A 55,505-nucleotide genomic window follows, 5' to 3' on the forward strand; every position below is an offset into this window, starting at 1 on the left:
GGGTCTGCGCGGCGGCACCTTCGACGTCTTCGGCTACACCCACGAGCGCAAGACCGAGCGTCAGCTCATCCGGGATTACGAGGCGATGCTGGACGAGGTTCTGCCGAAGCTCTCGGCCCGCAACCACGCGGTCGCGATCGGGCTCGCCACGATCCCCGAGAAGATCCGCGGCTACGGCCACGTCAAGGAGCGCCATCTCGCGGCGGCGAAGACGGAGGAGGCCGCCCTCCTCGCCCGTTTCCGCTCGCCCGAGCCGGTCCTGGTGGAGGCTGCGGAATAGGGGCGCTGGTCTCGGCAGGGACCTCGCCCCGACTTCGCGAGGAGGTGGCGCCGCCGACGAAGCAATCCAGGGGGCGCCTCGACGCCGCTCGGAATGGATTGCCTCGCTGCGCTCGCCATGACGGAGATGGACGGTCGCCGAAGCTGATCGTTCCTTGATCTACCGCAAAACCGCCGCCGCAAGTCGTCGCAGGACATTGTGGAGCGTTGCTTTCGGACGCGCCCTGCCTCAGGGTTCCTCTATTCCCCCGCGGTTTCTCATGGCTTCAGAACAGACACTCCTGGCCGGATCCGCCGGTTCCGGGCGCATGACCGCGCCGGGGCGGGCGCGGCGCATGACACGGCGCAGCCGCCGCATCGCGATCATCGCGGTGTCCGGGGCCGTGCTCGCGCTCGCGCTCGGCCTCGCGCTCTACGGCATGCGCGGTACGATCGTGTTCTTCCGGACGCCGACCCAGGTGATCCAGGAGCCGCAGGTCGGACAGCGCATCCGGCTGGGCGGGCTGGTCGAGACCGGCTCGATCCGGCGCGGGCCGGACCAGACCGTGACCTTCGCGGTGACGGACGGTGCGTCCCGCGTGACGGTGCATTATCGCGGCCTCCTGCCGGATCTCTTCCGGGAGGGGCAGGGCGTCGTGACGGAAGGTGCGGTCGAAGCCTCCGGCTCGTTCAGGGCCGCGACGGTCCTCGCTCGTCACGACGAGAACTACATGCCCCGCGAAGTCGCCGACGCGCTCAAGGCCCAGGGCCACTGGAAGGACGGCAAGGTGCCTGCCGCCGCCGCTGCCGGTCCGGCCGACGGGCGATGAGGCGTTCGGTGGGGATGCCTGCATCATGCTGATCGAAGCCGGCCATTTCGCCTTCGGCCTCGCTCTCGGCTTGTCGCTGCTCCAGCTCGTCCTGCCGCTCTGGGGCAGCCGGACGGGCGACCGGGTGCTCATGGCGATCGCCGCGCCGGTCGCGATCGCCGTCTTCGGGCTGATCGCCTTCTCCTTCGCGACGCTCGTCGCCGCTCACGTGACGTCCGATTTCTCGGTCGAGAACGTCTTCCAGAATTCGCATACGGCCAAGCCCCTGATCTACAAGATCTCCGGCGTCTGGGGGAACCACGAGGGCTCGATGCTCCTCTGGGTCGCGATCCTCGCGCTGTTCAGCGCGCTGGTGGCGCTGAATCCGAGGACGGTGCCCTTCGCGCTTCGGGCGAACGCGCTCGCGGTCCAGGCGGCTCTCACCGTCGCCTTCCAGCTCTTCATCCTGTTCACCTCGAACCCCTTCCGCCGCCTCGATCCGGCGCCGATGCAGGGGCGGGATCTCAATCCGGTCCTCCAGGATCTCGGGCTCGCGATCCATCCGCCGCTGCTCTATCTCGGCTATGTCGGCTTCTCGATGACCTTCGCCTTCGCCATGGCGGCGCTGATCGACGGACGGGTCGACGCCGTCTGGGCGCGGGCGGTGCGGCCCTGGGCGCTGCTCGCCTGGAGCCTGCTGACGCTCGGCATCGCGATGGGCTCGTACTGGGCCTATTACGAACTCGGCTGGGGCGGGTTCTGGTTCTGGGACCCGGTCGAGAACGCCTCGCTCATGCCCTGGCTCGTGGGGACGGCGCTGATCCATTCGATCGTCGTGATGGAGAAGCGCGAGGCGCTCAAGATCTGGACGATCCTCCTCGCCATCCTGACCTTCTCGCTCTCGCTGCTCGGCACCTTCCTCGTGCGCTCGGGCATCCTGACCTCGGTCCATGCCTTCGCCGTCGATCCCGGCCGCGGCGTCGCGATCCTCGCGATCCTCGTCGTCTTCATCGGCGGCTCGCTCGCGATCTTCGCCTGGCGGGCGCCGCTTCTGCGCCAGGGCGGCATCTTCGCGCCGATCTCGCGCGAGGGCGCGCTGATCGTGAACAACCTCCTCCTCGCCTCGGCCTGCGCCACGGTCTTCCTCGGCACGCTCTACCCGCTGGCGCTCGAGGCGGTGACGGGGGAGAAGATCTCCGTCGGCGCCCCCTATTACGACCTCACCTTCACGCCGATGGCCCTGCTCCTGCTGGTGGTCGTTCCCTTCGGGCAGCGCCTCGCCTGGAAGCGCGGCGACCTGCTCGGAGCGGCGCAGCGCCTCCTCGCCGCGGGGCTCGTCTCGATCGCCTGCATGCTCGGAGTCGTCGCCTTCACCACCGGCGGGCCGATCCTGGCGCCCCTCGCCATCGGGATCGGCGTGTTCCTCATTCTCGGCTCGCTGACCGAGATCTGGGTCCGCGCCGGAGCCGGCCGCACGCCGGCGATCGTCCTGCGGCGGGCGATCGGCCTGCCGCGCTCGACCTGGGGCAGCGTCGCCGCCCATGCCGGGCTCGGCATCACGCTCATCGGCCTCGCCGCCCAGGCCTGGAGCCACGAGACCATCACGGCCGCCAAGATCGGCCAGACGCTGACCGTCGGCCGCTACCAGGCGAAGCTCGTCGACGTCCGCGACCGGCCAGGCCCCAACTACCAGGCCAAGGTCGCCCTGCTCGAGGTGAGCCGCGGCGGGACCGGGCTCGGCGTCGTCGAATGCGAGAAGCGCAGCTATCCGGCGCGCGAGACCACCACGACGGAGGCCGGCCTCCTGACGGACGGCACGAGCCAGTTCTATGCGAGCTTCGGCGAGATGTATCCGGACGGCACGATCGGCCTGCGGCTCTACGACAAGCCGCTCGTCCTGCTCATCTGGCTCGGCTCGGTCGTGATGGCGGCGGGCGGTGCCCTCTGCCTCAGCGACAGGCGCCTGCGGATCGGAGCGCCGAGCCGGGTCCGGCCCCGCTCCGGCCTCGTCCCGGCCGAGTGAGCGGGCCGGAACGTTCGGAGACCATGATGCGGGTTGTCCTTGCAGCGCTCGTGCTGCTGGCGGGATCGGGCGCGGCCCTCGCGCAGGATGCGGCGGCGGGCGAGGTGGTCTTCCGCCAGTGCCGCGCCTGCCATCAGGTCGGGCCGACGGCGCGCAATCTCGTGGGTCCCGTCCTGAACGGCCTGTTCGGTCGCAAGGCCGGCACCGTCGAAGGCTACAGTTACTCGGCGGCCAACAAGAATTCCGGCCTCGTCTGGGACGAGGCCGTCTTCCGCGACTACATCCGCGACCCGCGCGGCACGATCCCCGGCACCAAGATGATCTATGCCGGCCTCAAGGACGAGCAGCGCATCCGCGACCTGATCGCGTTCCTCAAGCAGTTCGACGGGACGGGCGGCCCCGCCGCGAAATAGGCCGCTTCCCGCGATTGCGCCCATCGCCGATCGGTTGCAAGGAGGATCGGGGGAGGGACGTATCGTGGGCATTTCTGCGGATCTGCGCGGCAAGGCGGCGCTGGTGACGGGCGGTGCGACGGGGATCGGCCTCGCGACCGCGGCGAGCCTCGCGCGGTGTGGCGCCAAGGTCGCCGTCAACTATCTGCCCGGCGACAATCGCGGCGCGGATGCCGTCGCGACCCTTCAGGGCGAAGGGCTCGATATCGTCCCGGCCGAGGGCAACGCGGCCGCCGCGGGCGAGTGCGAGGCGATGGTCGAAGGGGCGATCGCGCGGCTCGGACGCCTCGACATCCTCATCAACAATGCCGGCGTCACCGGCACGGTCGAGCCGATCCCCTTTCCGGAACTCGAGCGGATGACCGACGAGTTCTGGCTCAAGATCCTCGATACCAATCTCGTCGGGCCCTTCCGGGCCAGCCGGGCCGCCGCCCCCGCGCTCCGGGCGGCGAAGGGCGCGATCGTCAACACCTGCTCCGTCGCGGGGCTCGGGCGGCGAGGCTCCAGCATCGCCTATGCCGCCTCCAAGGCCGGGCTCATCAACCTGACGAAGAGCCTCGCCCGCGCGCTCGCGCCGGATGTGCGGGTGAACGGCGTCGCGCCGGGCCTGATCGAGACGCCGCTGACGGCCGCCTGGCCGGAAAGCCGCCGCGACCTCACGCGTTCGCGCACGATCCTCGGCCGCACGGGAACGCCCGAGGATGTGGCCGAGGCGATGCTCTTCCTCGCCGCCGGCGCAGCCTACATCACCGGCGAAGTGATCGCCGTCGACGGCGGCTCGCAATAGAGCGGAAATCCTGACGACATCGCGTCCGCGATATCGTCGGCCGGGCCGCGCGATGGGGAAGCGGCCGGAGCGGAATCATGACCCGAAGCCTTCGGCGTGCGGTCCAGGCCCTTCTCGCGAGCATGGTCGTCCTGTTCCTGGCCGCCGGCCCGGCCCAGGCCTACCGCTTCGGCACGGACGAGACCGTCCACAAGATCGAGGGCGTCAAGCTCAAGGGCGCGAAGGACGAGGCGCTGTTCCTCGGCCACCTGACGCGCATCCGCTGGTTTCTGGCGGGCGTCTATGTCGAGGACGCCGGCTACGTGCTCGGCGTCGAGGGGGATTCGAAGCGCTTCTATCCGATGCCCGAGGGCGAAGCGCTGACGTCCTTCCAGCGAAACGGGTACCTCCCCGATCCCCTGCCGTCCTACGAGGTTCCGTTGATGGAACGCGTCATGGGCTACTCCCTCTGGTGGGGATTGGCCCTCGGCATCGGGGCTGTCTTGATCGGCTGCATGCGGGACCGCAGGGCGGCGGCCGAGCAGGCGCGCCCGTCGAAGCCCGAGCCACCCCCCGCTCCCACATCCTGAACCGAGAGAGGCCGCGAGACCCATGATCGATCTCTATACCTGGACCACGCCGAACGGCCGCAAGGTCTCGATCGCGCTCGAGGAACTCGGCCTGCCGTACCGCGCCCATGCGATCGACATCGGCAAGGACGAGCAATTCGCGCCGGACTTTCTGAAGATCGCGCCGAACAATCGCATCCCGGCCATCGTCGACCGCGACAACGACCTCGCGCTGATGGAATCGGGCGCGATCTTGATCTACCTCGCCGACAAGACCGGCAAGCTGATGGCGCGCGAGGGCGAGGCCCGCTACCGCTGCATCGAATGGGTGATGTGGCAGATGGGCGGGCTCGGCCCGATGGCGGGCCAGGCGCACCACTTCCTGCGCGCGAAGAAGGGCGTCTCCGAGTATTCCGAGCAGCGCTACGTGAACGAGGCGAAGCGTCTCTACGGCGTGCTCGACCGCCGGCTCGCCGGCCGGGACTACATCACGGGCGAATACTCGATCGCCGACATCGCCTCCTGGCCCTGGGTCTCGCGTTACGAATGGCACCAGGTCGACATCACGGCCTTCCCGAACGTCCTGCGCTGGTACAAGGCCATCGCCGCCCGCCCGGCCGTCCAGAAGGGCTATCAGGTGCCGAAGGAAGCCGGCCCCATCCCGATGCCGGCGTAACGCCGTCCACCCTCCCGCTTCTCCCCTTGCGGGAGAAGTCGAGTTGCGCGTCAGCGCGACCGGATGAGGGGCACGGGACACATGCCGTCAGCGGGGGCACCCCTCACCCGGACGACGCCTCCGGCGTCGCTCGACCTCTCCCGCAAGGGGAGAGGCGGTGTGCTGGCGAGGCCGGGCTTCCTTCTTGCCTCCTGATCTGGCGGAATGGATCCGTTCGTCCGGGCAGGAAGAGACGTCATGCGCAGGCTCCTCATCGCAATCCTCGTCTGCCTCGCGGGCGGTGCCGAGGCCCAGACGGTCTGGCGGATGCCGACCGAGTATCCGGCGACGGCGATGCCGGGGGAGGGGATCGCGTCCTTCGCCTCCTCGCTCGCGCGGCGCAGCGGCGGCAGGCTCGCGATCGAGCCGAGTTTCGACGCGAAGCTCGGCATCAAGTCGGCCGCCATGCCGGTGGCGATCCGCGAGGGGAGGGTGGAGGCCGGCGACGCCTTCGGCGGCGCGCTCGGCGGCATCGATCCGGTCTTCGGGCTCTCGTCGCTTCCCTTCGTCACGCCGTCGATCGAGGCGGCGGAGCGGCTCGCCGGGACGGCCCGTCCGCTCTACGCGCAGGCCTTCGCCAAACAGGGCCAGCGCCTCCTCTACGTGACGCCCTGGCCTCCGAGCGGGCTCTGGATGAAGGAGCCGCTCGCCTCGGTCGAGACCCTCCGCGGCCTCGCCGTGCGCACCTATGACGCGACCTCGACCGCCGTCATGGCGCGAGCGGGCGCGAAGGCGTTCAACATCTCCTTCGCCGATGCCCAGGCGCGCGTGAAGGACGGCAGCGTCAACGCCGTCCTCTCCTCGGGCGACGGGGGCGCCGGGCGCCGGCTCTGGGAGCAGCTGCCGCATTTCGCCGAGATCAACTACGCCATCCCGCTCTCCTTCGCGACGGTGAGCCAGAAGGCCTACGAGGCGCTCGATCCCGATCTCCGCCGGGCCGTCGACGAGGCGGCGGCCGAGACGGAGTCGCGGCAATGGGCGGCGATCCGCACGCGCCTCGACGAGAACTACAAGCGCATGCGGGAGAACGGGGTGACGATCCGGACGGGGATCGATCCCGCCGTGACGGCGGCCCTGCGCGAGGCGGGCGCGGCCTCCGTCGTCGAGTGGCGCAAGGTCGCCGGGCCCGAGGCCGGGCGGCTGGTGGACGGCCTGCCGCCGAAATAGATCCTGCGGCATTGCCGCCCTTGCCGCAGATCGCAGGCTCGGGCAGGCGTGGGCATCCAGGGAGAGGCGGCATGTCGTCGAGGATTTCGCGTCGGGGCGTGTTCGCGATCGGGGCGGGCCTTCCCGTCGCCTTCATGGACACGGCCTCGGCCCAGACACCGGTCGACGCGACCGCGCAGCCGACCTTCTCGCTGCTCCTCGTCAACGACATCTACCGCATGAGCGACGTGAAGGGGCGCGGCGGCTTCCCGCGCCTCGCCGCGATCGTGAAGGCCGAGCGGGCGCGCGGCGTGCCGATGCTCTTCTGCCATGCGGGCGATTGCTTCTCGCCCTCGCTCCTGTCGGGCTTCGACCAGGGCGAGCATATCGTGGACCTCACGAACCTCATCCCGCCCGATGTCTTCGTGCCCGGCAACCACGAGTTCGATTTCGGCAAGGACATCTATCTCAAGCGCATGGCGGAGGCGCGCTTCCCGTTCTTCGGCGCCAATATGAGCCTCGCCGACGGCAGCCCGGTGCCGGGGATGAAATCCTCGGAGCTCTACCGCTTCGGGGAGGTCACGGTCGGGCTCGTCGGGCTCGTCATGGAGGAGGTGCCGCAGGTCTCCTCTCCCGGCGACCTGCGCTTCGGGCCGGTCATGGAGACCCTGCGCCGCGAGGCGGAGAGCCTGCGCGCGAAGGGTGCCGACATCCTCGTCGCCGTGGCCCATACCGAGCGCTCCGTCGATCTCGAGATCGTGCGCTCCGGCCTCGTCGACATCCTCCTGACGGGCCACGACCACGACCTCGCCATCACCTTCGACGGCCGGACGGTGATGGTGGAATCGAACGAGGAGGGGAACTTCGTCACCGCGATCGACGTCGTCGCGCGGGCGAAGGGAACGGGGCTCGCGCGAGAGGTGTCCTGGACGCCGAGCTTCCGCGTGCACGATTCCGCCAAGGTCGAGCCCGATCCCGGCGTCGCCCGCGTGGTCGCGACCTATGAGAGCAACCTGTCCTCGGTGCTCGACGTCGTCGTGGCGAAGAACGAGTTCCAGCTCGACAGCCGCACCAGCGTCATCCGCTCCCAGGAGACGGCGACGGGCAATCTCGTCGCCGAGACGATCCGCGAGATGACGGGCGCGGATGTCGCCCTCATCAATGCCGGCGCGATCCGCGGCAACGCCGTCTTCGCGCCCGGAAGCGTCCTGCGGCGGCGCGAGCTCCTGACGGAACTGCCCTTCGCCAATATCGGGATCCTGCTTGAACTCTCGGGGCAGGACCTCGTCGCCGTGCTCGAACACGGCCTGTCCTCCCTGCCCGATCCGCAGGGTCGCTTCCCCCAGATCGCGGGCATGCGCTTCACCTACAACCCGCGCGAGCCTGTCGGGCGGCGCGTGAAGTCGGTGGAGATCGGCGGCGCGCCGCTCGATCCCGTCCGGCGCTACCGGTTCGGTTCGACGCATTTCCTGCTGGGCGGCGGCGACGGCTACGCGATGCTGCCGAAGGCCACCGTCCTGATCGGCCAGAACGACGGCAAGCTCGTGCCAACCGAGGTGATGAACCGTGTCGCCGAGAAGGGCGTCGTCACGGCCAGGATCGACGGCCGCATCGCCGTCATGTGAGGGCAGTTTCGCGCGGCCGTTGGTGGGTGCTTCGAGACGGCGCTTCGCGCCTCCTCAGCATGACGCTGGTGGATATCTCCCACGAGCGTCACGCTGAGGAGCGAGCCATAGGCTCGCGTCTCGAAGCGCGCACCGAAGCTTGCGCAGGCCCTCTATGCGCCGCGCGACGCGAGCGCGGCGCGCCCGGCACCGCCCCCGGCGATGCGGCCGAAGACGGCGCCGTTGGTGAGGCCCGTGCCACCCGGATAGTTGAAGTAGAAGATGCCGCCGACCATCTCGCCGGCCGCATAGAGGCCCGGGATCGCCCGATTGTCGACGCCGAGCACCTCGGCCTGCGGATTGATCCGCAATCCGCCGAAGGTGAAGGTGACGCCGCAGGTGACGGCATAGGCCTCGAACGGGCCGTCCTCGATCGTGTTGGCCCAGTTGGTCTTGTCGACGGCGAGGCCGGTCGTGCGCCGGCCGTCCTTGACGGTCGGGTTGAAGGCGATGTCCTTCCGGATGGCCTCGTTATAGGCGAGGATTTCCGCCAGCGCGGCGTCGTGATCGACGTCGTCGAGCTGGCGCACGAGGCCCTCCAGCGTGTCGGACGAGACCTTCGTCACCTGCTTGATGCGGTATTCGTCGCGCAGGAGGTGAGCGACCTTGCTGTCGAAGATCTGCCAGGCGAACTGGCCGGGCTGCTCGAGGATCACGCGGCCGTATTTGGCGTAGGTGTAGTTGCGGAAATCCGCGCCTTCGTCGACGAAGCGGCGGCCCTTGGCATTGACCATGATGCCGAACGGATAGCTGTGCTTCTGGAAGTTGTCGCCGACGGCGAGGTCGCCGAATTCCGGCGCGTTGCGCTCCCAGCCGACCGCGTGGCAGCCGGACCAGTTGCCCGCGCTCATGGCGCCGGCGGCGATGCCCATGCGGATGCCGTCGCCCTGATTGTAGCGGGTGCCACGGACCTTGGCCAAATCCCAGCCCGGGCCGAGATAGCGGGTGCGCCATTCCGGATTGGCCTGGAAGCCGCCTGCGGCCAGAACGACCGAGGGCGCGCGGTAGGAGACCGGCTTGCCCTGCAGCATCGCCTTGACGCCCGCGACCTTGCCGTCCTCCATGATGAGGTCGGTCGCGCGGCATTCGTAGACGACCTCGATGCCGTTCTTGTCGGCCGCGCCGAAGAGCGCCTCGACGAGGCCGGGCCCGCCGCCCCAGGCCTCCACCGTCAGGCCGCCCCAGAACTTGAACTTGCCGTCGATCTTGAAGGCCTGGCGGCCGTAGATCGGCACGAAACGCACGCCCTTCGTCTGCATCCAGCGCAGGGTGTCGAAGCTGTTGCGGACCAGGACCTCGACGAGGTCGGGATCGGCGCGGAACTGGGTCACGCGCTCCATATCCGCGAAGAACTGCTCCTCGGTATAGGTGCCGAAATCGGTATTGGCCTTCTCGTCCGGCGTGAGGTCGGGCACGAGCGTCGTGATGTCGTCGAGGCCGTTATAGACGACGCGCATGGCGCCGGCCGTGAAGTGCGTATTGCCGCCCCGCTCGTCCTTGCCGGCGCTTTCCAGCACCAGGACGCGAGCGCCGCTTTCGCGCGCCGACAGGGCCGCGCAGAAGGCCGCATTCCCCGCGCCGACGACGATGACGTCGACATCCTTGACGTCCGCTTCCCCGCTCATCCCGAATTCCCTTCGTCGTGCCACTTGGATCAGATTGTCGATGTATACATTCGCACACTGATGTGTGCAACATCGGGGCGGAAAGTGGCAGCTCACACCGCGAGGGTCCATGACCCTGTCCGGTCGACGACAAAAAGAGGGGAGAGCGCGCTGCAATTAAGGTTTGGTTTACCATGTTCGCGTCAACGTCACGGGGCACCGGAAGCTAGGCGGACCCTGCTGGCGACGGCGCGCCGGTGGGGATGGGGCCGATGTCCGACAAGCCTGCTGGCAACGCCGGCGCCGCGGTTGCGAGCGACATGCTCGCCGCCCAGTCCCTCGACGACGATCCCCTCCCGGGAGAGGCGGATCCCGAGGTCGGATCCCCGTCTGCCATCCAGCAATTGCTCGAGAGCCGGGCGGTCCCCGCCAGATCGGTCCCGATGCTCGACGGGGTCTTCGAGCGGATGCTCGGTCTCCTGAAGACCTCGGTGCGCCGCTTCACCTCGGACATCGTCGACCTGCGGCTGACCAGGCCGCAGCCGTCCCGGTTCGGGGATTATGTCGGCTCCGTGCGCCTGCCGGCGGTGTTCGGCCTCGTCCGATCCGCGGCCTGGAACGGTCCGGCGCTGATCGTTCTGGATTCCCAGTTCGTCGCGACGATCATCGAGGTCGTCTTCGGCGGTCGCGCGGATCAGGCGCCGTCGACGGTGGACGGGCGCGGCTTCTCCCCGGTCGAGATGTCCATCCTGCGCCGGTTCGTCCATCTCGTCCTGGCCGACGTCAACGAGGCCTTCGGCTCGGTCGCAGCCGCCGACTTCGCCTTCGATCACTTCGAGACGAACCCGCGCTTCGCCAACATCGCCTCCGCCCAGGCGGTCGTCACGATCGGCGATTTCCGTGTCGAGGTCGGTCCGCTCGGCGGCAGCTTCCACGTCGTCATCCCGCTCTCGACGCTGGACCCGATCCGTGAGGTTCTGGCGTCGGGGGAGACGGCATCGGTCCATGCCAGGCACGATACGACCTGGGCCGCGAGCCTCGCGAACGAGGTCCTTCGGGCACAGGCCAGTCTTGACGTGGAGCTGTTCCGGAAGGAGATCCCCTTGCGCGAATTGCTGAGCTTCGCCGTCGGGCAGACCTTCGTTAGCGATGCCGGCCCGAGCGATCCGGTCCAGATCAAATGCGGCCCGGTCCGGGTCGGGAGCGCCCAGCTCGGACGGGCGGGCGACCGGGTCGCCGTCACGGTGACTTCGGTCGCCTCGCGATCCCCTTCATAACATCCGGTCGATGGCAGGCGCCGATCCATGACGACGACAGACCATCTCGACGGCGCGCGCCGCGCCGCCACGGTCATGCTCGTGCTCGGCGAGGAACTGAGCGCACCGCTCTGGAGCTATCTCGACGGCGACGAGGTCAAGAAGCTGTCCATGGCGATGATGGATCTCGGCGAGGTCGGGATGTCGTCCGTGTCCGACATCGCGGCCCAGTTCTGTTCGGAGATCGGCGGGGCCGATCGGTTCGTCGGCAATGTCGAGCGGACGGAGGCGTTCCTGAGGTCGGTCCTGCCCAAGGACAAGGCCGAGGCCGTGATCAGCGACATCCGGGACCGCGCGGATCACGGTGTGTGGAAGCGGCTCGCCGCGACCGACCTCTCCGCGCTGTCGGCCTATCTCAACGGCGAACATCCGCAGACCGTCGCGCTGATCCTGTCGAAGCTGCCGCCCTCCGTCGCCTCGAAGATCATCTCGGCCAAGCCGAACGAGGTCGCGACGGACATCATCCGGCGCCTGATCGGCCTGAACTCGGTGCCGCGGGAGGCCTTCGAGGATCTCGAGAGGACGCTGGAGGAGGAGGTTCTGTCGGCCGGCGGGCGGACGTCGCAGCGCGACGCCTACGCGGCGGTGGCCGAGATCGTGAACTCGCTGGAGAAACAGGCCGAGGAACGCGTCCTGTCCGAACTCGACAGGACCGACCCGGACGCCGCCACCAGGATCCGGGAGCTGATGTTCACCTTCGACGATGTCGGAGCTCTGCCCGACCCCGTCATCCAAACCATCATCCGGGGCATCGACAAGTACGGCCTGACGAAGGCCCTCCGCGGCGCGCCCGACGCATTGAAGGCCCGCTTCCTGAAGAACATGTCGTCCCGCGCGGCCGCGACCCTGACGCAGGACATCGAGGCGCTCGGCCCCATCCGGACCCGCGACGTCGAGGAGGCGCGGGCCGAGATCGTCAGCAAGGTCAAGGAGATGGAAGCTGCCGGCGAGATCGTCATCGGCAGCGACGAGCCACTGATCTGAACCATGCCGCGGGACGGCGGGACTCGGTTTCCCGAAGACAGCATGGTCTAGGAGCCCCGGCCGGGCGCCTGCCTCGCGGTCGCGAGGAGGTCGGCACGGGACGGCGGAAGACCGCCCCGGCCGGCGCGTCTCCCGGGATCGCCTTCCGCCCCGTCAGGCGACGGCGAGCATGATCTTGCCGATATGGCGGCTCTCTTCCATCAAGGCGTGCGCCGCCGCCGCTTCGCCGAGGGGGAAGGTCTCGAAGATCTCGGGACCGCATTCGCCCTTCGCGAGCAGCGGCCAGACCTTCTCGCGCAGCTCGGCGGCGATGGCGCCCTTTTCCGCGGCCGTGCGGGGCCTCATGGTCGAGCCCGTGATGACGAGGCGGCGGGTGGCGATGCGCGTGAGGTCGATCGCATCGCTCTTGCCGCCACCCATGAAGCCGATGACCACGAGCCGCCCGCCGAAGGCGAGGCTCGCGACGTTCCGCGAGGTGTAGTCGCCGCCGACCATGTCGAGCACGACATTGACGCCGCGCTTGCCCGTCAGCCGGGCGATCTCGGCGGCGAAATCCTGGCTCCGGTAATTGATCGCCTCATGCGCGCCGAGGCGCTTGCAGGCCTCGCATTTCTCGTCCGAGCCGGCCGTCGCGTAGACCGTCGCGCCGAAGGCCCGCGCCAGCTTGATCGCCGTCACGCCGATCCCGCTCGTCCCGCCATGGATCAGGATCGTTTCGCCCGAGGCGAGGGCGCCATGTCCGAAGGCGTTTGCCCAGACGGTGAAATAGGTCTCTGGCAGGGCGGCGGCGCGGGTGGCGTCGTAGCCCTCCGGCCAGGGCAGGCATTGCAGCGCGGGGATCACGCAATATTCGGCATAGCCGCCGCCATTGGCGAGACCGCAGACCTCGTCGCCGATTGCCCAGGCCTCGACGCCGTCGCCGAGCGCGGCGACCGTGCCGGCGACCTCGAGGCCGAGGATCGGGCTCGCATCGGGCGGGGGCGGATAGAGGCCCTTGCGCTGCTGGACGTCGGGGCGGTTCACGCCCGCGGCCTCGACCTTGATCAGGATCTCGCCGGTGCGCGGAGCCGGGACGGGCCCTCTGCCGAGCGCCAGCATCTCGGGGCCGCCGGGCTTGGCCAGGTTGACCAGCGTCATCTCTGAGGGAACGGTCATCGGTCCTCGCTGTCTCGTGGAGTGTTGGAGAGCAACCCGTCAGCGCGGGAGCCGTGCCATGAGATGGGCGCCGCCGCCAGGATCGTCCATCCGGACCGTCCCGTCATCGCTATTTGTGCCTGGGGGCGGCCATGACCATCAACGGGCTCATGACGGCTTGGGAAGACGGGCTTCCGACCGTGCTTGTCAGCTTCAGCGATCGCTCAATCGGCTGATCGAATTACGCGCGGGGCGATCCCGGCGAGCGCTCGCCGGGATCGTGCGGCCATGGTGCTGCGTTCAGTAATCGGCGTCGTGCCGCCCTTCGCCCGCATGGATGGCGCGCTTGCCGGCGTGGTTGGCGGGGCCGACGAGACCTTCCTTCTCCATCCGCTCCATGATGGAGGCGGCGCGGTTGTAGCCGATGCCGAGCCGACGCTGGATGTAGGAGGTCGAGGCCTTGCGGTCGCGCAGGACCACCGCCACGGCCTGATCGTAGGGGTCGGCATCCTCGTCGCCGACCTCGATCGGAGCCTCGTCGATCGCCCCCTCCTCGAGGGCCTCGGAGCCGCCCTCCTCGTCGACCGTGACCGAGTCGAGATATTGCGGCCGCCCCTGGGCCTTGAGGTGGTCCACCACCTTCTCGACCTCTCCGTCGGAGACGAAGGGGCCATGGACGCGGGTGATGCGCCCGCCGCCGGCCATGTAGAGCATGTCGCCCTGGCCGAGGAGCTGTTCGGCGCCCATCTCGCCGAGGATGGTGCGGCTGTCGATCTTCGACGTGACCTGGAAGGAGATCCGGGTCGGGAAGTTCGCCTTGATGGTGCCGGTGATGACGTCGACCGAGGGGCGCTGCGTCGCCATGATGAGGTGGATGCCGGCGGCGCGGGCCATCTGGGCGAGGCGCTGGATGGCGCCTTCGATGTCCTTGCCGGCGACCATCATGAGGTCGGCCATCTCGTCGACGATGACGACGATGTAGGGCAGCGGCTCGAGGTCCATCGGCTCGTCCTCGAAGATCGCCTCGCCGGTCGTCTTGTTGAAGCCGGTCTGGACCGAGCGCGTGATGACCTCGCCGCGAGCCTTGGCCTCCGCCACGCGGACGTTGAAGCCGTCGATGTTGCGCACCGAGAGGCGCGACATCTTCTTGTAGCGCTCCTCCATCTCCCGGACGGCCCATTTGAGCGCGATCACGGCCTTCTTCGGATCCGTCACGACGGGGGTCAGAAGGTGGGGGATGCCCTCGTAGACGCTGAGCTCCAGCATCTTGGGATCGACCATGATGAGGCGGCACTGCTCGGGCTTGTGCATGTAGAGCAGCGACAGGATCATCGTGTTGATGGCGACCGACTTGCCGGAGCCGGTCGTGCCGGCGACGAGCAGATGCGGCATGCGCGCGAGGTCGGCGATGATCGGCTCGCCGCCGATCGTCTTGCCGAGAGCCACCGCGAGCCGGTGCTTGGAGTGCGAGAAGTCCTCGGTCTCGAGCAGCTCGCGCAGATAGACCATCTCGCGCGTCTGGTTCGGCAGTTCGATGCCGATGACGTTGCGGCCGGGCACGACGGCGACGCGCGCCGAGACGGCGGCCATCGACCGGGCGACGTCGCCCGACAGGCCGATGACGCGGCTCGACTTCGTGCCGGGGGCGGGCTCGAACTCGTACAGGGTCACGACGGGGCCAGGATTGGCGTCGATGACCTCGCCCCGCACGCCGAAATCATGCAGCGTCTGCTGCAGCGTGACGGAGCTGCGGTCGAGATACTCCGCCGAGGCCTCGTAGGGAGGCTCGCCGAATGTCGCCTCGGCCAGAAGCTCGAGCGGGGGAAGGACGTATTCCCCCGGTTCCATCCGCTGAGCGACGGGCCTCGCGACGGCGACGGGAACCTCCGGAGCCGGGGGCGGCAGGGCGGGCTCCGCGCAGGCCTCCTCGTCGTGCTCGACCCGGGCCGGCGCGGCGCGCCGGCGGCGCATCGCCTGCCACGTCAGGTCGGCGCTGAGGGAGATGGGGCCGTAGCCGAGGAAGGGAAGGCTCGGCGGACCGGACAGGGTGGCGACGAAGGCGGCGACCGCCTCCTCGGCCTCGCTCGCATCGTCGACATCGTCCTCGTCATAGGACGGAACGTCGCCGGCCGCCTCGGCCCGGATCAGCTCTCCTGCGGCCTCCGCCGCCTCGCAGGGCTCGTCGACGTCGTCGAAAGGCTGTTCCGCGGCCCAATCCCGATCCGCCTGATCGAAGCCGGCGACGTCGAGGTCGTCGTGGAGATCGTCCTGCAGGTCGTGGCTCGGGGCTTCGTGGCTCGGCTCCGCCCGGCCTCGCGATGTCGGCTCGACCGGCGCGTATCCGCCCGTCGCTCGCGGGAGGGCGGGCGTGGGCTCGGCGGGATCGCCCGCCTGCCGGCGCCGGAGAACGTGGTCCGGCGTGCGCGTGAAGCGCGTGTTCGAGGCGAGATCGAAGGCCGTGAACCAGGGCGGGATGTCGGAGGATTGCGGCGGCTGGGACGGGCCGCCGAAGGTCGTCGTCGGCAGGGGACGCGCCCGTGCGGGCCGGGCGAGATTCGCGCGGCCCTGGTTCCCGAGAAGCAGGACATTCGCCGCTGTCGATTCGACCTCCTGATGGTCGCGGGCGATCGGGCGCTTCGGGGTTGGGCGCATGGCTTCCATGATACTCAGAATCTGCGGCGGCTACGGCTCTTGTGGTGGCCCTGCCATAGCAAACGACGCGTTAACGAGGCGCTTCGGAAGCGCGGCATCGCCGGGCCGCGGCGCGTCCGGATCCGGGCGGCGAGGCGTCCGGCAGGTCGACTTGCGCCTTGTCTTGGCCGGCGCCCGACGGCTACGGTGCTCGGCCCGCAGATCGGGGTCCGGCACGGCACAACCGTCGCGCGAGCCGCCAGGCGGCGGCATAAGAACAGGCAGGGGGAAACGAATGGGTTGGAAGAGACTCGTGCTCGCGTTGGCGGCAAGCTGCGCCATGACGGCGGCGGTCGCGCAGGACAAGGTCAAGATAGGCGTCCTGACCGATCTCAGCGGCGTGCTCAGCGCCTCGACGGGACCGACCGATGTCGAGGCGGCCCGGATGGCCATCGAGGATTTCGGCGGCAGCGTGCTCGGCCAGCCGATCGAACTGATCTCGGCCGACCATCAGAACAAGCCGGACCTCGCCTCCGTCATTGCGCGCTCCTGGTTCGACACGGAGGGCGTGACCGCGATTGCGGACGTGCCGAACTCCGCCGCGGCCCTTGCCGTGCAGGGCATCATCAAGGACCGCAAGAAGATCGCCCTGTTCAGCGGCCCTGCCACGGCGCGGCTCTTCAACGAGGATTGCGCCGCGACGAGCTTCCACTGGGTGTTCGATACGCGCGCCATCGCGCACGGGCTCGGCAACGCGATCCTGGCGCAGGGCGGCAAGGATTGGTTCCTCGTCGCCGCGGACTACGCCTTCGGCGCCCAGATGGCGAAGGATCTCGACGCGATCGTCAAGGCGCGCGGCGGCCGGATCAGCGGCATCGTGCGTCACCCGACCAACGTCTCGGATTATTCCTCCTTCCTGCTTCAGGCCCAGGCCTCCGGCGCGAAGATCGTCGCCTTCGCCAATGCCGGCTTCGACACGATCAACGCCATCAAGCAGGCGAACGAATTCGGCATCGTGGCGGCGGGCCAGAAGATCGCCGCGCTCGTCGTCGTGATCAGCGACATCCATTCGCTGGGGCTGGCCCAGACGCAGGGGCTGGTGTCCGTCACGGCCTTCTACCACGACCGGGACGAGGCGAGCCGGGCCTGGTCGAAGCGCTTCTTCGACAGGACGGGGCGGATGCCCGGCCAGTTCCAGGCCGGCGTCTATTCCGCCGTGCAGCACTACCTGCGGGCCGTGCGCGACGCGAAGACGACGGAGGCGAATGCGGTCGCCGAAGCCATGCGGGCCCGGCCCGTCGACGACTTCTTCGCGCCGGGCGCGAAAATCCGCAAGGACGGCCGGCTCATGAACGACATGTACCTCTTCGAGGTGAAGAAGCCCGCGGATTCGAAAGGCCCGTGGGACCTCTGGAACATCGTCGCCAGGCTGCCGGCGGAGGAGATCATCGCCCCGCTGTCGGAAAGCACCTGCCCTCTGGTCAAGGCTCCCTGAGCTCCGGCTGAATCGCCCTCGTTCCGAGGGCGGCGCGGCAGGTCCGATACCTGCCGGCCCGGCCGGGGCGCGTCTGCTTCAGCGCGGCAAGCCCTCGGTCGGCTCGCCGTCACGGACGGCGGACGGTGATGAGGCGGCGTCGGGGGTGGGGCGGCCCGGATGGTGCCGATACACGCCCTTGCCCGCTCGTTTGGCGGCATAGAGACCCTTGTCGGCCGCAGCCAGGGCCTCGATGGGCGCAAGCCCACCCTGGACGCTCGTCGCGCCGCCGACGCTGACTCCGATCTTCACGGGGTTCTGCAAGCCGATCTCGAAGGGCTCTGTGCAGGCCGTGATGATCCGGCCGGCAAGGGTCTCGCCGACCGTCTCGTCGCCGCCCGGAAGAATCACCACGAATTCGTCGCCTCCGGGGCGATAGACCGGATCGCTGTCGCGAACGGATGCGGATAGCCGGCGTGCGACGGCCGCCAGAAGCAGGTCCCCGGCGATATGGCCGTGCTCGTCATTGACGGCCTTGAAGCCGTCCAGATCGAGATAGAGGAACGACACGGCGCCTCGGCCGCCGCTCCGCCATGTTTTCGACAGCGACCGCATCGTGTCCTGGAGACTCTTGCGGTTGCGCAGGCCACTCAGCGAATCGGTCACGGCGAGCTTCTGGGCCCGCCGTTCCGCGAGATACGTCCGCACGAGCAGCTTGTTGTTCTGCATGAGCATGGAGATCATGCCGGCCAGCAGCATGGCGGTGATGATCCCGACCGCCATCATTCCGTAGACCGACGACGCGTTCGCGCCGAACGCGAACGGCATCGCGACCAGCAGCATGGCCAAGGTGGCATAGCGCGGCGTCGCGCAGTTCCGCGTCGCGGTGACGCCCACCATGCCGGCGACGTTGAGCGCCGCCAGCACCATGACGGCAGCCTGGCCGCTATTCACGCCCGCCCAGGCGGCCGCCCCGAAGGCGGCCGACCAAAGAAGGCCGAGCGCGGTGAGGGCGGCGTGCCGTATTCTCGTCCGTCGTCTCCGGAGTTGCGTTCCTACTCACCTGCACGATGAGGATCAGGCGCAGAACCGTGACGGTCAGTTCGAACGCCAGCCACAGAAGAGGCCAGGTCTCACCCGTCAATCCGATGATCGCGCCCGCCGTCGCCACGACGGCTGCCGATCCGACGAGGACGGGCGTCGTCTGCGACGCGACATTGGCCAGCATCCACGCCCGCATCTCCGGCGTTTCGTGCGGCGAAGTCCTCGTCAGCCACCCATAGCCTGCTCCGACCAGCCGGGCTGCCTGCAACGGGCGGCGGATCGACGTGCCGATGACTGATCCAATAGGCATTCATCTCTCGAGGCTAGAGCGGCTCCGCCTCTGGCGGGTCGCTCCTGTTCTTGTTGTGATCGCGAGATTTCGGATGAATCCGGATTCAGCGCGACCAGGTTGTGATCTGTCCTTTGCAAATCGTTGCTCGCCTCGGGACTCCCCGTGACGACATTTTAGCCTGCATGACGGCGGTTTAGGACCGCTTAAATCGCAGCTGCAATCTTGAATGATTATGGCGCGCAACGCCGCAATGCGAAGGGCCCGCGCCTGACGGCGCGGACCCCTCGACCTTAACGTCCCGTCGAGCCGCCGGGGCCGCGCCCGGCTCCCGAACCCCCGCCGTCCCGGGTGCCGGCCCCAGACGAGCCGCCGGATTCGGTCGTGCCGCCGCCGGCACCACCGCCGGCGCCGCCTCCTCCGCCGCCTCCGGCCCCGCCTCCGCCGCCGCCCTGCGCGTAGGCTGCCGACGCGATGCCGACGACCGCGGCGACCGTGATCGCCCTGAGCAATCCTGTTCTCATGATGACCTCCCTTTGATGGAGGCGAACGGTTCGAGCGGACCGAAGTTCAGTCCGCTGGAGATCAGATGGCCGGTTCCGCCTCGACTGTGCGGAGCAGGACATCGGCTCGGCAGGTCAGTCCGCGCTGGCCTCGGTCGGCGGAAAGATGGATCGGAGGCTTGCGGGAAACCGCTCGCACAGGAGGATCTCGTAGCCGCGGATCCGTGCGTTCAAGTCGCTCAGCCGCTGCCGATAATCGGCGGGAGCGAATTCCCAGCGGCGGAGGAACAGCTCCTCCCGCTCCCGATACATTCGGGCAATGTCGACCTTGAGATGATGCATCGCCAACCTTTGCGATCACAACGCTCGCCGCGCCCCGGCGTTTCGAAGATATCGAGTTGTCGCTCATTCAATCGCAAACGATCCTTCCAGAACACTAACTCGATTACCGACTCGGGCCGGTCGACGATCAGGCGGCGGCGCCTGGATAGCCTCGATTTCGGGGAGAGCGTTTCGCCACGCGGAAGAGCTACCTGGTTTTCTTATGTCGGAACCGTACGGAGGCGGGCCGGTTGATAGAGAATGTCGACCGCCATCGAGAGCCTTTGCCCGCCGCCACCCCTTCTGTCGGTCATTCCCGCCTCCGCCGCAGCTCGTCTGCGGCAGGAAGGCCAGGGCGAGCATCACCGCGAGGGGGCCATCCTCATGGGGTGTGGCGAGGCTTCGCACGCCTTTTTCGTGGACGAGGGGCGGATCGCGCTGCTCCATGTCGGCACCGGCATGGAGGCGGCGGTGATCGGACCGGACGGCCTGGTGGGCCACACGGTGCTCCTCGGTGGAGCGCCGATGCCCTTCCAAGCGGTCGCGAACACGTCGGCGCGCGTTCTGCGTGTGCGGCGAGCCGATCTTCTGGCCGCAATGGCCGACGCGCAGACGCGGGCGGCTCTGCTGTCGAGTACGATCGTGCTGATCGAGCAGTTGGCCAACAACATCGCCGTCGCCAATCTCTCCGTGAAGCAGCGTGTGGCCCATTGGCTCCTGCGGACGGCAGGCCAGACGGGCGACACCGTGCGCGTGACGCATGAAGGGTTGAGCCGGCGCCTCTGCGTCCGGCGTCCGGGCGTCACGGTCGCGATCCACGAACTCGAAGGCAGCCACCTGATCCGCAACAGGCGCGGCAGCATCACGGTCACCGATCGGGCCGGGTTGAAGGCCGTGGTCGAGCAGTTGCGGCTTGACTCGTCCGCGGTCGGAGGCCTGAACGGGGCGCGGGATCGTCCGCCGCCTTCGGCTCACGCATCGAACTGAGCACGGCCGGACGCGACGTTTGCGGGCATGCTCTGACGGCCGGCACGAACGGCCGTCCCGCTTGCGGAAGGACGAGCCTTCACCGCATTGCAGTTGCGGCGTTTCGGGAGGCGGCGCACCGACTTGAAATCCGTTAAGTGCTGCCGCCTAGACAGGAACCATGATGCCCAAAGCAACTCTTGCCGAACTTCAAACCCTTCTCGAACGCCTGACGACGGAGCAGCACGCGCTGATCGACAGCGCGGCCCGCCACGGCGAGTCGATCCACAGGGCCGAGTTGCGGACGATCGCCGAACTGGAAAATGCGATCGCCGCCGTGCTCGCGCTGATCGACGAGCGTGGGACCGGCCGTCCGGCACGCTAGACGGTCCCGAAAACCAGGTCAGGCGCCACCCCGGCGGGGTGGCCGGGGCTTCGGTCTGCCCGTCAGGCCGTCTCCGCATCGGGCGCGGCCGGATACGCTTCCGCCAGCGCCTTCGCGATCACCGCATGCGCGATCCGGATCATGCGATCCGCGCGCCGGCGGGCCAGCGGGGCGTTGCCGGCAATGATCGCCTCGCACACGCCCTGGTGCCCGACGAATGAGGTCTCCAGCATCTCGTGCGTGCGCGTATGGGCGATGTATCGGTAGCGGAGGGCCTGCTTCTCGATCCCGTCGACGATCCGGACCAGCGTCTTGTTCCCGGAATGCCGATGGACGGCGCGCGTGACCGCGACGTTGCGCTCGAAGAACGCGGGCACGTCTCGCTCCGCGAGGGCCTGCTCGAGCGAGGCGACGAGCTGTCGCAACTCCTCGTGCGCGTCGGGCCCGGCATTGCGCGCGGCGCTGGCCGCGGCCAGCCCTTCCAGGGCCGCCCGGCAGGAATAGACCTCCTGGAGATCCTCCCTGCTGACGGGCGCGACGCGGACGCCGCGCCGGGCCGATCGGACGATGAGGCCGTCCGCTTCCAGCATCTTGAAGGTCTCGCGCACGGGCGAGCGGCTCACGCCGTAACGCCCGCAGATATCCTCTTCCGTCAGGCGGAGGCCGGGTTCCAGCCGTAGGAATATGATCTCATCGGAGAGGACGCGCCACAATTCGGCGGCGATGAAGGAGGGGAGCTCGAACCGCTTCACCGATGCCGGGCTGGCTGGATCGCCCGGGCGGGGCGGCTCGGAGCGGTCTGCGGAGGAGGAAACGGAGGGCTGAAGGGGCGAGGACATCGGATCGGCAGGTGGAACAATTTTGAGCGCGTAGCTTAGCACCGGTTCGGAATACAGTATACAGAGCGTAGCCCTCTTCCTTCCATTCCTCCCCTGCAGGCTCCGATGACACACGGCAGCGGCGATCCGTCCGCGATCCTCTCGATTGACGTCTTCCCGGTCCGCATGCCGCTGAAGAAGCCCCTCGTCATGTCGACCTACCGCATCGATGACGGGCCGGCGCTGTTCGTTCGCGTACGCACGCGCTCGGGCCACGAGGGCTGGGGCGAAGCCGCGGCATCCCCGGTCATGGCCGGCGAGACGCTGGAGGGGATGCAGGCTGCCGTTCGGCATCTGATCGCGCCGCATCTGATCGCCGAATCGGCTCTGGACCGCGCGCGTCTGATGCGCAGGCTCCGCACGAGCCTGTACGGCAATGGCGGTGCCCTTGCCGCCGTCGATATCGCCCTTCTCGATCTGGTCGGACGCATCCGGAACGTGCCGGTCGTGGACCTGCTGGGTGGCGTGCAGCGCCGCACCGTCGATCCGCTCTGGCTGATCGGGGGAACGGGGAGCCCCGACGAGGTCGTCGAATCCGCGCTCGCGCTGCGCGCGCAAGGGTTCCGGGCCTTCAAGCTCAAGGTCGGCGTTGCCGATCTCCTCGACGAGATCCGGACGGTCGCGCTTCTCCGGGATGCTCTGGGCGAAGATTGCCTGATCGCGGCGGATGCCAATATGGGCTGGGACGTCGCGACGGCACTGCGCTTCGCGCGCGCCTCGGCGGAATTCGGGCTCGCCTTCCTCGAACAGCCGGTGGGAGCGGGGGATTTTCCCCGCATGAAGGCCGTGGGCCAGGGCTCCCCCGTCCCGATCGGGATCGACGAGAGCATGCACGGAGCCCACGACATTCTCGCCCATGCGGAAGCCGGGGCGATCGGCGGGGTGAGCCTGAAGACGATCAAGCTCGGCGGCGTCGCGCCGCTCGTCGCCCTCGCGGGGACCTGCGACACGCTCGGCCTGTCGGTCAATCTCGCGATGATGATGGAATCGAGCCTCGCGACGGCGGCGATGGTCCATGCGGCCTGCGCCGTCCCGCGGATCGACTGGGGCCTCAGCCTCGGGAACCTGTGGCTCGCGGAGGATCCCGTTTCGGCCCCGATCGCCTGCGCGGATGGCGTCGTGCGCTGCCCCGAGGGGCCGGGTCTCGGCGTCACGGTCGACGAGCGACGGCTGGCGGATCTGGCGGCCTGAGGCGGCAGGTTCAACTCGACGTCGTCCGGAAGGCCCGCGCGCTCGGCCGTACGTCCCAGCCGCGTCGTCGGCTTGAGGCCGCATTGCTTCCACGATCGGCCTCATGCCGAGAAGGCGCGGCTCGAAGCCCGCATCGCCGCCCTCCGGCGCGGGGCCTCCCGGACGCGCCTGCCTACAGGTAGAAGTCGTCCGCGCGCAGATTGATGTGGTTTCGGAGCGAGATGGCGAAGTCGGCCCGGCCGTCTCCGTTCACGTCGCCGCTGACCACGGTGTAGCCGCCCGAGACGGTCGCGCGCAGTTCTCCGGCCTGATGGCTGAAAGCCTTCGTGCCGATGAAACTGAAGGCCTGGTTGCCGGCGACCTGACTGTTCGCGTCGAGCGGGCGCAGGTCGATGCGATCCCCGTGCGAGCGGTAGAAGTCTTGGATCAGATCGCGTCCGGCGCCATCGACCGTGCTGTCGGACAGGGCCGTGAAGAGGAAGGTGTCGGCCCCCGTCCCGCCGGTGAGGATGTCGCGGCCGCCGAGACCGCGCAGGATGTCCGCTCCCGCCTTGCCGTCGATCTTGTTGTCGCCGTTGTTGCCGATGATCGTCTGGGCGAACCCGTTGCCGGTGAGGTTGATCGCGGTGGTCGACGCCGCTCCATAGATGGCGAAGTGCTCGATCTCGCTGCCGGCGGTGAGGACGTAGCTCGTCGTCGTCGAGACGCGATCATGGCCGCCGCCGACGCTTTCCAGCACCTGGTCGCGGGCGGAATCGACATAATACGCGTCATCCCCGCCGAGGCCGCGCATGATGTCCGCGCCGCCCTTGCCGTCGATCTTGTTGTTGCCGGCATTGCCGACGATCGTCTGGGCGAATTCGTTGCCGGTCAGGTCGATGGCGGTGGTCGACGCCGCGCCATCGACGTCGAAATGCTCGATCTCGCTGCCGGCGGCCAGGGTGTAGCTGACGGTGGTCGAGACGCGATCGGTGCCGCCGCGAGCCGTCTCGATGACCTGATCGCGGGCGGAATCGACGAAATAGGTGTCGTTGCCGACTCCGCCGACCATGACGTCGTCCCCGGTGCCGCCGTCGAGAGTGTCGTTGCCGGTACCGCCGTCGAGATAGTCATTTCCGCCATCGCCATAGAGACTGTCGTCGCCCTCTTCGCCGTAGAGGCCGGCCTCGATGCGCTTCTCGACAAATCGGACTAGATTAAACTGCGGAGCGCTAGAGTCTTGATAAAAGAAGTAGGCGGCGTCGTCATCGTCTCCTCCACGGAGAACGTCGTTTCCGCGACCGCCTCGAATGAGGTCCCTTCCTCCGCCGCCGAAGATCGTATCGTTTCCTGCGTCGCCATGTAGGCCGCCCGATATTGTGCCCTCGCGATAGCTGGTTATGACTGAGTAGGCTATATCAAACCCGTCGTCGCGTTCAGCGAATGTGAATACTGCGTCGTCTTGGTCGCCACCATAAATGATGTCGTTGCCGTCGCCGCCTCGGATTAGATCGATCCCTTCGTCGCCGTAGATCGTATCATTCCCGTCATCGCCGTGCAGGCCGCCGATAATTGATATCGTCCATTTCTGATATGTGGATCCGTATCCGCTAAAATATAGATCAGCATATGGTGCATCATTGTCTTTGCCGCCGCTGAGTGAGTCGTCTCCGCGGCCTCCTGAAATATAATCTATTCCGTTGTTTCCAAATATTGTGTCTGGGCCTGTGTTGCCATAAAGGCCAGCCAGAAATGATTTATTAGGATTTTGGTTGTCTGGGCTGTAAGATTGTGAGGAATTTGCGTCGTCGCGATCGCTGCCCGCAATCACGTTGCTGCCGTGGATGAGAAGACCGGGCGGATTGGATATCCAGCGGAAACTTGGAATTGCAGCCATGATCTACCCCATCATCGGGGGCACGCGTATCACAAAGTAAGATTGTCGCCATTAAGCATTTGGTCGTCCCCGACGGCTGTCATGCTTCGGCCATCTCGTCCTTAAAATGCGCTCTGGTGTTGCCATCCCGCATTGAGGCCCCCGCGCCCCTTCTATAATGTCCGCACAAAATCGGCCCGTGCGATCGTCACGGGCCATGAACCGCCGCGGGCGGGTCTCCTGGGGGAGCCGCGGTTCCGGCGGGTGTGTGGGGCAGGGGGGATTATGCGAAGCGTCGCGTCCGTGATCGTGGAGATGCTGCAGGAGGCAGGGGTCGATCGGGTCTTCAGCGTATCGGGGGAGAGCTATCTCGGCCTGCTGGACGAGTTGGAGCGGCGGAATTCGATCTCGGTCGTGACCTGCCGGCACGAGGGTGGGGCCGGCATGATGGCCGCCGCCGATGCGAAGCTGACCGGGCGGCTCGGCGTCTGCATGGTGAGCCGGGGCCCCGGCGCCGCCAATGCCGCCATCGGCATGCATGCGGCCCATCAGGACACGGTGCCCTTCCTCCTCCTCGTCGGTCAGGTGTCCAAGGCGCATCTGCGCCGCGACGCCTTCCAGGAGGTCGATTACGCGAAGTTCTTCAGCGGCACGGCCAAGTGGACGGCCGAATTGTCCGAGCCGTCCCGGGTCGCGGACGTCATGTCGCGCGCCATCCATGCGGCCTGTTCGGGCACGCCGGGTCCGGTCGTCGTCTCGCTGCCGGAGGACGTTCTCGGGGAACTCGTCGAGGGGCCGGTGCCGCGGCCGCACCGGCTGGTGGCGGGCGGGCCGGACGATGCGGCCCTGGCCGAGGTCGCGGTGCACCTCGCCCGCGCCGAGCGGCCGCTCCTGATCGCGGGCGGCGAACTCGCCGATGCGGAAGGGCGCGCGGCGCTGCTGGCCGCCGCCGAGGCCTGGCAGGTGCCGGTCATGTGCAGCTTCCGCCGGCACGATCTCTTTCCGAACCGGCATCCGCTCTTCGCGGGCGAACTCGGCTTCTTCAACACGCCGGACCAGTTGAAGCGCCTCGCCGAGAGCGACCTGATCCTCGCGGTCGGCACGCGGCTCGGGGATCTGACGACGCACGGCTATACGTTCCCGGTCTCGCCGCAGCCGCCCCAGACGCTCGTCCACGTTCTGCGCGATCCGGACCTCCTCGGCGTCAATTACGTGCCGGATCTGGCGCTCGCATGCTCCGCGCGCAGCTTCCTGCGCGATCTCGCCGGCAAGGCTCCGGGCGTCGTGCCCGATCGCGGGACGTGGCCCGAGGACCTGAAGACCGTCCTCGAGCCGGTGACGACCTGGGTGCCGAAGACCGCTCCGGACGGCGTCGTCTTCGGCAACGTCATCGCCGAACTCGGCCGGCACATCGCGCCCGATGCCATCGTCGCGATGGATGCCGGCATCTCGGCGGGCATGATGTACCGCTACTACCCCTGGACCCCGCCGCAGATCCTGCTCACGCCGATCGCCGGCACGATGGGCTGGGGCATGCCCGCCGCGGTCGCCGCCGCGATGCGCCATCCGGACCGGCAGGTGATCTGCATGATCGGCGACGGCGGCATGCTCATGGGCGGGATGGAACTCGCCAATGCCGCCGAGCACGGCCTGCCCATCACCATCATCCTCGCCAACAATGCGAGCTACGGCGCGATCCGGCTCAATCTCGACCGCGCCCATCCGGGGCGGCGCGTCGCGACCGATCTCCACAATCCCGACTTCCAGATGCTGGCCCGCTCCTTCGGCTGCCGCAGCTTCGGCATCGAGCGCGAGGAGGACGTCGCGCCGGTCCTCGCGGAGGCCTTCGCGACGAAGGGGCTCACCTTCGTCGAGGTGAAGACGAGCCTGTCCGTCGCCCTCCAGCCCCGCCCGGCCTGATCCCACCCGCTGCGCGATCGTTCGACCCCGGAGACCCCATGCAGCCGAGACTGGCCTATTTCGAGAACTGGATCGACCCGGAGGGGCCGCGCCGCGTCGAGCGGTCGGGCGGGATCGATCTCCTGCGCCTGTCCTACGACGCGCCGGAGGACGAGAACTGGGCCGCGCTCGCGACGGCGCACGGCTACCAGATCGCGCCGCGCAGCGAGCTGAAGGAGCCCTGGTTCGGCACCGCCGCGCTGCTCGCGCGCTGCCCGAGCCTTCTTGCCATCTCCTCGACCGGTGCCGGCTACGACATGGTGGATGTCGAGGCCTGCACGGCGGCGGGCGTGATCGTCTGCAACCAGTCCGGCACGAACGACGAGGCGGTGGCGGAGCATGCGCTCGGGCTGATGCTGTGCCTGTCGAAACAGATCGTCCAGAGCGACCGGGCGCTCCGCCGGCAGGCCGGGATCGACCGCTTCGCCTTCACCGGCCGCGACCTCCTCGGCAAGACGGTCGGCATCGTCGGCCTCGGCCGGATCGGGGCACGGCTGGCGGAACTCTGCGGCACGCTCTTCGCGATGCGGGTCCTCGCCGTCGACCCCTATCTGTCGGCCGCCGAAATCGAAGCGCGCGGCGCGGTGAAGGCCGATCTCGCCGAGATGCTGCGGGAGGCCGATTTCGTGTCGGTCAACTGCCCGCGCAGCGCCGAGACCTTCGGGATGTTCGGCGCCGACGCCTTCGCGGCGATGAAGCCGACCGCCTATTTCGTCACGACTGCGCGGGGCGGAATCCACGACGAGGCGGCGCTGGCCGAGGCGCTGCGCGCGGGCCGCATCGCCGGCGCCGGTCTCGATGTGTTCCTGACCGAGCCGCCCGGTCCGGACCATCCGCTGCTGGCCTTCGACAACGTCGTCGCCTCGCCCCACATCGCCGGCGTCACCGAGGAGGCGGTGCGCAACATGGCGACCGCCGCGGCCGAGCAATGGCAGGACATCCTCGCCGGTCGAGCCCCGCCGCGTCTCGTCAATCCTGAGGCCTGGCCGCTTTATGCCCGGCGGTTCGAGGCGGTCTTCGGGCGCTCCCCGGCCACCCCTTAGCAGGCATCTTGTCCGGACAAATCGCCGTGCTAAGACGGTGCGAGCGGGCGCGTGATCCCGCGTCGCAACGGGGGGCGCGCGATGGTGAGCATGGTCAAGCAGGTCGGGCCAAACCGGTTCCGCGAGACGTCCGGACGGTATTACGAGGATTTCGAGGTCGGGCACGTCTACGAGCACCGGCCGAACCGGACGGTCACGCAGCAGGACAACATCTGGTTCACGCTGCTGACCATGAACACGCATCCGCTCCATTTCGACGAGGAATACGCGCGGCATTCGGAATTCGGCCGCTGCATCGTTGCCTCGCCCCTCACGGTCGCGATCCTCGTCGGCATGAGCGTTTCGGACGTGAGCCAGAAGGCGATCGCCAATCTCGGCTGGCGCGAGATCCGGATGCCCGCGCCCGTCTTCGCCGGCGATACGCTGACGGCGGAGACGGAGGTGACGGACAAGCGCGAATCCAAGTCGCGGCCGACGGCCGGCATCGTCGGCGTGCGCACGCGCGGCTTCAACCAGGACAAGGTGCTGGTCTGCGAATTCGACCGCTCGATGCTCATCCCGAAGCGCGGCCACGGCGTCGACGACCGGGCCGATTACTGAGGGGCTTCGAGCATGCCGCGGGGACGTGGAATCCGGTTGTCCGAGACCGGCATGCGATTCCCAGTGAATTAGAGCATGTCGCCGTTGTGCTGCCCCATGGCCGGGACGGCGAGGCGCGGCTCGGCCGGCTCGTGCAGGAAGCGGATCACCGGCGCGAGATGGGGGCGGCCGGCCTCGTCGCGCAGCACGGCGCCACGCGCCTCGACCTGTGGGTCGGCGAGGGCCTCCGGCAGGGTGTTGACGGGCGCGAAACAGACGTCGAGCGGCTCGAACCAGGAGACCCATTCCGCGAGCGGACGGGTGCGGAACGTCTCGGCCAGGAAGGCGACGACGGGCGCCTGATGCGGGCCGGGGCCCTGTTCGCAGAGCGGGGCGAGATCGAGCCGCCCGAGCGCCGACAGGAGGTTGCGGATGAATTTCGGCTCCTGACCCGCAAGCGTGAGGTGCCGGCCGTCGGCCGTCTCGTAGATCCGGTAGAAGGCCGAGCCGCCGGTCGTGCGCTCGTGTTTCGGGATCGGCTGGCGCCCCTCGGCGAAGGTCGGGCCGAGGACGTTCGTGGTCGCCGCGAGCACGCTCTCGTGCATCGAGAGGTCGATATAGTCGCCCCGGCCGGTCTGTGTGCGGCGTAGGAGCGCCATCAGGATCCCCGACAGGCCCTGGAGCGCGGTCAGGATGTCGGCGACCGGAAGGCCGGGTATGGCCGGCTTGTCGTCCTCGCCGAGCGTGATGCCGATCACCCCCGCGAGGGCCTCGGTCGCCATGTCGTGGGCGGGCCTGTTGCGGTAGGGTCCGGACTGGCCGAAGGCGCTCAGCGAGGCATAGACGAGGCCCGGATTGCGCGCCGACAGCGTCGCGTAATCGACGCCGAGCCGCTCGGCGACGCCGGGGCGGAAGGCCTCGATGAAGACGTCCGCCGTGTCGACGAGCCGGAGCAGGCGCTCGCGCTCCTCGGGGTTCTTCAGGTCGACCACGACGCTCTTCTTGCCGCGGTTGACGTTGCGGAAGAAGACGGTGTCCGGCCCGTCGCTGAGGCCGATATGCCGCCCCGGATCGCCTTCGCCCGGCGCCTCGACCTTGATCACCTCGGCGCCGTGATCGGCGAGGCTCATCGAGAGGTAGGGGCCGGGCAGGAAGACCGAGAGGTCGACGACCCGAATGCCGCGGAGCTTCATGCGGGACCCCGTGCCGGGTTCGACGAGGAGAGCAGCGCGTCGCTATCCGCGCCGAGGGCCGAACAGGCTGCCTGGGACAGCCGCTCGCCGCCGATCCGGATCGGGTTGGCGAGCACGCGGAAATCCGCCTTCGCGGGGTGGGTGAGCGTTCGGACCATGTCCGCCTCGGCCATGAAGGGGCTCGCGAAGGCCTCGGCGACGTCATGGATCGGGGCGACCGGCACTTTCCCCGACAGGAGCCCGAGCCAATGGGCGGTCGACTGTGTCGACATCGCCGCGTCGAGCGCCTCGGTCAGTTCGCTGCGATGGGCGCGCCGGAGGGCCTGGCTCGCGAAGCGCGGATCGGCCCGCAGCGACTCGCTGCCCAGCGCATCGCGCAACTGCTCCCAGAACTTGGCCTTCATGCACATGACGTAGATCCAGCCGTCTCGCGTCCGCACGGTCTGGACCGGCGCGAGCGACGGATGGGCGCTGCGCGGCTGGCGGCCCGGCACCTCGCCGCCGTTGAGGTACCAGGTGCCGGAATAGGCGAGCTGGTGGACGGCGACGTCGAAGAGGCAGGTATCGACGTCGCAGCCCTCGCCCGTCGCGCGTGCCCGCATCACGGCGGAGAGGAGCCCCACCATGCCGGTCATGCCGGTCATATAGTCGATCATGGACTGGCCGGTCCGCGAGGGCGGCCCGTCCGGTTCGCCCGTGAGGCTCATGAGCCCGGATTCCGCCTGCATCAGGAAGTCGTAGCCGGGCCAGGCCGTCCGGGAATTGCCCCGTCCATAGGCGGAGATATGCAGGCACACGATCGAGGGCTTGATCGACCTCAGGCCGGCATAATCGATGCCGAGCGTCGCGGGCAGGTCGCCGCGCAGGTTGTTCATCACCGCCTCGGAGCCGGCGACGAGGTCGTGGAAGGCGCGTCGCCCCTCGGGCGACTTGATGTCGAGCGCGACGCTGCGCTTGTTGAGGTTGAAGGTCTGGAAGTACTGGCTGTCGTTCTCGCCGAGCGCGTGCGGTCCGACCTGCCGCGAGGCATCGCCGCCCGTCGCCGGATTCTCGACCTTGATCACCTCGGCCCCGAGATCCGCCAGGGTCATCGAGCCGTAGGGTCCGGCCCCGAATTGCTCGAAGGTGAGGATGCGGAGCCCGGCGAGCGGTTTCACGAGAGGCGGTTCTTCTTGAAGATCTGCTTGGCGATGATCATCCGCTGCATCTCGTTCGTCCCCTCGCCGATGCACATGAGCGGGGCGTCGCGATACAGGCGCTCGATGTCGTATTCCTTGGAATAGCCGTAGCCGCCGTGGATGCGCAGGGATTCCGTCGCGTTCTCGAGCGCGGCCTCGGAGGCGAAGTATTTCGCCATGCCCGCCTCCATGTCGCAGCGCTGGCCCCGGTCGTAGGCGGCGGCGGCGTCGAGGGTCAGGAGGCGTGCCGCCCGCGCCCGGGTCGCCATCTCGCCGATCTTGAGCTGGATCGCCTGGTGCTCCGCGATGGGCTTGCCGAAGGTCTGGCGGACACGGGCATAGTCGACGGCGAGCTGCAGGGCCGCTTCCGCCACCCCGACGCCGCGCGAGGCGACGTTGATGCGGCCGAGTTCGAGCCCCCCGGTCGCCTGGAAGAAGCCCTCGCCCTCGACCTCCCCGATGAGGTGATCGGCCGGAATGCGGTAATCGTCGAAGACGAGCTCGCCGGAATCGATGCTCTTGTAGCCGAGCTTCTCGAGCTTGCGGCCGACCGTGAACCCCTCCTGCTTCGGAGCGATGAAGAGGCTCATGCCCTTGTAGCGGGGCTCGGCGGCGGGATCGGTCTTGACGAGGAGCGCGAAGCAGCTTCCCTCGATGCCGTTCGAGATCCAGGTCTTGGTGCCGTTGATGACGTACTGGTCGCCCTCGCGGCGCGCCGTCATCCGGATGCCCTGGAGGTCCGTGCCGGCATCCGGCTCCGTCAGGGCGAGCCCGCCCCGGACCTCGCCGCTGGCGAATTTGGGCAGCCACAGCGCCTTCTGCGCCGGCGTGCCGAATTTCTCGACCGCCATCGCCAGCATGAGGTGCGAGTTGAAGATGCCGGTGATCGCCATCCAGACGCTGGAGATCTTCATCACGATCTGGGCGTAGGTCGTCGCCGGCAGGCCGAGCCCGCCGTAATCGGGCGAGATCGTCGCTCCGAACAGTCCGAGTTCCTTCATCTGCTCGACGATCGCGGCCGGATAGCGGTCGGCGTGGTCGTAGTCCTTGACGAAGGGCCGGACGTCTCGTTCGAGCCAGCGGTCGAGCGTGTCGAGGAGCTGGTTTTCGTCCTCGCTGTCGATCGTGCGAGGCGCGAGCCGGGCGCTCATCGGGCGTCTCCTCCCATCATCGACATTGGGGCCGATGTTGTCCGGACGAGTAGCGTCGTCGCCGTCAGGGTGTCAAGGACGAACCTCCGCACCCTGCCGATGGCCGTGTCGCCGCGCGCCGCTGAGCCCTCCAAGAGGCGGGTGCGCCCTCGATCGAGCGTCGCGTGATTGACTCGCGGGGATCGGACGTCGAGTGTCCGGTCAAATCATCACATGCCGGAGACGCCGGCCATCCGGCCGCGACGAGCCTCGGCGAAGGGGAGACGCAGACGTGGTTCTGGACCGAGGAGACGGGGCGGGAGCCATGGGCGAGGCCGAGCCCGCCGATCTCCTGGCGCGCTGCGCCCTGATCGCGACGAGCACCTGGTCGGACGCGCTGGACGAGGCCGGCCTCGACGGGCTCGTCGAAGGCTTGCCCCGGCGAAGCGGCCAGGGGCGTTTCGCCGCCTTCGCGAGCACGGCGAAACTGTCCGTCGCGCCGCGCGGCACCTACCCGAAGGGCCAACTCGGCGTCGGCGAGATCATCGAGGCGGTGGGGGCGGGCGGGGTGCTCCTCGTGGAGATGGGGGGCGCCGTGGTCTCGACCTTCGGCGGCCTCGCGGCCCGCGCTGCCGCCGCGAAGAACGTCGCCGCCGTCGTGATCGACGGCGCCTGCCGGGACCTCGACGAGATCGTCGATTCCGGGCTCTGGCTGGCCAGCCGCCACGTCACGCCGCGCACGGGGAAAACGCGGGGACGCCTCGACGCGATCGGGGAGCCGGTCGTGATCGGCTCGGTCACGATCGCGGCTGGAGACCTCGTCGTCGGGGATGACACCGGGCTCGTCGCCATCCCGCGCGACCGTCTGCGCGACATCCTCGCCATCGCCGAGGCGAAGCGCGCGACGGACGATGCGGTGGAGGCCGGCCTGCGGGCCGGACTCACCTTCGCCGAGGCCGCGCGCCGCGCCGCCTATCTCTGACGGCGGGCCGGGCCCGGCTTACGCCATCCGGTGGACGGCGCAGAGCTTGTTGCCGTCCGGATCGCGCAGATAGGCGAGGTAGAGCTGGCCGACGGGCGACTCGCGGATGCCGGGCGCGTCCTCGATCGAGACGCCGCCGTTCTCGATTCCCGCCTTGTGCCAGGCATCGGCCTCGGCGGGGCTTTCCATCGCGAAGCCGATCGTGCCGCCATTGGCGTGGCAGGCCGGCTCGCCGTCGATCGGCGCGGTGATCAGGAAGCGGCCGCCGCGGTGGCTGTAGATCAGGCGGCCCTTCGGGTCCTGAACGGCGGGCTTGCCGCCCGTGGCCGCGAAAAGCGCGTCGTAGAAGGCCCTCGAACGCGCGATGTCGTTCGTGCCGATCATGATGTGACTGAACAAGGATTCCTCCGTCCGTGGCCCGGCATCGAGGCCGAGTCGGGGCCGGAGTGTCGCGCGATTGCCGGCCGGAGGGAAGGGAGCCCGGAGGCCCGCGCAGCGAGGGCCGGCGCATCCCGCGGGCCGTCATGATCCGGTCGCGGAGGTCATCCTTTGAGTTGATTCCGTCACACGGCGCGACGAGTATGATGCCGCGACGCCCGGCGATGTGCTCCGGCGTCTTCGCCATCCGGCACCCGGCCCGGATCTTCCGTCACATGCAGCAGTGAGGACCCGAACAATGGGATACGTCACGACCAAGGATGGCGTCGAGATCTTCTACAAGGACTGGGGACCGAAGGACGCCCAGCCCATCGTCTTCCATCACGGCTGGCCGCTGTCGTCGGACGACTGGGATGCCCAGATGATGTTCTTCGTGCTGAACGGCTATCGGGTCGTCGCGCATGACCGGCGGGGCCACGGCCGCTCGACCCAGGTGAGCGACGGCCACGACATGGACCATTACGCGGCCGACATCGCGGCGGTGGTCGAGCATCTCGACCTGCGCGACGCCGTCCATATCGGCCATTCGACGGGAGGCGGCGAGGCGACGCGATACGTCGCCCGTCACGGGCAGCCCCAGGGACGCGCCGCGAAGCTCGTCATCATCGGCGCCGTGCCGCCCCTCATGCTGCAGACGCCTGCCAATCCCGGAGGCCTGCCGCTCTCGGTCTTCGACGGGTTCCGCAAGGCGCTTGCCGACAACCGCGCCCAGTTCTTCCTCGATGTCCCGTCGGGGCCGTTCTACGGCTTCAACCGCGCCGGCGCGGCGACGATCGAAGGCGCCATCCGGAACTGGTGGCGGCAGGGCATGATGGGGAGCGCCAAGGCCCATTACGAGGGCATCAAGGCCTTCTCGGAGACCGATTTCACCGAGGACCTCAAGGCCATCGAGGTGCCGACGCTCGTCATGCACGGCGACGACGACCAGATCGTGCCGATCGCCGATTCGGCGCTGCTCTCCGTCAAGCTGCTCAGGAACGGGACCTTGAAGGTCTATGAGGGATATCCGCACGGGATGTGCACCACCCATGCCGATGTCATCAACACCGACCTCCTCGTCTTCGTGAAGGGCTGAGGTCCGGTCCCGGCCGCGTCCGCGGGCATCCTCAGCGGACGACGACCGACGGGTCCGACCAGCGCAGATACCGTTTCGGCGCGTCCCCGAGCTCGCGCCGGAACATCGCGGTGAACGCGCTCGGGCTGTCGTAGCCGATATCGAGCGCGACGCTGGTCACGGGTTCTCCCGTCCCGAGCCGCGCGAGCGCCTCGAGCAGCCGCACGCGCTGGCGCCAGGCCGAGAAGCTCTGCCCGGTCTCGCGCCGGAACAGCCGCGTGAAGGTGCGGCGGCTCATGCCGCCATGCGCCGCCCAGTCGTCGAGCGTCATGCACGAGCTCGTATCGGCCAGCACCGCCTCGCAGACCCGTGCGAGGCGGGGATCGGCAGGGATCGGGACATGGAGCGACACTTCGGGCATCCGGCCGATCTCGCCGAGGAGGAGATCGACGATCCGCCCGTCCCGCGCCTCCTCGTCATAGAGAAGCGGCATGCAGGTCACTTCGTCCATCAGCGCCTGGAGCAGCGGCGAGGCCCGGATGAGCCGGCACTTGCGCGGGTAATCCGGCACGGAATCCTGATCGATGTAGAGCGTCTGGATCTCCGCATCGCCCCAGGACCGGGACTGATGGACGATCCCGGGCGGGATCCAGAATCCGTGGCCCGGCGGGATCACGAACCCGCCGTGATCCGTCGTCATCGAGGTCACGGCCGCGATCTGGAGGACGAACTGCCCTCGCCGATGGGCGTGGCGCGTGCTCGTCGTGCTGGCGGGATAGCACGCGGCCATGGCCGCGACGGGCCGCGGCACGCTCTGGATTCGGCCGGCGTACCGGGCCGCTGCCTCGGGGCCCATTTCCGGCGAGGGACGCTCGCCGCAAGGCGAGCACGAAACGCCACTGTGCCTGAACACCGTCCGCTCCCCCTGTTCGTTCTATCTGCTCCGCCCCAGGGCGAAGAAACGACCCTAGCAGGAAACGCGCCGGAGGCTATGGCCCGATCGAGATAGTCTTCGGCCCTATCCAGGCGGCGCGGGTCATCGGGCTCGGTCAAGATGCCCGAAATCGGGTGCTGGAGAGGTTCATGAACAGACGTGAATTCACCGCTGCGATCCTGGCCGGAAGTGCCGCCCTCCCATTCGGAATCACCCGCGCGGTCGGTCAGACGCGGGGCGGCACGCTCAACACCATCATCCAGCCGGAACCTCCGGTCCTCGTCACCGCGCTGAACCAGCAGCAGCCGACCCTGACCCTCGGCGGGAAGATCTACGAGAGCCTGCTGAAATACGGGCCGGACCTCAAGCCCATGCCCGGCATGGCCAAGTCCTGGGAGATCTCCCCCGATGGACTGACCTATACGTTCAAGCTCTTCGAGGGCATCACCTTCCACGACGGCAAGCCGATGACCTCGGAGGATGTCGTCTTCAGCTGCATGCAGGTGCTGACCCAGACCCATCCGCGCGCCCGCAACAACTTCGCGCGCGTGGCCTCGGCCGAGGCGCCCGATCCGCTCACCGTCGTCTTCAAGCTGAAACAGCCCTTCGCGCCGTTCCTCGGCTGTTTCGACTGCACGTCGGCCCCGATCCTGCCGAAGCACGTCTACGAGGGCACAGATTTCCGCAAGAACCCGATGAACGACAAGGCGATCGGGACGGGACCCTTCAAGCTCAAGGAATGGGTGCGCGGCTCGCACGTCCATCTCGTCCGCCACGACGGCTACTACCTCAAGGACCAGCCGTATCTCGACGAGATCATCTACCGCGTCATCCCGGACGCGGCCTCGCGAGCCCTGGCGCTCGAGAACGGCACCGTGCAGCTCGTGCAATGGTCCGATATCGAATTCTTCGACGTGACGCGGTTCAAGAAACAGGCGAATCTCGAATACACGACCAATGGCTACGAGTATTTCGCGCCTCATCAGTGGCTCGAGATGAACAACCGCATCGCGCCGATGAACGACAAGCGCTTCCGGCAGGCGGTGATGCATCTGATCGATCGCGACGCCCTGAACAAGCGCGTGTATTTCGGCAATGCGAAAATCGCGACCGGGCCGATCTCGTCGAAGACCCGCTTCTACGACGGCAACGTCAAGAAATACGAGTATTCGCTCGACAAGGCGAAGGCGCTCCTCGACGAGATGGGGCTGAAGCCGGGCGCGAACGGCAAGCGGGCCGAGATCAAATACGTCGTGCCGCCCTACGGCGAGGTCTACCAGCGCGCGGGCGAGTTCTTCCGGCAATCCTTCTCGCGGGTCGGGATCGACCTCGTCCTCGTGGGTACGGACATGGCGGGCTGGGCCGAGAAGGTCGGCAACTGGGATTACGAGATGACCCAGAACCTGCTCTACCAGCTCGGCGATCCGGCCCTCGGCGTCAGCCGCACCTACATCTCCACCAACATCAAGAAGGGGATCCTGTTCTCGAACACGCAGGGCTATTCGAACCCGGAAGTCGATCGCCTGTTCGAGGAGGCTGCCGTCGCTCTCGACGAGAAGAAGCGCCAGGAGCTCTACACCAAGGTCCAGCAGATCCTGGTCGAGGATGTGCCCGTCGCCTGGACGCTGGAGCTGGAATATCCGATATTCTACGACAAATCGCTCAAGAATGTCGTCACGACGGCGATCGGATCGCACGAGACCTTCGGCGTGGTCCATAAGTCGTGAGGGGTGCGCGGAGCGCCGCGGCGATCGGGCTCGCGGCGATCACCTGGGCGGTGCGGCTGGTCGCCGTGATCCTCGTGATCGCGACCTTCAACTTCATCCTCGTTCGCGCGGCGCCCGGCGATCCGGCCCAGGTGATGGCCGGCCAGTCGGGAGCGGCCGATCCGAAGATCCTCGAGGATCTGCGCAAGGAATACGGGCTCGACCAGCCCTATCTGGTCCAGCTCGGCACGCATCTGAAGCGCGTCCTCTCCTTCGATCTCGGCTATTCCTACCGCCAGAGACGGCCGGTCCTCGATCTGATCATGGAGCGTCTGCCGGCGACGCTGCTCCTGACCCTGACGGCCTTCTGCCTCGCGCTCCTCGTGGGCACGACGCTCGGCGCGCTGGCGGGGCTCGCGGCGGGAAGCGTCGTCGACACGCTCTTCACGGTGCTGTCGCTGCTCCTCTACGCGACGCCGGTCTTCTGGCTGGGGCTGATGCTGGTCCTCGTCTTCTCCGTCACGCTCGGCTGGCTGCCGGCCTTCGGTTACGAGACGATCAACGCCAAGCTGACGCCGATCGAGCGCGTCTTCGACATCGGCAAGCACATGATCATGCCGGTCGTCTCGCTCGCGGCGATCTACCTTGCCATCTATGCCCGGCTGATGCGTTCCTCGATCATCGAGGTCGCGCATCAGGACTTCATCAAGACGGCGCGGGCGAAGGGGCTCGCCGGGCCTCGGATCGTCGTCGGCCACATGCTGCGCAACGCGCTGGTGCCGGTCGTGACCGTCGCCGGCATGCAGGCCGGAGCGCTGGTCGGCGGCGCGGTCGTGATCGAGACCGTCTTCGCCTGGCCCGGCCTCGGGCGGCTCACCTTCGATGCGGTGCTCCAGCGCGACTATCCGGTCCTTCTCGGCATCTTCCTGATCCTCTCGATCATCGTGATCGTGCTGAACCTTGCGACCGACCTCGTCTACCGCCTGATCGATCCGCGCATGACGACGGGGGCCGCCTGATGGATGCGGTCCGCGCCTTCCTGCGCCATCCGAGCGGCATGGCGGGGCTCGTCCTGCTCCTCGCCGTCGTCGCCCTCGCCCTCCTCGCGCCGGTCCTGTTCCCGGTCTCGCCCTGGGAGATGGTGGGCGCACCCTTCACGCCGCCCGGCGAGGACGGGATGTGGCTCGGCGGCGATACGCTCGGACGGGACGTCGCGGCCGGGGTCGCGCACGGCGCGCGGGTCTCGCTCGTCATCGGCATCGCCTCGGCCTTCGCGGCCATGGTGATCGGCGTCGTGATCGGCGCCATCTCCGGCTATTTCGGCGGCGCGGTCGATCTCGTGCTGATGCGGGTGACGGAGCTGTTCCAGACCGTCCCGGCCTTCATCCTCGCGATCCTGCTGGTCGCGACCTTCAGCCCGACGCTGACGACGATCATCCTGACCCTCGGCGCGGTGAGCTGGCCGCCGCTCGCCCGGCTGACGCGGGCCGAGTTCCTGCGGCTGCGCAAGCGCGAATTCGTCGAGGCGGCGCTCTGCCAGGGGGAGGGGACCGCGCGGATCGTCCTCGGCCACATCCTGCCGAACGCGATCTCGCCCATCCTCGTCGTCACCTCGCTCACCGTCGCGACGGCGATCCTGCTCGAGAGCGCGCTCTCCTTCATGGGGCTCGGCGATCCGAACCAGATGTCCTGGGGCTTCATGATCGGGGCCGGCCGCACCGTCATCCGCAACGCCTGGTGGATGAGCGTCTTTCCGGGTGTCGCGATCCTGCTGACGGTGCTCGCCATCAACCTCTTCGGCGAGGGCCTGTCGGACGTGCTCAACCCGCGCGTCTCGAGGCGCCGGGCATGAGCGGCGCGTCCGATCCCGCCATCCTCTCGGTCGAGAGCCTCTCGATCGCGCTGCCGAAAGGCGGCGACAGGCCCTTCGCGGTCGAGGACGTCACGTTCTCGATCGGCCGCAACGAGGTCGTCTGCCTCGTCGGCGAATCGGGCTCGGGCAAATCGATGATCGCGCATGCGATCCTCTCGCTCCTGCCGAAGGGCGTCGGCATCTCGTCCGGCGCCGTGAAGGTCGTCGGCCAGGATACGGCGCGGCTCGACCGGCGCGCCCTGCGGCGCCTGCGCGGGGGCGAGGCGGCGATGATCTTCCAGGAGCCGCTCTCCTCGCTGAACCCCCTGAAGAGGGTCGGCGAGCAGATCGCCGAGACCATCGTCACCCATCAGCGCCCCGTCCCGCCGGCCGCCGAGATCGATGCGCGGGTGCAGGATCTCCTCGGCCAGGTCGGCCTGCCGAACCCGCCGCTCCTCGCGCGCAGCTTCCCGTTCGAATTGTCCGGCGGCCAGCGCCAGCGCGTCATGATCGCGATGGCGATGGCGAACCGTCCGGCCCTCCTCATCGCCGACGAGCCGACGACGGCCCTCGACGTCACCACCCAGCGCCAGATCCTGCGCCTGATCGACGAGCTGCGCCGCGAACGCGGCATGGGGGTGCTCCTCATCACCCATGATTTCGGCGTCGTGGCCGACGTCGCGGACCGGGTCGTCGTGCTGCGCCACGGCAAGGTCGTCGAGCACGGCACGGTGGAGCAGGTGCTGCGCCATCCGCGCGAGGCCTATACGCGCGAATTGATCGACGCCGTGCCGAAGGCGCAGGTTCGCAGCCGCGAGGACAAGTCCGGCGCCGAAGCGCTGCTGCGGGTCGAGGATCTGCGCAAGACCTTCGTCGTCCGGCGCGGCTGGTTCCGCCCGCCGCGGGAGGTCGTGGCGGCCGACGGCGTCTCGCTCACCCTGCACGAGGGCGAGACGCTCGCCGTCGTGGGCGAGTCGGGCTCCGGAAAATCGACCCTCGGTCGCATGATCATGCGGCTGACGGAGCCGGATTCCGGCGCGATACGCCTCGGCGGGCAGGACCTCCGCCAATTGCGCGGCGAGGCGTTGCGCCAGGCGCGGCGGGGCCTCCAGATCGTCTTCCAGGACCCCTTCGCGAGCCTCGACCCCAGGCAGAAGGTGGGTGACGCCGTCGCGCGCGGCCCCATGGCCTACGGCACATCGCGCGCCGAGGCGATGGAGCAGGCGAGGGCGCTGCTCGCCCGGGTCGGGCTGACCCCCGCGGCGGCCGATCGCTATCCGCATGAATTCTCCGGCGGCCAGCGCCAGCGCATCTGCATCGCCCGCGCCTTGGCGCTCAAGCCCCGCGTCCTCGTCGCGGACGAGGCGGTCTCGGCGCTCGACGTCTCGGTCCAGGCGCAGGTGCTGGCGCTGCTGGCGGAGCTCCGCCGCGAGATGCGCCTCGCCATGATCTTCATCACGCACGATCTCCGCATCGCGGCCGAGATCGCCGATAGGGTGATCGTTCTCCAGAAGGGCCGGATCGTCGAGGAGGGGCCGACGGCCGAAGTCTTCAACCGGCCCCGCGAGGCCTATACGCGCGAATTGCTGGAGGCCATTCCCGGCCGCCGCTTCTTCGACCAGCCGGGCATCGTGGAGGGGGTGGCGTGACGGCACCACAGCGCTCCCCGCTTCTCCCCTTGTGGGAGAAGTCGAGTTGCGCGGCAGCGCAACCGGATGAGGGGTATAGGACGCAAGCCGCTGCCGGGAGGCGCAACCCCTCACCCGGTCGACGCCTCCGGCGTCGCTCGACCTCTCCCGCAAGGGGAGAGGCGGCGCGGAGGAACGTTCCAGCATGAAGGATTCATTTTGACGTCCACCACTGCATTGCCCCTTCCCCCCGGTGCCCGCGAGCGGATCGAGGCGGCCGTCGAGGCCGCCTTCGAGGCGCAGGTCGCGACCACGGCCGCCTTCGTCGCCATTCCGAGCACGCGCGGCGCCGAGGGGCCCTGCCAGGACATGATCGCCGGCCTCCTGCGCGAGCGCGGCTACGAGGTGGATGACTGGATCATCGACCAGGACGATCTGAAGGACCTGCCGGGATACGGCCCGGTCGAGACGGATTTCTCACGCGCCCGCACCGTCGTCGGCACCTGGCGGCCGACGCGGGAGGAGGGGCGCTCGCTGATCCTCCAGGGCCATTGCGACGTCGTCCCGGCCGGACCGCTCGACATGTGGAAGCGCCCGCCCTTCAAGCCGGTCGTCGAGGACGGCTGGCTCTACGGACGCGGCGCGGGCGACATGAAGTCGGGCACGATCGCGGCCCTCTACGCGCTCGACGCCCTGAAGGCGGCGGGGCTCCGGCCGAAGGGCCGCATCCATCTCCAGTCGGTGATCGAGGAGGAGAGCACGGGCCTCGGCGCCCTCTCGACGCTCCAGCGCGGCTATCGCGCCGATGCCTGCCTCCTGCCCGAGCCGACCGACGGCCGTGTGATGCGCTCGCAGGTGGGCGTGATCTGGTTCCGGCTGCGCGTGCGGGGCGAGCCCGTCCATGTGGCGCGCGCGGGCACCGGCTCGAACGCGATCAAGGCCGCCTTCCACCTGATCCAGGGCATCGAGACGCTCGAAGCGGAGTGGAACGAGCGCGCCAAGGCGGATCGCTTCTTCGGCAGCGTCGAGCACCCGCTGAACTTCAATCCCGGCATCATCAAGGGCGGCGACTGGGCCTCCAGCGTCCCGGCCTGGTGCGACGTCGATTGCCGCATCGGCATCCTGCCCGGCTGGACGATCGCCGATTGCCAGGCCGAGATCCTCGCCTGCGTCGAGGCGGCGTCGAAGAGCCATCCGTTCCTCGCCGACAATCCGCCGAGCGTCGTCTGGTCCGGCTTCCTCTCGCCCGGCTACGAGGTGACGGAGGCGGCGGAGATCGAGGCGGTCCTCGCGGAGGCCCATCGGGCCGTCAGCGGCGAGGAGCTTCAGGAATCCTACTTCACGGGCCTCACCGACGCCCGGTTCTATGGCCTCGATTACGGCATTCCGGCCTTCTGCTACGGCGCCCGCATGGAGGGTGCGCACGGCTTCAACGAGCGCGTGGACCTCGCCTCGCTGAAGGCTCTGACGACGACGCTCGCGCTGTTCGTCGCCGGATGGTGCGGCGTGGAGGATGCAGCATAGGGAGAGGCACGATGGACAGCCACGGTGCAGGAGGAAAGCCGCTCGTCCGCGACCAAGAGGACCTGCGCGCGCATTTCGGCAAGCTCAGTCCGCTCGCCGAGAAGAAGGTTCTCGATCGGGTCGACAAGTTCTGTCGCGACTTCATCGCGCTCTCGCCCTTCCTCGTCCTCGCTTCGAGCGACGGGAAGGGGAATGCCGATGCGAGCCCGCGCGGCGACGCGCCGGGCTTCGTCGCCGTGCTCGACGACAGGACGCTGCTGATCCCGGACCGGCGCGGCAACAACCGCGTCGACACCTTCGGCAACATCCTCGCCTCGCCGGGCGTGGGGCTCATCTTCCTCGTGCCCGGCATCAACGAAACCCTGCGCATCAACGGGCGCGCGGAGATCTGTCAGGATGCCGACCTTCTGACGCCCCTGACCGTTCAGAACATCACGCCGGCCATCGGCCTCAAGGTCCATGTCGAGGAGACCTATTTCCATTGCGGCAAGGCGCTGATGCGCTCGAAGCTCTGGAACCAGGAGGCCCAGGTCGAGCGGCACAGCTTCCCGACGCTTGGCCGGATCATCGCCGAGCAGACGGCGGCGATCGAGGTCGAGGAGGCGGAGAAGACGATGGAGGAGGCCTACCGGACGCGCCTCTACTGAGAGGAGCCCTCTCAGCGCGAACGGATATGCGTGTCCGGCAGGAGCAGCGCCACGATGCCGAGCAGGGGCAGCCAGGCGCAGAGGCGGTAGACGAACTCGATCGAGGTCCGGTCGGCCACCTCGCCGAGGACGGCCGCGCCGAGGCCGCCCATGCCGAAGGACAGGCCGAAGAACAGCCCGGCGACGAGCCCGACCCGCGTCGGCACGAGTTCCAGCGCGTAGACGAGGATGGCCGAGAGCGACGAGGCCATGATGAGCCCGATCGGGATCGTCAGGACGACGGTCCAGAACAGGTTCACATGCGGCAGGATCAGCGTGAAGGGCAACACGCCCAGCACCGAGCCGAGGATCACGGGCCTGCGCCCGATCCGGTCGCCGATCGGGCCGCCGAAGACGACGCCGGCCGCGATCGCGGCCATCGCCACGAAGAGATAGATCTGCGAGGCCTCGACCGACACGTCGAAGCGATCCATCAGGTAGAAGGTGTAGTAGGACGTGAAGCTCGCCGTGTAGAAGTTCTTCGAGAAGGTGAGGATCACGAGCAAGGCGACGGCGAAGCCGATCCGGCCGCGCGAGAGGGTGTGCGCGGCGAAGATCGGCTTCTTCGCGCCTGGCGCGCGCAGGCGCTCCGCGTACCAGCCGCCGACGCGCCACAGCACGATCATCGCGAGGAGCGCGACCAGCGAAAACCAGGCGACGCTGCCCTGCCCGAAGGGCACGACGATGAAGGCCGCGAGGAGCGGGCCGATCGCCTGGCCGAAATTCCCGCCGACCTGGAAGACCGACTGCGCCATGCCGTGCCGCCCGCCGGAGGCGGCTCGCGCGATGCGGGAGGATTCGGGATGGAAGACGGCCGAGCCGAAGCCGATCAAGGCCGCCGCGAGCAGGATCAGGCCGTAGCTCGTCCCGTAGCCGAGCAGGATCAGCCCGACGAAGGAAAAGCCCATCCCCGCCACCAGCGAATAGGGGGCGGGCCGCTTGTCGGTGATCGTGCCGACGATCGGCTGGAACAGCGAGGCCGTGCACTGGAAGATCAGCGTGATGAGGCCGATCTGGGCGAAGTCGAGCCCGTAGGACGTCTTCAGGATCGGATAGATCGCCGGCAGCAGCGACTGGATGAGGTCGTTCAGGCAGTGGCAGAAGCTGACCGCCCCTATGATGGCGAAGACGGTCGGATCGTGGCTCTGGGCGGTGATCGGTCCGGCCGGCTTCGGCAGCCCCTCGGCCGCAGGCGGCGGCTCGTCCTGCCGTCTCGCATCCATGGCGTCCTCTCCCCGGCCGCACCGTCGAGCGCGGGTTCGACCGTGCGACCTCCTCTACAGGAAGATCGACGGCCTGGATCTATCCCCGCAGCAGGGCTGCCCCGGCGCCGTTGCGGGGATCGGTTCCGCCTTCGGCTTACGGCTGCAGTCCTATGAACCTCCGAACCTGTAGTTCAGTCCGATGCGGCCGATGATGCCGCGATCACGCGACGTTTCGAGGACTTGCCCGACGGTGAGCCGTCCGAAGAATGGATCCGGCGAGGTCACGGTGGCGCGGGCGTGCGTTTTCCCGAGATCATAGAAGAGGCCTTCGCCTTTCACAGACCAGTTCTGACCGAGGGCGTATTCGACACCGCCGCCGACGACATAGCCGGTCTTCACGACGGATCGCGACGGGGTCGCTGTCGTGGCAGCTCGGTCAAGCCATGTGATGCTTTGGCGGTTTGCATAGGCAATCCCGCCCGTCGCGAAGACGAGCAGGTTCGGCAGAACAAGATAACCGATACGGCCACGGACGGTGCCCAGATAATCATATCTTTGGCGCGTCTCGATCGTCGTTGCAGCAGTGAGGAAACGCCCGAACTTCGTTTCATCGACGGTGCGGGAATCACGGACAGGAGAGACGGCCTGGATGTCCGCCTCCGCGCCCCACACCACTTGGCCGATCTGGTAGTTGTAGCCCAATTGCCCGCCTCCCATCAGGGAGGTCATTCCTCGCGTCCTGCCATTGCCGACGGTCGTGAAGGGATTCACGATCATCATCGCTCCCCAAAAGGTACCTCTCGAGAAGCCCGGCGTACCGGCTATCGTGCCGCTCTCTCCGCCCAGGACACCGGCATTCGCGCCGAGATAGAACCCCGTCCACTCGGGCGCGCCTCCGCCGGGGGCGGTCTGGGCATAGGCGGCGGAACTGGCGAGAATGGCCAGGGCCGCGAGAACGGAACGGGTCATGGGGAGGCGTCCGGGAGCCGCCGAAAGGGCGGCGGCTCATCTCGGCGGCCGGGCGGATCTAAAGCAATCGGCAATCGACGGGCTTGCCGGCGGCAGTGAAGGGATGATCGCGACCGTTGCGCTTCTGCAACGACGTCTTGGCGCATGCTTCGTGCCGCCGCCGTCTCGTCTCCGGCCTGCTTGAAAAGCCCGCGAGGGCGGGCCGGATGCCGGGCCTATCCCGCGGCCGCCCGCCGCTGCGAGCCGGCGAGGCCGAGCATCTCGCGGGCCTCCTCGGCGCTCGCCAGTTCGCCGCCCAGCAGCGTCACGATTCGGACGGCCTTCTCGACCATCTCGCCGTTGCCGGCGGAGAGCTTGCCCTTCGCGGCATGGACCGAGTCCTCCATGCCGATGCGGACATGGCCGCCGAGGAGGAACGACTGGGCGAGGAGGGTGAAGGCGTTGCGGCCGATGCCGAAGCCCGTCCAGGCGATGCCCTTCGGCACGAGGGTGCGGGCATAGGCGAGGGTCTCGGGGGTGGGCGGGAAGCCGTATTTCACGCCGAGAACGAGGCTCGCGAGGCCGGGCGTCCTGAGCTTGCCGGAGGCGACGAGGTCGGCGCAGAGGCCGCAATCGCCGGAATCGAACAGCTCGATCTCGGGCAGCACGCCGGCCCCGTAGATCGCCTCTGCCATCGCCGCGACGCTCTGCGGCGTGTTGATGACGACCTCCTGGCCGAAGGTCATCGTGTTGAGGTCGAGCGTCGCGATGTCGGGCTTCAGCGCGAGGACGTGCTCGACCCGCCTCTCGGGTCGGAGGAGGTTCGTGCGCGGGCCGGCGACGGCCGGGTTCTCCTCGCTCGGGTGGTAGCGTCCGCCCGGCCCCGTCGTGAGGTTGATGACGAGCGCGGTGTTCTTCGCGCGGATGCGCTCGACCACCTCACGGTAATGGCCGATCTCCATCGAGGGCCGGCCGTCGGGGTGGCGGACGTGGATATGGACGATCGCGGCGCCCGCTGCGGCCGCGTCCAGGGCGGAATCGGCGATCTGCTCCGGCGAGATCGGCAGGTTCGGGTTCATGTCGGGCCGCGTCAGGCTGCCCGTGACCGCGCAGGTCAGGATGGTCTTGGCCACGTCGTTCTCCGTATGGGTGTATGAGTGTCGGCGCGCCAGGGCGTCAGGACACCTGAAAGGCCTTGTCCGGCGCGATGCCGAGCGCCGTGACGAGCGCGTTCGTCTGGTTGGCCATGCCGACGATGGCCAGGAAATGACCGTACTGGGCGTCCGTCATGCCCTTCGCGCGCGCGGCGGCGGTGTGGGAATGGATGCAGTAGGAGCAGCCGTTGGTCACCGAGACCGCCATGTAGATCAGCTCCCGCGTCAGCGGGTCGAGCGGACCGGGGGCGATCATGATCGCCTTGAGGCCCTCCCAGGTCCGTTTCAGCGTGGCGGGATCGTGCGCGAGGCCGCGCCAGAAATCGTTGATGACATCCGAGCGGCGCACCGCGCGGATATCCGCGAAGACCGCGGCGACCTCGGGGATGCCGGCGGCCTCCTCGTCGCTCATCAATGTCACCGTCGCCATGACGTCCTCCCCATCGCGCCCCGCACGGCGTCTCGGCGCCTCAGCGGATCATCAGAACCCAGTAGTCGAGTTCGAGCACGACGGCGGGATGATAGCCATCCCCTTCGCGGCCGGGACAGTCGCCGCAGGGCTGGTTCTTGGTGGCGATGGTGCGGACGCGCAGGGCGCCGAGATCGGCCCGGCCGGGCAGTTCGGCCGTCTCGAGGATCTCGCTCCAGGCATAGATCGTGTCGCCCGCGAAGCTCGGAGAGACGTGGCGCCCGCCATTGATGGCGGCGACGCGGCAGGCATTGCCGAGACCGTTGAAGCTCAGCGCGCGCGCGGTCGCGATGATGTGGCCGCCATAGATGAGCCTCTTGCCGAAGCGGGTGTCCTTCGCGGCATGGGCGTCGAAATGGACCTTGGCCGTGTTCTGGTAGAGGCGTGTCGCCAGCTGGTGCTCGGCCTCCTCGATCGTCGCGCCGTCGACATGGTCGATCCGCTCGCCGGCCGCGTAATCGCCGAACCGGTGCGCGCTCCCGGCGAGGCCGTCGTCCCAGCCTGTCGGATCGAGCTCGGGGCAGCCCTCGCCGAGAAGGGCCGGCGCGACCGCCTTGGGAAGCTCCGGGACGTGCTCGGGCGGATTGGGCGCCGCGGGATCGCGCTTCTGCACCATGACCCAGCGGTTGTAATCGAGGACCGCTTCGCCGCGGTCGTTTGTCCCCTGCGTGCGGACATAGACGATGCCCGTCTTGCCCGAGGCGTTCGCCTTGAGGCCGATCACCTCGGAGACCGCCGAGACCGTGTCGCCCGGATAGACCGGGCGCAGGAACCGGGCGCCGGCATAGCCGAGATTGGCGACCGCGTTCAGGGAGACGTCCGGCACCGTCTTTCCGAACACGATGTTGAAGAGGAGGATGTCGTCGACGGGGCTCGCCGGATAGCCCGCCGCCCGGGCGAAGCTGTCGGCCGATTGCAGGGCGAAGCGCGAGCCGTAGATGGCGGTCGCGAGCGACACGTCGCCCGCGGTGATGGTCCGCGGCGTCGCGTGGCGGATCTCCTGGCCGAGGCGGAAATCCTCGAAGAAGTTGCCCGGATTGGTCTTCATGCGCATCTCCCCGCGTCCCGTCCGGACTTGAAAGCCCGACCCGAACGAAATCGCAAGTCGCGGGCCGGAGTCTGCCGTCCGACCGCACACCCGCCCGCCTCATGCTGAGGTGCTCGCCTGAAGGGCGAGCCTCGAAGCACCCGTAGCCGTTGTGCGTCCTTCGAGGCTTCGCTGCGCGAAGCACCTCAGGATGAGGAGGCCGGCCGGCCCGAGCCCCGGCAATGACGCTCCCGCTGGCGCCGCTAAAACGCCGCCACTTCCAACACGACCTCCGGCAGGCCCCGACGCGCGCGGGCCGCCTTCACCGTGTTGGCGAGGAGACAGGCGATGGTCATCGGTCCGACGCCGCCCGGAACGGGCGTGATCGCCGCCGCATGGGCCGCCGCCTCGTCGTAGGCGACGTCGCCGACGAGGCGGGACGTGCCGCCTTCGCCCTCGATGCGGTTGATGCCGACATCGATGACGACGGCGCCCGGCTTGATCCAGTCGCCGCGGATCATCTCGGGCCGGCCGACCGCCGCGACGAGGAGATCCGCACTCCGGCAGACCGCCGGCAGGTCGCGCGTGCGCGAATGGGCGACCGTCACCGTCGCGCTCTCGGCGAGGAGAAGCTGCGCCACCGGCTTGCCGACGATGTTCGAGCGGCCGACCACCACGGCATCGAGCCCCGCGAGGCTCGGCAGGACGGTCTTCGCCAGCATGACGCAGCCGACCGGCGTGCAGGGCACGAGGGCCGGCTGGCCCGTCGCGAGGCGCCCGGCATTGACGGGGTGGAAGCCGTCGACGTCCTTCGCCGGGTCGATGGCGAGGATCACGCGCGAGGCGTCGATCTGGGGCGGCAGCGGGAGCTGGACGAGGATGCCGTCGACGTCGTCGTCCCGGTTCAACCTGTCGATCAGCGCCAGGAGCTCGGCCTCGCCGGTCTCGGCGGGGAGCATGTGGTCGATCGAGCGCATGCCAGCGGCGACCGTCATCTTCTTCTTCGAGCCGACATAGACGCGGCTCGCCGGGTCGTCGCCCACGAGGACGACCGCGAGGCCGGGGACGACGCCGTCCCGCGCGAGATCGGCCACGGCGTCGGCGACGCGCGCGCGCAGGGACGCGGCGACGGCTTTCCCGTCGATGCGGATGGCGGTCATCGGGGTCTCTCTTGGGCGCAGAGCGCCTCCAGTCGGGCCGTCAGGTCGTCCGGATCGCCAGCGACGGCAAGCGTCTTCACGCGGGCCGTCGCGCCCGAGGCGACGCTGACGGCCGAGGGTGGGCGTCCGAGGGCGGCGGCGAGGCAGCGGCGGAGCGCGTCGTTCGCAGCGCCGTCGGCGGCCGCCGCCCGCACGCGGATGCGCAGCACGGCCCGGCCGTCGGAGAGATGCTCGATCCCCTCGACCGCATCGCGCCCGCCGCGCGGCGTCGCCCGCACGCGGATGGCGAGCCCCTCCGCGATGCGCCGGAAGGCCGGCTCGTCCTGCATCAGATCACGGCGGGATAGAGGTAGAGCTGGATCACGCGCTGGATGAAGAAGATGATCAGGAGGAGGATGATCGGCGAGATGTCGATCCCGCCGAGATTGGGCAGGATGTTCCGGATCGGCCGGAGCAGCGGCTCCGTGACCTGGTACAGGAAATTCCAGATCGAGCGCACGACGTCGTTGCGGACGTTGACGACGTTGAAGGCGATCAGCCAGCTCATGACGGCCGAGACGATCAGCACCCATACATAGAGCTGAAGCGCCAGCATGATGACGTCGAGGACAGCGCGCATGGTCGTAAGGCTCGGCGGACGGATGCCCGGCATGTAGCGAGACCGCCGCGCCGCGACAACCCGTGGGGCGGCCGCATGCGGCCGGCACCGTCTCGACGAAGCCTCATCCTCGCCTGGGAGGCAGGCGCATCACCAGCGATAGCCGATCGCCGCGGTCACGCGGCCATCGTAGAACTGACCGAAGGAGAGCACGGACGACTTCTTGTCGCTGGAGAAGGTTCCGGCGGAGCCGAGGTAGTTGATAATCTCCGTATCAAGGCGGATGAAGGCCGGCCCGAACGCACGTTCGACGCCGACGCCGATCGTGACATACGGCGTGACGGCATCCGAGGTCCGGCGAGCTGCCGGGAGGATCGCGGGGCCTAGCCAGTACGCCCACTGCGACGCACCCGTCGAACCTCGGATGAAGGCCGCACCCGCACCGATGCGGCCGAATACGAGCCACTCGTCGAAGGTGAGGCCTACGCGAAGGCTCGCATCGGCGCCGCCCTCGATACTCGCCTTCTGCCAGGACACGGCGGCGTGGTATGGGAGATAGCTCATCCGATCGATATAGGCCCGCCGCTGATCGCGCAGGTCGGCCCGCACCTCTCCGCCGAGATAGAGCGATCCGACTGTCTCGCCATAGCCGGCAAGGAGGCCGAAACTGGCGTTGGCATCCGAAGCACGCACCCTGTTCGGCGTGTAGCCGTAGGGATAGATGGGGTTGACCGTGGACGTACCCGGCAAGGGCCGTCCCATCTGATCTCCGGCGAAGGTCACGCCACCGAATGCGCCGACATAGGCGCCGTCGAACGGGGAGGGTTTCGCCGCCTCGGCTGAGGCCAGGGCGGCAGGAGCAGTCGGCGCGATGCCGCGCGCCGCCGCGGGAGCGCGGGCCGGACGGGACGGCCGCCCTTTCAGGGCATGGACCTCCGCCCGCAGGGCCGCATTCTCCCGTTCGAGGCGGTCCATGCGGCGGGCCAACTCGGCGAGGTCGGCCGATGCGGGGGCGGAGAGCGATACGCACGAGGCCAGAACAACCCCCGCCAAGACTGTCTTCCGCACGTTCGCTCTTTCCTGATCGTTCCGGATCGAGAAACAGTCTACAGTTGTCGGAAGTCAATCAGGGGCGAGGGTTCCGCCGGACAAAGAAGTCGGCTGTGGCCGCGCGATCTCATCCTTAAGGTGTAGGGCCGGCCGGCCTGGGCAGGGGCCCTCTCAGGCCTCCTTCGCCGCCTCGCCCTGCGGCTTCTTCATCATGAGCCCCGTGCGGTCGCAGGTGCCGCAGAGGATGCCGTCCTGGTTGAAGGCCTCGTGGCGGAAGGTCACGATGCCCTCGCCCGGGCGCGACTTGGATTCGCGCTTGCCGAGGATCGTGGTGCGGATCCTGATCGTGTCGCCCTCGAAGAGCGGATGGGGGAACTTGACGTCCGTCATGCCGAGATTGGCGATGGTCGTCCCGAAGGTCGTGTCGTCCACCGACATCCCGACCATGCAGCCGAGCGTGAAGAGGCTGTTCACCAGCGGCTTCTTGAACGGCGTCTTCGCCGCTGCGTGATTGTCGATATGGAAGGGCTGCGTGTTCATCGTCAGGAGCGAGAACCACTTGTTGTCCGCTTCCGTGATGGTGCGCGTCCAGCGATGGTCGAAGACCATCCCCTCCTCGAACTCCTCGAACCACAGCCCGGGCATCGCATCCTCCGTCGTTTCACAGACGGATACGCGGGTGGGCGCCGGATGGACAAGTCCCTGGCGCCGGTGGGCGGGAGGGGCTCAGGCGGGGTCGGCGCGCTCGTGGGGCGTGATGTGCAGATAGGCCGGGTCGAACTCGCCGAGAGCGGCGAGAGCGCTCCAGTCGCGCGCCATGATCATCCGCCCGTTGCTCTCGATCAGTTTTCGGGCGCGCAACTCCTGGAGCGTGCGGTTCATGTGGACGGCGGACACGCCGAGGGCGTCCGCGAGGTCCGTCTGCGAGATCGGCAGCTCGATCGCGTCCCCGTTGCCGAGACCGACCGAGGCCAGCCGCGTATGCATCTCGCACAGGAAATGGGCCGTCCGGCTCAGGGCGTCCCGGTGGCCGAGATTGACGATCCATTCGCGGAAGACGGCGGCGTCGACGAGCGTCAGCCGCCAGAGCGCTCCGGCGAGCCGCGGATAGCGCAGATTCAGGTCGTGGAGGTCGCGATGCGCGATCAGCCCGGCCGTCATCCCCGTCAGCGAGGCGAGGGTATGGTCCATCACGGCAAGGTGAAGGCTCTGCAGGTCCGGGATGTCTCCCGGGACGTGGAAGGCGATGATGTGCCGGTCGCCCTCGGCGCCGATCTTGTAGCGGATGGCATAGCCCGAGAGGACGACGCAGCAGGTCTCCGGCCTCTCGCCTTCGCAGAGGATATCCGTTCGCGGCGGCAGGTCGCGCACGGACATCGGCACGCGCAGCAACGCCTCCCGCTCCTCCGCCGACAGGGCCGCGACCGTCTCGACCCTGCGCAGGAGCGGGACGTTCCGCGATTCCCGTCCGAGCAACACCCTGATACCCACCGTATACCTCGGCACCGACGCGCGTCTGGACTCGTTTCGTGATGGAAGGCGACGGTCGCCAATCCTAGAGCCGAAAGGCCCGGAGCGCCACCGGCGCCGATGGAGGCTACATCCGCGACAGGAGCAGGAGCGACCGCCCCCGGGCGTCGCGCAGGACAAGCTTTGCGCGGGTCTGATCGAGCGTCCAGGCCCTGGCCCGGCGCAGAGCCTCGAAGAACCGCCGCTCCTGATCCATCGCCGCTGGCGGGCAGGCCATCTCGGTGCTCGCGAGCGGCCCGAAGACGATGGCGGCCCCGTTGACGGACGCACGGCCGGACATCCGGTTGCAGCCGCCCGTGCCGGAGACGGCGCCGTCCGTTGCGAGGTCGAGGACGCTCTGGAGCCGGTCGACGACGCCGCGACCGCCGATGCGCTCGGCCCGCCAGCGGCCGGCGGGGCTCGCGGCCTGCGGCTCGCCCCCGACGCGCCGCACCAGGATGTCGGTCGCGTTCGGCCCGCCCGCGAAGACGGGGTGGCGGTCGGTGGAGAGGAACAGCAGCCGTCCGCCGGCCGTGATCCTTGCGTGGAGCGCGTAGCTCCGGCCCGGCAGGATCCGCGCGTCGTCGTAACCGAGCCGATAGCGGATGGGCGCCTGCCTCCCGGGTCGGATCGTCGTCCGGCCGAGCGTGACCGCCCGCGCGTCGGCCCGCGAGACGTCGAGCAGGCTCACCTCGACCAATGCGGACGGCGGCAAGGCCATCCGCTCCCGATAGATCACTCTCCCGTCGAGAAACCGTGTCCCGGCCTCCGCCGCCTCCGTGAGCGGCCAGAGACAGGCCATGGCCGCCAGGATCGCGAGCTTGTGGGCGTGTCCCCGCCGCGTCATCCGTCCGCTCCTGTCCCGGGTTCCCGCCTTCATCCGCGTCTCCCGCCTTGCGTCGTTGCCTGCCGGCCGACCGCGAGCTAGCGTTCTCCCCGTATAGGAGATGGCTCAGTGACGGTGAATTTTGGAATCCTGTGCTTCCCCCGCGTGCAGCAACTCGACCTGACGGGACCGTTCGAGGTGTTCGCATCCGCCCGCGGAGCGACGGCGCATCTCGTCTGGAAGGATCTGACGCCCGTCCGGTCGGCGACGGGGCTCATGCTGCAGCCCACCGTGACCTTCGCCGACGCCCCGGCCTTCGACGTCCTGTGCGTACCGGGCGGGAGCGGGGTGAACCCGCTGCTCGAGGATGAGGAAACGCTCGACTTCATCCGCCGCCAGAGCGCCGGCGCGCGCTTCGTCACCTCGGTCTGCACGGGGGCGCTGGTCCTCGGCGCCGCCGGTCTCCTGAAGGGCAAGCGGGCGACGACCCATTGGGATTCGCATCAGTTCCTGGCCAATTTCGGAGCCATTCCGGAACAGGGCCGCGTCGTGCGGGACGGCAACGTGTTCACCGCCGGCGGCGTGACGTCCGGAATCGATTTCGGCCTGGCCGTCGTCGCCGAGCTCTTCGGGAGGGAAGAGGCCGAGACGATCCAGCTCTACATGGAATACGCGCCGCAGCCGCCATTCGACGCGGGCACGCCCGAGACCGCCCCGGCCGCAATCGTCGAGAAGGCGCGGCAGAGCCTCGCCCCCTCCCGGCAGGCGAAGGTGGAGATCCTGGAGCGCCTGGGATTGTCGTAGCGCCGGCACGGCGACCGGGCGTCCGCGATCGGACGTCCGGCATCGCGGGACGGCCTGTCGGCTTTTCCACAGGACGGGGCGGCCGGTTCACGCCGTCCAGACGGATCGTTTCCGAACGCCCTCGCGGTCGTTCGGAAACGACACCGTCAGCGATTCGGCCAAGCACCTGAAAAGATTGGAGCGGGTGAAGGGAATCGAACCCTCGTCATCAGCTTGGAAGGCTGTTGCTCTACCATTGAGCTACACCCGCATCGCGCCGGGCCCGTGGTGGGGGAAGTAGGACTCGAACCTACGAAGGCATAGCCAGCGGATTTACAGTCCGCCCCCTTTGCCGCTCGGGACATTCCCCCTTGCCACGGTGCGCCGTGCGCAAGCCGCTGCCCGGCAAGCCGGCCAGCGGGACCCGCGTTATGGTGAGCGCCCCGGCAGGTGTCAACTGCCTGTCATCACGATGGCTCGACCGCGAGGATTGCGATCTCGGCCCGGCGGGTCTCGATCTCCGGATCGAAACCGCCGGGCGCGGCGAGCTGCACGGCGAAGTGCCGCTCGAAAGCATCCCAGGAGCGCCAGCGGGCGACGTTCAGGAACGCGCCGCTGCCTTCCGGGGCCGCGAGGAGGCGCGGCACGCCGTCCGGCAGCACGGCGCCATCCGTGATCCGCGTCAGCGTCTCGCCGAGGAAGTCGGGATGGCCGTCTGGCTTCTGTTCGGCGAAGCGCTGCAGGAATGCGGCCTCCCGGTCCGGCCGCGCGAAGCGCCGGATCAGGATGATCACCATGGCGGCCGGCTCAGCGGAGCGCGGCGATGGCCATCGCGACGCCCTTGGCGCGGGGAAGGATCGAATCGAGTTCGAGATATTCGTCCGGCGAATGGGCGAGGCCGCCGACGGGGCCGGTCGAGCAAACGGTCGGGCAGCCGACGGCGGAGGTGAAGCCCGAATCGGCGCAGCCGCCCGAGAACTCGCCCTCGACCTTGTGTCCGAGGGAGGACATCGCCTCCTGGTAGAGGCCGAGGATCTCCTTCGAGGCCTCGTCCTGGACGAGAGGAAGGAACTCGCCCTTGATCTCGAGCACCGCGCTCGTGCCTTCGACGGTCGCCTCCGCGACGATCGCCTCGATCTTCGCCATCGCCTCGGCACGGTGCGGCGGTTCGACATAGCGCAGGTCGATGCCGATCTTGGCCCAGGGCGCGACCGTGTTGACGGACTGGCCGCCCGAGACGAGGCCGACATTGAGCGTCGTGCCGCGCTCGAGGTCGGTCACGTCCTTGAGCTTCACGATCTTGTGCGCCACCTCGTTGATCGCGCTGATCCCGGCCTGGAAGTTGCCGCCCGAATGCGAGGCCTTGCCGGTCACGGTGCATTCCATGAACACCCCGCCCTTGCGGCCGGTCACGACGTTGCCGGTCGGTCGGCCGGGCTCGGCGTTGAAGACGCAGCGCGCGCCCCGCGCCGTCTCCTCGATGATCGGCCGGCAGGCCGGCGAGCCGATCTCCTCGTCGGAGGTGATGAGCACGGTCAGCGGCGCGGGCGCGCCGCCATGCTTGTGGAAGGCGGCGGCGACGAAGGCGTTCATGACGAGCCCTGCCTTCATGTCGGCGACGCCCGGCCCGTAGGCGCGGTTGCCCTTGACGGAGAAGGGGCGGCGGCCGGCTTCGCCCTTCGGGAACACCGTGTCGCGGTGGCCCATCAGCACGATCGGCCGGTTGCCGCCGCCCGACCCCGCGATCGTCGCGAGGAAGGCGTCCCCGAAGGTCTCGCGGGGGCGGCGGACGACCGGGATGCCGTGTTCGGTGAAGAAGCGCTCGAAACGCTCTCCGACCCGGTCGACGCCCTCCTTGTCGTAGCTCCCGGAATCGAGGTTCACGACCTCCTCCAGCAGCTTCACCATCGCGC

The 55,505-nt window shown here is 68.5% G+C and carries 54 protein-coding genes, 2 tRNA genes and 1 pseudogene (1 of these 57 only partly in view); 27 read left to right on the forward strand and 30 right to left on the reverse strand.

Features of this window, described 5'->3' with window-relative positions; genetic code table 11:
* The 9 genes from EV668_RS14300 to EV668_RS14340 form a co-directional block, all read left to right on the forward strand.
* Nucleotides 1–280, forward strand: partial view of an indolepyruvate ferredoxin oxidoreductase family protein gene (locus EV668_RS14300; protein ID WP_133771134.1) — the final stretch only. It extends 3,245 nt beyond the left edge of the window; the window shows 280 of its 3,525 coding nt (coding positions 3,246–3,525); its start codon lies off the left edge, out of view; its stop codon occupies nt 278–280.
* A 334-nt stretch (nt 281–614) separates the two neighbouring features.
* Entirely contained in the window at nt 615–1,088 is a 474-nt protein-coding gene (gene ccmE / locus EV668_RS14305) for a cytochrome c maturation protein CcmE (RefSeq protein WP_133771136.1), read from the forward strand.
* Between the two features lie 25 nt (nt 1,089–1,113).
* Nucleotides 1,114–3,090, forward strand: coding sequence for a heme lyase CcmF/NrfE family subunit (locus tag EV668_RS14310; protein WP_133771137.1), 1,977 nt, complete (start codon nt 1,114–1,116; stop codon nt 3,088–3,090).
* A 23-nt stretch (nt 3,091–3,113) separates the two neighbouring features.
* Nucleotides 3,114–3,503, forward strand: coding sequence for a c-type cytochrome (locus EV668_RS14315; protein ID WP_133771139.1), 390 nt, complete (start codon nt 3,114–3,116; stop codon nt 3,501–3,503).
* 64 nt (nt 3,504–3,567) lie between these two features.
* Nucleotides 3,568–4,329 carry an SDR family NAD(P)-dependent oxidoreductase gene (locus tag EV668_RS14320; protein ID WP_245513177.1) on the forward strand — a complete coding sequence of 254 codons (762 nt, stop codon included), beginning with the start codon at nt 3,568–3,570 and terminating at the stop codon, nt 4,327–4,329.
* A gap of 77 nt (nt 4,330–4,406) precedes the next feature.
* Nucleotides 4,407–4,898 carry a hypothetical protein gene (locus tag EV668_RS14325; RefSeq protein WP_133771141.1) on the forward strand — a complete coding sequence of 164 codons (492 nt, stop codon included), beginning with the start codon at nt 4,407–4,409 and terminating at the stop codon, nt 4,896–4,898.
* A 22-nt stretch (nt 4,899–4,920) separates the two neighbouring features.
* The gene (locus tag EV668_RS14330; protein ID WP_133771143.1) at nt 4,921–5,553 is read left to right on the forward strand and encodes a glutathione S-transferase family protein; all 633 of its coding nucleotides are present in this window, start codon (nt 4,921–4,923) and stop codon (nt 5,551–5,553) included.
* A 237-nt stretch (nt 5,554–5,790) separates the two neighbouring features.
* Nucleotides 5,791–6,759, forward strand: a complete 969-nt coding sequence (locus tag EV668_RS14335; protein ID WP_133771145.1) for a TRAP transporter substrate-binding protein — start codon at nt 5,791–5,793, stop codon at nt 6,757–6,759.
* 71 nt (nt 6,760–6,830) lie between these two features.
* Nucleotides 6,831–8,363: a bifunctional metallophosphatase/5'-nucleotidase gene (locus tag EV668_RS14340; protein ID WP_245513179.1), complete on the forward strand. Its 1,533-nt coding sequence runs from the start codon at nt 6,831–6,833 to the stop codon at nt 8,361–8,363.
* A 152-nt stretch (nt 8,364–8,515) separates the two neighbouring features.
* Here EV668_RS14340 and tcuA read toward each other — a convergent pair whose 3' ends face one another.
* Nucleotides 8,516–10,027, reverse strand: coding sequence for an FAD-dependent tricarballylate dehydrogenase TcuA (tcuA, locus tag EV668_RS14345; protein WP_133771147.1), 1,512 nt, complete (start codon nt 10,025–10,027; stop codon nt 8,516–8,518).
* Nucleotides 10,028–10,278: 251 nt separating this feature from the next.
* Between tcuA and EV668_RS14350 the strand changes: the two genes are divergently transcribed.
* Nucleotides 10,279–11,283: a FliM/FliN family flagellar motor switch protein gene (locus EV668_RS14350; RefSeq protein WP_166652471.1), complete on the forward strand. Its 1,005-nt coding sequence runs from the start codon at nt 10,279–10,281 to the stop codon at nt 11,281–11,283.
* A 27-nt stretch (nt 11,284–11,310) separates the two neighbouring features.
* The gene (locus EV668_RS14355; protein WP_133771151.1) at nt 11,311–12,306 is read left to right on the forward strand and encodes a flagellar motor switch protein FliG; all 996 of its coding nucleotides are present in this window, start codon (nt 11,311–11,313) and stop codon (nt 12,304–12,306) included.
* Between the two features lie 153 nt (nt 12,307–12,459).
* On the opposite strand, the gene EV668_RS14360 is transcribed toward EV668_RS14355, so the two are convergent.
* Nucleotides 12,460–13,461, reverse strand: a complete 1,002-nt coding sequence (locus EV668_RS14360; RefSeq protein ID WP_133771153.1) for an NAD(P)H-quinone oxidoreductase — start codon at nt 13,459–13,461, stop codon at nt 12,460–12,462.
* A gap of 279 nt (nt 13,462–13,740) precedes the next feature.
* On the reverse strand, nt 13,741–16,092 hold the full coding sequence (locus EV668_RS14365) for a DNA translocase FtsK (protein WP_245513181.1): 2,352 nt from the start codon (nt 16,090–16,092) through the stop codon (nt 13,741–13,743).
* A gap of 274 nt (nt 16,093–16,366) precedes the next feature.
* Between EV668_RS14365 and EV668_RS14370 the strand changes: the two genes are divergently transcribed.
* Nucleotides 16,367–17,566 carry an ABC transporter substrate-binding protein gene (locus EV668_RS14370; RefSeq protein WP_133771155.1) on the forward strand — a complete coding sequence of 400 codons (1,200 nt, stop codon included), beginning with the start codon at nt 16,367–16,369 and terminating at the stop codon, nt 17,564–17,566.
* Between the two features lie 78 nt (nt 17,567–17,644).
* Here EV668_RS14370 and EV668_RS14375 read toward each other — a convergent pair whose 3' ends face one another.
* From EV668_RS14375 to EV668_RS14390, 4 genes are all read right to left on the reverse strand, one after another.
* Complete coding sequence (locus EV668_RS14375) at nt 17,645–18,499, reverse strand: GGDEF domain-containing protein (protein WP_133771157.1); 855 nt, start codon at nt 18,497–18,499, stop codon at nt 17,645–17,647.
* Complete coding sequence (locus EV668_RS14380) at nt 18,492–18,899, reverse strand: hypothetical protein (RefSeq protein WP_133771159.1); 408 nt, start codon at nt 18,897–18,899, stop codon at nt 18,492–18,494. Before EV668_RS14380 ends, EV668_RS14375 begins: the two co-directional genes overlap by 8 nt.
* 272 nt (nt 18,900–19,171) lie before the next feature.
* Complete coding sequence (locus EV668_RS14385) at nt 19,172–19,402, reverse strand: hypothetical protein (RefSeq protein WP_133771161.1); 231 nt, start codon at nt 19,400–19,402, stop codon at nt 19,172–19,174.
* A 114-nt stretch (nt 19,403–19,516) separates the two neighbouring features.
* Nucleotides 19,517–19,723, reverse strand: coding sequence for a hypothetical protein (locus EV668_RS14390; RefSeq protein ID WP_133771163.1), 207 nt, complete (start codon nt 19,721–19,723; stop codon nt 19,517–19,519).
* Between the two features lie 240 nt (nt 19,724–19,963).
* Between EV668_RS14390 and EV668_RS25360 the strand changes: the two genes are divergently transcribed.
* Both EV668_RS25360 and EV668_RS14400 read left to right on the forward strand, forming a co-directional pair.
* On the forward strand, nt 19,964–20,689 hold the full coding sequence (locus EV668_RS25360; RefSeq protein WP_133771165.1) for a Crp/Fnr family transcriptional regulator: 726 nt from the start codon (nt 19,964–19,966) through the stop codon (nt 20,687–20,689).
* Between the two features lie 163 nt (nt 20,690–20,852).
* Complete coding sequence (locus tag EV668_RS14400; protein WP_133771166.1) at nt 20,853–21,053, forward strand: hypothetical protein; 201 nt, start codon at nt 20,853–20,855, stop codon at nt 21,051–21,053.
* A gap of 62 nt (nt 21,054–21,115) precedes the next feature.
* Here the strand turns inward: EV668_RS14400 and EV668_RS14405 are convergent, their stop codons facing one another.
* Nucleotides 21,116–21,805: a GntR family transcriptional regulator gene (locus EV668_RS14405; RefSeq protein WP_166652472.1), complete on the reverse strand. Its 690-nt coding sequence runs from the start codon at nt 21,803–21,805 to the stop codon at nt 21,116–21,118.
* Nucleotides 21,806–21,997: 192 nt separating this feature from the next.
* On the opposite strand from EV668_RS14405, the gene EV668_RS14410 reads away from it, so the two are divergent.
* A complete protein-coding gene (locus EV668_RS14410; RefSeq protein ID WP_133771171.1) occupies nt 21,998–23,122 on the forward strand; it encodes a mandelate racemase/muconate lactonizing enzyme family protein in 1,125 nt (374 codons plus the stop codon).
* A 172-nt stretch (nt 23,123–23,294) separates the two neighbouring features.
* On the opposite strand, the gene EV668_RS14415 is transcribed toward EV668_RS14410, so the two are convergent.
* Nucleotides 23,295–24,998 carry a calcium-binding protein gene (locus EV668_RS14415; RefSeq protein ID WP_133771173.1) on the reverse strand — a complete coding sequence of 568 codons (1,704 nt, stop codon included), beginning with the start codon at nt 24,996–24,998 and terminating at the stop codon, nt 23,295–23,297.
* A 264-nt stretch (nt 24,999–25,262) separates the two neighbouring features.
* Here EV668_RS14415 and EV668_RS14420 point away from each other — a divergent pair, with 264 nt between their 5' ends.
* From EV668_RS14420 to EV668_RS14430, 3 genes are all read left to right on the forward strand, one after another.
* Nucleotides 25,263–26,897, forward strand: a complete 1,635-nt coding sequence (locus EV668_RS14420) for a thiamine pyrophosphate-dependent enzyme (RefSeq protein WP_133771175.1) — start codon at nt 25,263–25,265, stop codon at nt 26,895–26,897.
* A 38-nt stretch (nt 26,898–26,935) separates the two neighbouring features.
* Entirely contained in the window at nt 26,936–27,979 is a 1,044-nt protein-coding gene (locus tag EV668_RS14425; protein ID WP_133771177.1) for a hydroxyacid dehydrogenase, read from the forward strand.
* A 90-nt stretch (nt 27,980–28,069) separates the two neighbouring features.
* Nucleotides 28,070–28,579, forward strand: a complete 510-nt coding sequence (locus EV668_RS14430; protein WP_208111544.1) for a MaoC family dehydratase — start codon at nt 28,070–28,072, stop codon at nt 28,577–28,579.
* A 68-nt stretch (nt 28,580–28,647) separates the two neighbouring features.
* On the opposite strand, the gene EV668_RS14435 is transcribed toward EV668_RS14430, so the two are convergent.
* The 3 genes from EV668_RS14435 to EV668_RS14445 are packed head-to-tail and all read right to left on the reverse strand — an operon-like array spanning nt 28,648 to nt 32,080.
* A complete protein-coding gene (locus EV668_RS14435) occupies nt 28,648–29,751 on the reverse strand; it encodes a CaiB/BaiF CoA transferase family protein (RefSeq protein WP_133771179.1) in 1,104 nt (367 codons plus the stop codon).
* Nucleotides 29,748–30,908 (reverse strand): CaiB/BaiF CoA transferase family protein, encoded by a 1,161-nt coding sequence (locus tag EV668_RS14440; protein WP_133771181.1) that lies wholly within the window; start codon nt 30,906–30,908, stop codon nt 29,748–29,750. The genes EV668_RS14435 and EV668_RS14440 overlap by 4 nt, the downstream gene beginning before the upstream one ends.
* A complete protein-coding gene (locus EV668_RS14445; RefSeq protein WP_133771183.1) occupies nt 30,905–32,080 on the reverse strand; it encodes an acyl-CoA dehydrogenase family protein in 1,176 nt (391 codons plus the stop codon). The genes EV668_RS14440 and EV668_RS14445 overlap by 4 nt, the downstream gene beginning before the upstream one ends.
* A 271-nt stretch (nt 32,081–32,351) precedes the next feature.
* Between EV668_RS14445 and EV668_RS14450 the strand changes: the two genes are divergently transcribed.
* Nucleotides 32,352–33,041: an RraA family protein gene (locus EV668_RS14450; protein WP_208111545.1), complete on the forward strand. Its 690-nt coding sequence runs from the start codon at nt 32,352–32,354 to the stop codon at nt 33,039–33,041.
* Between the two features lie 18 nt (nt 33,042–33,059).
* Here the strand turns inward: EV668_RS14450 and EV668_RS14455 are convergent, their stop codons facing one another.
* Nucleotides 33,060–33,440: a VOC family protein gene (locus EV668_RS14455; protein ID WP_133771185.1), complete on the reverse strand. Its 381-nt coding sequence runs from the start codon at nt 33,438–33,440 to the stop codon at nt 33,060–33,062.
* A gap of 277 nt (nt 33,441–33,717) precedes the next feature.
* Between EV668_RS14455 and EV668_RS14460 the strand changes: the two genes are divergently transcribed.
* Nucleotides 33,718–34,554 carry an alpha/beta fold hydrolase gene (locus EV668_RS14460; protein WP_133771187.1) on the forward strand — a complete coding sequence of 279 codons (837 nt, stop codon included), beginning with the start codon at nt 33,718–33,720 and terminating at the stop codon, nt 34,552–34,554.
* Nucleotides 34,555–34,585: 31 nt separating this feature from the next.
* On the opposite strand, the gene EV668_RS14465 is transcribed toward EV668_RS14460, so the two are convergent.
* Nucleotides 34,586–35,344 (reverse strand): AraC family transcriptional regulator, encoded by a 759-nt coding sequence (locus EV668_RS14465; protein ID WP_245513183.1) that lies wholly within the window; start codon nt 35,342–35,344, stop codon nt 34,586–34,588.
* A 272-nt stretch (nt 35,345–35,616) separates the two neighbouring features.
* On the opposite strand from EV668_RS14465, the gene EV668_RS14470 reads away from it, so the two are divergent.
* The 6 genes from EV668_RS14470 to EV668_RS14495 all read left to right on the forward strand — a co-directional run bounded on the left by EV668_RS14470 (nt 35,617) and on the right by EV668_RS14495 (nt 42,824).
* Nucleotides 35,617–37,194 carry an ABC transporter substrate-binding protein gene (locus EV668_RS14470; protein ID WP_133771191.1) on the forward strand — a complete coding sequence of 526 codons (1,578 nt, stop codon included), beginning with the start codon at nt 35,617–35,619 and terminating at the stop codon, nt 37,192–37,194.
* A complete protein-coding gene (locus tag EV668_RS14475) occupies nt 37,191–38,192 on the forward strand; it encodes an ABC transporter permease (RefSeq protein WP_133771193.1) in 1,002 nt (333 codons plus the stop codon). Before EV668_RS14470 ends, EV668_RS14475 begins: the two co-directional genes overlap by 4 nt.
* Nucleotides 38,192–39,025: an ABC transporter permease gene (locus tag EV668_RS14480; RefSeq protein WP_133771196.1), complete on the forward strand. Its 834-nt coding sequence runs from the start codon at nt 38,192–38,194 to the stop codon at nt 39,023–39,025. The genes EV668_RS14475 and EV668_RS14480 overlap by 1 nt, the downstream gene beginning before the upstream one ends.
* A complete protein-coding gene (locus tag EV668_RS14485) occupies nt 39,022–40,674 on the forward strand; it encodes a dipeptide ABC transporter ATP-binding protein (protein ID WP_133771198.1) in 1,653 nt (550 codons plus the stop codon). The genes EV668_RS14480 and EV668_RS14485 overlap by 4 nt, the downstream gene beginning before the upstream one ends.
* Before the next feature lie 198 nt (nt 40,675–40,872).
* The gene (locus EV668_RS14490; protein WP_245513185.1) at nt 40,873–42,177 is read left to right on the forward strand and encodes an ArgE/DapE family deacylase; all 1,305 of its coding nucleotides are present in this window, start codon (nt 40,873–40,875) and stop codon (nt 42,175–42,177) included.
* Between the two features lie 11 nt (nt 42,178–42,188).
* Nucleotides 42,189–42,824, forward strand: a complete 636-nt coding sequence (locus tag EV668_RS14495) for a pyridoxamine 5'-phosphate oxidase family protein (protein ID WP_133771201.1) — start codon at nt 42,189–42,191, stop codon at nt 42,822–42,824.
* A gap of 11 nt (nt 42,825–42,835) precedes the next feature.
* Here the strand turns inward: EV668_RS14495 and EV668_RS14500 are convergent, their stop codons facing one another.
* The 12 genes and pseudogenes from EV668_RS14500 to EV668_RS14555 all read right to left on the reverse strand — a co-directional run bounded on the left by EV668_RS14500 (nt 42,836) and on the right by EV668_RS14555 (nt 52,863).
* Nucleotides 42,836–44,086, reverse strand: a complete 1,251-nt coding sequence (locus tag EV668_RS14500) for an MFS transporter (protein ID WP_133771203.1) — start codon at nt 44,084–44,086, stop codon at nt 42,836–42,838.
* A gap of 150 nt (nt 44,087–44,236) precedes the next feature.
* Entirely contained in the window at nt 44,237–45,037 is an 801-nt protein-coding gene (locus EV668_RS14505) for an outer membrane protein (RefSeq protein WP_133771205.1), read from the reverse strand.
* A gap of 215 nt (nt 45,038–45,252) precedes the next feature.
* Entirely contained in the window at nt 45,253–46,149 is an 897-nt protein-coding gene (locus EV668_RS14510) for a beta-keto acid cleavage family enzyme (protein ID WP_133771207.1), read from the reverse strand.
* Between the two features lie 43 nt (nt 46,150–46,192).
* Nucleotides 46,193–46,600, reverse strand: a complete 408-nt coding sequence (locus tag EV668_RS14515) for a carboxymuconolactone decarboxylase family protein (protein WP_133771209.1) — start codon at nt 46,598–46,600, stop codon at nt 46,193–46,195.
* Between the two features lie 40 nt (nt 46,601–46,640).
* Nucleotides 46,641–47,687 carry a MaoC family dehydratase gene (locus tag EV668_RS14520; RefSeq protein ID WP_133771211.1) on the reverse strand — a complete coding sequence of 349 codons (1,047 nt, stop codon included), beginning with the start codon at nt 47,685–47,687 and terminating at the stop codon, nt 46,641–46,643.
* Between the two features lie 242 nt (nt 47,688–47,929).
* On the reverse strand, nt 47,930–48,826 hold the full coding sequence (folD, locus tag EV668_RS14525; RefSeq protein WP_133771212.1) for a bifunctional methylenetetrahydrofolate dehydrogenase/methenyltetrahydrofolate cyclohydrolase FolD: 897 nt from the start codon (nt 48,824–48,826) through the stop codon (nt 47,930–47,932).
* Nucleotides 48,823–49,155: a DUF167 family protein gene (locus EV668_RS14530; RefSeq protein ID WP_133771214.1), complete on the reverse strand. Its 333-nt coding sequence runs from the start codon at nt 49,153–49,155 to the stop codon at nt 48,823–48,825. Before EV668_RS14530 ends, folD begins: the two co-directional genes overlap by 4 nt.
* Nucleotides 49,155–49,445, reverse strand: coding sequence for a YggT family protein (locus EV668_RS14535; protein ID WP_133771216.1), 291 nt, complete (start codon nt 49,443–49,445; stop codon nt 49,155–49,157). Before EV668_RS14535 ends, EV668_RS14530 begins: the two co-directional genes overlap by 1 nt.
* A gap of 129 nt (nt 49,446–49,574) precedes the next feature.
* On the reverse strand, nt 49,575–50,399 hold the full coding sequence (locus EV668_RS14540) for a hypothetical protein (RefSeq protein WP_133771219.1): 825 nt from the start codon (nt 50,397–50,399) through the stop codon (nt 49,575–49,577).
* A gap of 246 nt (nt 50,400–50,645) precedes the next feature.
* Nucleotides 50,646–51,131, reverse strand: a pseudogene (locus tag EV668_RS14545) (MaoC family dehydratase); the annotation flags it as partial.
* A gap of 69 nt (nt 51,132–51,200) precedes the next feature.
* Complete coding sequence (locus tag EV668_RS14550) at nt 51,201–51,965, reverse strand: Crp/Fnr family transcriptional regulator (RefSeq protein WP_245513187.1); 765 nt, start codon at nt 51,963–51,965, stop codon at nt 51,201–51,203.
* Nucleotides 51,966–52,071: 106 nt separating this feature from the next.
* On the reverse strand, nt 52,072–52,863 hold the full coding sequence (locus tag EV668_RS14555) for a YbaY family lipoprotein (RefSeq protein ID WP_133771223.1): 792 nt from the start codon (nt 52,861–52,863) through the stop codon (nt 52,072–52,074).
* A 75-nt stretch (nt 52,864–52,938) separates the two neighbouring features.
* Here EV668_RS14555 and EV668_RS14560 point away from each other — a divergent pair, with 75 nt between their 5' ends.
* Nucleotides 52,939–53,613 carry a DJ-1/PfpI family protein gene (locus EV668_RS14560; RefSeq protein ID WP_133771225.1) on the forward strand — a complete coding sequence of 225 codons (675 nt, stop codon included), beginning with the start codon at nt 52,939–52,941 and terminating at the stop codon, nt 53,611–53,613.
* Between the two features lie 176 nt (nt 53,614–53,789).
* Here the strand turns inward: EV668_RS14560 and EV668_RS14565 are convergent.
* From EV668_RS14565 to EV668_RS14580, 4 genes are all read right to left on the reverse strand, one after another.
* Nucleotides 53,790–53,863: transfer RNA gene (locus tag EV668_RS14565), tRNA-Gly, on the reverse strand.
* Between the two features lie 15 nt (nt 53,864–53,878).
* Nucleotides 53,879–53,963: transfer RNA gene (locus EV668_RS14570), tRNA-Tyr, on the reverse strand.
* A gap of 96 nt (nt 53,964–54,059) precedes the next feature.
* The gene (locus EV668_RS14575; RefSeq protein ID WP_133771227.1) at nt 54,060–54,389 is read right to left on the reverse strand and encodes an antibiotic biosynthesis monooxygenase family protein; all 330 of its coding nucleotides are present in this window, start codon (nt 54,387–54,389) and stop codon (nt 54,060–54,062) included.
* A 10-nt stretch (nt 54,390–54,399) separates the two neighbouring features.
* On the reverse strand, nt 54,400–55,500 hold the full coding sequence (locus EV668_RS14580) for a M20 family metallopeptidase (RefSeq protein WP_133772061.1): 1,101 nt from the start codon (nt 55,498–55,500) through the stop codon (nt 54,400–54,402).
* Between the last annotated feature and the right edge of the window lie 5 nt (nt 55,501–55,505).

The organism is Enterovirga rhinocerotis (assembly GCF_004363955.1).
Classification (GTDB): domain Bacteria; phylum Pseudomonadota; class Alphaproteobacteria; order Rhizobiales; family Beijerinckiaceae; genus Enterovirga; species Enterovirga rhinocerotis.

What these genes read in the sequence shown, in the direction of transcription:
- EV668_RS14400 (WP_133771166.1), top strand. Translation starts at nt 20,853, where the DNA reads ATGCCCAAAGCAACTCTTGCCGAACTTCAAACCCTTCTCGAACGCCTG.
- folD (WP_133771212.1), bottom strand. Translation starts at nt 48,826, where the DNA reads ATGACCGCCATCCGCATCGACGGGAAAGCCGTCGCCGCGTCCCTGCGC.
- EV668_RS14575 (WP_133771227.1), bottom strand. Translation starts at nt 54,389, where the DNA reads ATGGTGATCATCCTGATCCGGCGCTTCGCGCGGCCGGACCGGGAGGCC.
- EV668_RS14555 (WP_133771223.1), bottom strand. Translation starts at nt 52,863, where the DNA reads ATGAAGGCGGGAACCCGGGACAGGAGCGGACGGATGACGCGGCGGGGA.
- EV668_RS14495 (WP_133771201.1), top strand. Translation starts at nt 42,189, where the DNA reads ATGGACAGCCACGGTGCAGGAGGAAAGCCGCTCGTCCGCGACCAAGAG.
- EV668_RS14535 (WP_133771216.1), bottom strand. Translation starts at nt 49,445, where the DNA reads ATGCGCGCTGTCCTCGACGTCATCATGCTGGCGCTTCAGCTCTATGTA.
- EV668_RS14485 (WP_133771198.1), top strand. Translation starts at nt 39,022, where the DNA reads ATGAGCGGCGCGTCCGATCCCGCCATCCTCTCGGTCGAGAGCCTCTCG.
- EV668_RS14530 (WP_133771214.1), bottom strand. Translation starts at nt 49,155, where the DNA reads ATGCAGGACGAGCCGGCCTTCCGGCGCATCGCGGAGGGGCTCGCCATC.
- EV668_RS14310 (WP_133771137.1), top strand. Translation starts at nt 1,114, where the DNA reads ATGCTGATCGAAGCCGGCCATTTCGCCTTCGGCCTCGCTCTCGGCTTG.
- tcuA (WP_133771147.1), bottom strand. Translation starts at nt 10,027, where the DNA reads ATGAGCGGGGAAGCGGACGTCAAGGATGTCGACGTCATCGTCGTCGGC.
- EV668_RS14430 (WP_208111544.1), top strand. Translation starts at nt 28,070, where the DNA reads ATGGTCAAGCAGGTCGGGCCAAACCGGTTCCGCGAGACGTCCGGACGG.
- EV668_RS14380 (WP_133771159.1), bottom strand. Translation starts at nt 18,899, where the DNA reads ATGCCTATTGGATCAGTCATCGGCACGTCGATCCGCCGCCCGTTGCAG.
- EV668_RS14390 (WP_133771163.1), bottom strand. Translation starts at nt 19,723, where the DNA reads ATGCATCATCTCAAGGTCGACATTGCCCGAATGTATCGGGAGCGGGAG.
- EV668_RS14350 (WP_166652471.1), top strand. Translation starts at nt 10,279, where the DNA reads ATGTCCGACAAGCCTGCTGGCAACGCCGGCGCCGCGGTTGCGAGCGAC.
- EV668_RS14360 (WP_133771153.1), bottom strand. Translation starts at nt 13,461, where the DNA reads ATGACCGTTCCCTCAGAGATGACGCTGGTCAACCTGGCCAAGCCCGGC.
- EV668_RS14540 (WP_133771219.1), bottom strand. Translation starts at nt 50,399, where the DNA reads ATGGACCGCCTCGAACGGGAGAATGCGGCCCTGCGGGCGGAGGTCCAT.
- EV668_RS14445 (WP_133771183.1), bottom strand. Translation starts at nt 32,080, where the DNA reads ATGAGCGCCCGGCTCGCGCCTCGCACGATCGACAGCGAGGACGAAAAC.
- EV668_RS14580 (WP_133772061.1), bottom strand. Translation starts at nt 55,500, where the DNA reads ATGGTGAAGCTGCTGGAGGAGGTCGTGAACCTCGATTCCGGGAGCTAC.
- EV668_RS14330 (WP_133771143.1), top strand. Translation starts at nt 4,921, where the DNA reads ATGATCGATCTCTATACCTGGACCACGCCGAACGGCCGCAAGGTCTCG.
- EV668_RS14340 (WP_245513179.1), top strand. Translation starts at nt 6,831, where the DNA reads ATGTCGTCGAGGATTTCGCGTCGGGGCGTGTTCGCGATCGGGGCGGGC.
- EV668_RS14515 (WP_133771209.1), bottom strand. Translation starts at nt 46,600, where the DNA reads ATGGCGACGGTGACATTGATGAGCGACGAGGAGGCCGCCGGCATCCCC.
- EV668_RS14520 (WP_133771211.1), bottom strand. Translation starts at nt 47,687, where the DNA reads ATGAAGACCAATCCGGGCAACTTCTTCGAGGATTTCCGCCTCGGCCAG.
- ccmE (WP_133771136.1), top strand. Translation starts at nt 615, where the DNA reads ATGACACGGCGCAGCCGCCGCATCGCGATCATCGCGGTGTCCGGGGCC.
- EV668_RS14505 (WP_133771205.1), bottom strand. Translation starts at nt 45,037, where the DNA reads ATGACCCGTTCCGTTCTCGCGGCCCTGGCCATTCTCGCCAGTTCCGCC.
- EV668_RS14325 (WP_133771141.1), top strand. Translation starts at nt 4,407, where the DNA reads ATGACCCGAAGCCTTCGGCGTGCGGTCCAGGCCCTTCTCGCGAGCATG.
- EV668_RS14335 (WP_133771145.1), top strand. Translation starts at nt 5,791, where the DNA reads ATGCGCAGGCTCCTCATCGCAATCCTCGTCTGCCTCGCGGGCGGTGCC.
- EV668_RS14460 (WP_133771187.1), top strand. Translation starts at nt 33,718, where the DNA reads ATGGGATACGTCACGACCAAGGATGGCGTCGAGATCTTCTACAAGGAC.
- EV668_RS14315 (WP_133771139.1), top strand. Translation starts at nt 3,114, where the DNA reads ATGATGCGGGTTGTCCTTGCAGCGCTCGTGCTGCTGGCGGGATCGGGC.
- EV668_RS14500 (WP_133771203.1), bottom strand. Translation starts at nt 44,086, where the DNA reads ATGGATGCGAGACGGCAGGACGAGCCGCCGCCTGCGGCCGAGGGGCTG.
- EV668_RS14385 (WP_133771161.1), bottom strand. Translation starts at nt 19,402, where the DNA reads ATGAGAACAGGATTGCTCAGGGCGATCACGGTCGCCGCGGTCGTCGGC.
- EV668_RS14470 (WP_133771191.1), top strand. Translation starts at nt 35,617, where the DNA reads ATGAACAGACGTGAATTCACCGCTGCGATCCTGGCCGGAAGTGCCGCC.
- EV668_RS14410 (WP_133771171.1), top strand. Translation starts at nt 21,998, where the DNA reads ATGACACACGGCAGCGGCGATCCGTCCGCGATCCTCTCGATTGACGTC.
- EV668_RS14365 (WP_245513181.1), bottom strand. Translation starts at nt 16,092, where the DNA reads ATGCGCCCAACCCCGAAGCGCCCGATCGCCCGCGACCATCAGGAGGTC.
- EV668_RS14480 (WP_133771196.1), top strand. Translation starts at nt 38,192, where the DNA reads ATGGATGCGGTCCGCGCCTTCCTGCGCCATCCGAGCGGCATGGCGGGG.
- EV668_RS14415 (WP_133771173.1), bottom strand. Translation starts at nt 24,998, where the DNA reads ATGGCTGCAATTCCAAGTTTCCGCTGGATATCCAATCCGCCCGGTCTT.
- EV668_RS25360 (WP_133771165.1), top strand. Translation starts at nt 19,964, where the DNA reads ATGTCGACCGCCATCGAGAGCCTTTGCCCGCCGCCACCCCTTCTGTCG.
- EV668_RS14425 (WP_133771177.1), top strand. Translation starts at nt 26,936, where the DNA reads ATGCAGCCGAGACTGGCCTATTTCGAGAACTGGATCGACCCGGAGGGG.
- EV668_RS14420 (WP_133771175.1), top strand. Translation starts at nt 25,263, where the DNA reads ATGCGAAGCGTCGCGTCCGTGATCGTGGAGATGCTGCAGGAGGCAGGG.
- EV668_RS14435 (WP_133771179.1), bottom strand. Translation starts at nt 29,751, where the DNA reads ATGAAGCTCCGCGGCATTCGGGTCGTCGACCTCTCGGTCTTCCTGCCC.
- EV668_RS14370 (WP_133771155.1), top strand. Translation starts at nt 16,367, where the DNA reads ATGGGTTGGAAGAGACTCGTGCTCGCGTTGGCGGCAAGCTGCGCCATG.
- EV668_RS14355 (WP_133771151.1), top strand. Translation starts at nt 11,311, where the DNA reads ATGACGACGACAGACCATCTCGACGGCGCGCGCCGCGCCGCCACGGTC.